Source organism: Streptomyces sp. NBRC 109706 (genome assembly GCF_000974485.1).
GTDB lineage: Bacteria > Actinomycetota > Actinomycetes > Streptomycetales > Streptomycetaceae > Streptomyces.
In genome coordinates this window covers 1-57,671 of record NZ_BBOM01000005.1, presented here as the reverse complement: position 1 = coordinate 57,671, position 57,671 = coordinate 1, and the positions used below count along the sequence as shown (strand labels likewise).

Annotated in this window: 48 protein-coding genes and 1 pseudogene (1 of these 49 running past the window's edge); 20 read left to right on the top strand and 29 right to left on the bottom strand. The window is 71.3% G+C overall.

Annotation, left to right across the window (positions count from 1 at the left end; all coding sequences use genetic code 11):
- Positions 1–32, bottom strand: partial view of a TetR/AcrR family transcriptional regulator gene (locus AOM46_RS05265; RefSeq protein WP_078856505.1) — the 5' portion only. It extends 637 nt beyond the left edge of the window; only the first 32 of its 669 coding nucleotides appear in the window; its start codon is at positions 30–32; its stop codon lies off the left edge, out of view.
- A 155-nt stretch (positions 33–187) separates the two neighbouring features.
- Between AOM46_RS05265 and AOM46_RS05260 the strand changes: the two genes are divergently transcribed.
- From AOM46_RS05260 to AOM46_RS05250, 3 genes and pseudogenes are all read left to right on the top strand, one after another.
- Complete coding sequence (locus tag AOM46_RS05260; protein WP_062206535.1) at positions 188–1,108, top strand: SDR family NAD(P)-dependent oxidoreductase; 921 nt, start codon at positions 188–190, stop codon at positions 1,106–1,108.
- Between the two features lie 42 nt (positions 1,109–1,150).
- Positions 1,151–1,651 carry a hypothetical protein gene (locus tag AOM46_RS05255; RefSeq protein ID WP_158920261.1) on the top strand — a complete coding sequence of 167 codons (501 nt, stop codon included), beginning with the start codon at positions 1,151–1,153 and terminating at the stop codon, positions 1,649–1,651.
- A 468-nt stretch (positions 1,652–2,119) separates the two neighbouring features.
- Positions 2,120–4,045 (top strand): annotated as a pseudogene (locus AOM46_RS05250) (alpha-amylase family glycosyl hydrolase); the annotation flags it as partial.
- Positions 4,046–4,185: 140 nt separating this feature from the next.
- Here AOM46_RS05250 and AOM46_RS05245 read toward each other — a convergent pair.
- The 5 genes from AOM46_RS05245 to AOM46_RS05225 form a co-directional block, all read right to left on the bottom strand.
- Positions 4,186–5,460 (bottom strand): glycoside hydrolase family 71/99-like protein, encoded by a 1,275-nt coding sequence (locus AOM46_RS05245; protein ID WP_062206531.1) that lies wholly within the window; start codon positions 5,458–5,460, stop codon positions 4,186–4,188.
- Between the two features lie 51 nt (positions 5,461–5,511).
- On the bottom strand, positions 5,512–6,438 hold the full coding sequence (locus AOM46_RS05240; protein WP_062206529.1) for an NAD(P)-dependent oxidoreductase: 927 nt from the start codon (positions 6,436–6,438) through the stop codon (positions 5,512–5,514).
- A 121-nt stretch (positions 6,439–6,559) separates the two neighbouring features.
- Positions 6,560–7,477 (bottom strand): carbohydrate ABC transporter permease, encoded by a 918-nt coding sequence (locus tag AOM46_RS05235; protein ID WP_078856503.1) that lies wholly within the window; start codon positions 7,475–7,477, stop codon positions 6,560–6,562.
- Positions 7,474–8,547 (bottom strand): carbohydrate ABC transporter permease, encoded by a 1,074-nt coding sequence (locus AOM46_RS05230; protein WP_234313644.1) that lies wholly within the window; start codon positions 8,545–8,547, stop codon positions 7,474–7,476. The genes AOM46_RS05235 and AOM46_RS05230 overlap by 4 nt, the downstream gene beginning before the upstream one ends.
- The gene (locus AOM46_RS05225; protein ID WP_234313643.1) at positions 8,544–9,884 is read right to left on the bottom strand and encodes an ABC transporter substrate-binding protein; all 1,341 of its coding nucleotides are present in this window, start codon (positions 9,882–9,884) and stop codon (positions 8,544–8,546) included. Before AOM46_RS05225 ends, AOM46_RS05230 begins: the two co-directional genes overlap by 4 nt.
- Positions 9,885–10,060: 176 nt before the next feature.
- On the opposite strand from AOM46_RS05225, the gene AOM46_RS05220 reads away from it, so the two are divergent.
- Positions 10,061–11,428 (top strand): enolase C-terminal domain-like protein, encoded by a 1,368-nt coding sequence (locus tag AOM46_RS05220; RefSeq protein ID WP_078856502.1) that lies wholly within the window; start codon positions 10,061–10,063, stop codon positions 11,426–11,428.
- A gap of 300 nt (positions 11,429–11,728) precedes the next feature.
- On the top strand, positions 11,729–12,922 hold the full coding sequence (locus AOM46_RS05215; RefSeq protein ID WP_062206527.1) for an ROK family transcriptional regulator: 1,194 nt from the start codon (positions 11,729–11,731) through the stop codon (positions 12,920–12,922).
- An 88-nt stretch (positions 12,923–13,010) separates the two neighbouring features.
- Here AOM46_RS05215 and AOM46_RS05210 read toward each other — a convergent pair whose 3' ends face one another.
- Positions 13,011–16,067, bottom strand: coding sequence for a glycoside hydrolase family 38 C-terminal domain-containing protein (locus AOM46_RS05210; RefSeq protein ID WP_062206526.1), 3,057 nt, complete (start codon positions 16,065–16,067; stop codon positions 13,011–13,013).
- A gap of 144 nt (positions 16,068–16,211) precedes the next feature.
- Positions 16,212–18,389: an ROK family protein gene (locus AOM46_RS31615; RefSeq protein ID WP_062206524.1), complete on the bottom strand. Its 2,178-nt coding sequence runs from the start codon at positions 18,387–18,389 to the stop codon at positions 16,212–16,214.
- A 214-nt stretch (positions 18,390–18,603) separates the two neighbouring features.
- Here AOM46_RS31615 and AOM46_RS05200 point away from each other — a divergent pair, with 214 nt between their 5' ends.
- The 8 genes from AOM46_RS05200 (at position 18,604) to AOM46_RS05165 (ending at position 32,675) form a co-directional block, all read left to right on the top strand.
- On the top strand, positions 18,604–19,539 hold the full coding sequence (locus tag AOM46_RS05200; protein WP_062206522.1) for a sugar ABC transporter permease: 936 nt from the start codon (positions 18,604–18,606) through the stop codon (positions 19,537–19,539).
- Complete coding sequence (locus AOM46_RS05195) at positions 19,536–20,441, top strand: carbohydrate ABC transporter permease (protein WP_062206520.1); 906 nt, start codon at positions 19,536–19,538, stop codon at positions 20,439–20,441. Before AOM46_RS05200 ends, AOM46_RS05195 begins: the two co-directional genes overlap by 4 nt.
- A gap of 79 nt (positions 20,442–20,520) precedes the next feature.
- Positions 20,521–22,137 (top strand): extracellular solute-binding protein, encoded by a 1,617-nt coding sequence (locus AOM46_RS05190; protein ID WP_062206517.1) that lies wholly within the window; start codon positions 20,521–20,523, stop codon positions 22,135–22,137.
- Complete coding sequence (locus AOM46_RS05185; protein ID WP_234313642.1) at positions 22,134–24,161, top strand: DUF2264 domain-containing protein; 2,028 nt, start codon at positions 22,134–22,136, stop codon at positions 24,159–24,161. Before AOM46_RS05190 ends, AOM46_RS05185 begins: the two co-directional genes overlap by 4 nt.
- Before the next feature lie 2 nt (positions 24,162–24,163).
- Positions 24,164–27,337, top strand: a complete 3,174-nt coding sequence (locus AOM46_RS05180; protein ID WP_062206515.1) for a glycoside hydrolase family 38 C-terminal domain-containing protein — start codon at positions 24,164–24,166, stop codon at positions 27,335–27,337.
- Complete coding sequence (locus AOM46_RS05175; protein ID WP_199823927.1) at positions 27,318–31,265, top strand: discoidin domain-containing protein; 3,948 nt, start codon at positions 27,318–27,320, stop codon at positions 31,263–31,265. The genes AOM46_RS05180 and AOM46_RS05175 overlap by 20 nt, the downstream gene beginning before the upstream one ends.
- A gap of 63 nt (positions 31,266–31,328) precedes the next feature.
- Positions 31,329–32,213, top strand: coding sequence for a fructosamine kinase family protein (locus AOM46_RS05170; protein WP_062206513.1), 885 nt, complete (start codon positions 31,329–31,331; stop codon positions 32,211–32,213).
- Positions 32,214–32,252: 39 nt separating this feature from the next.
- Positions 32,253–32,675 (top strand): DUF1992 domain-containing protein, encoded by a 423-nt coding sequence (locus tag AOM46_RS05165; protein ID WP_062206511.1) that lies wholly within the window; start codon positions 32,253–32,255, stop codon positions 32,673–32,675.
- 57 nt (positions 32,676–32,732) lie between these two features.
- Here the strand turns inward: AOM46_RS05165 and AOM46_RS05160 are convergent, their stop codons facing one another.
- The 8 genes from AOM46_RS05160 to AOM46_RS05125 all read right to left on the bottom strand — a co-directional run bounded on the left by AOM46_RS05160 (position 32,733) and on the right by AOM46_RS05125 (position 42,835).
- Entirely contained in the window at positions 32,733–33,554 is an 822-nt protein-coding gene (locus AOM46_RS05160) for a hypothetical protein (RefSeq protein ID WP_158920259.1), read from the bottom strand.
- Between the two features lie 148 nt (positions 33,555–33,702).
- A complete protein-coding gene (locus AOM46_RS05155) occupies positions 33,703–34,953 on the bottom strand; it encodes an NAD(P)/FAD-dependent oxidoreductase (RefSeq protein WP_062206507.1) in 1,251 nt (416 codons plus the stop codon).
- A gap of 2 nt (positions 34,954–34,955) precedes the next feature.
- Positions 34,956–36,413, bottom strand: a complete 1,458-nt coding sequence (locus tag AOM46_RS05150) for an NAD(P)/FAD-dependent oxidoreductase (protein ID WP_078856501.1) — start codon at positions 36,411–36,413, stop codon at positions 34,956–34,958.
- A 124-nt stretch (positions 36,414–36,537) separates the two neighbouring features.
- On the bottom strand, positions 36,538–37,965 hold the full coding sequence (locus tag AOM46_RS05145; protein WP_062206506.1) for an FGGY family carbohydrate kinase: 1,428 nt from the start codon (positions 37,963–37,965) through the stop codon (positions 36,538–36,540).
- Positions 37,962–39,563: an APC family permease gene (locus AOM46_RS05140; RefSeq protein WP_067225954.1), complete on the bottom strand. Its 1,602-nt coding sequence runs from the start codon at positions 39,561–39,563 to the stop codon at positions 37,962–37,964. The genes AOM46_RS05145 and AOM46_RS05140 overlap by 4 nt, the downstream gene beginning before the upstream one ends.
- A gap of 52 nt (positions 39,564–39,615) precedes the next feature.
- Entirely contained in the window at positions 39,616–40,389 is a 774-nt protein-coding gene (locus AOM46_RS05135) for a DeoR/GlpR family DNA-binding transcription regulator (RefSeq protein ID WP_062206504.1), read from the bottom strand.
- 321 nt (positions 40,390–40,710) lie between these two features.
- Positions 40,711–41,319, bottom strand: a complete 609-nt coding sequence (locus tag AOM46_RS05130; RefSeq protein ID WP_062206503.1) for a GNAT family N-acetyltransferase — start codon at positions 41,317–41,319, stop codon at positions 40,711–40,713.
- Between the two features lie 58 nt (positions 41,320–41,377).
- On the bottom strand, positions 41,378–42,835 hold the full coding sequence (locus tag AOM46_RS05125) for an MFS transporter (RefSeq protein ID WP_062206502.1): 1,458 nt from the start codon (positions 42,833–42,835) through the stop codon (positions 41,378–41,380).
- 179 nt (positions 42,836–43,014) lie between these two features.
- Between AOM46_RS05125 and AOM46_RS05120 the strand changes: the two genes are divergently transcribed.
- Positions 43,015–43,470 carry a MarR family winged helix-turn-helix transcriptional regulator gene (locus AOM46_RS05120; RefSeq protein WP_062206501.1) on the top strand — a complete coding sequence of 152 codons (456 nt, stop codon included), beginning with the start codon at positions 43,015–43,017 and terminating at the stop codon, positions 43,468–43,470.
- A 10-nt stretch (positions 43,471–43,480) separates the two neighbouring features.
- On the opposite strand, the gene AOM46_RS05115 is transcribed toward AOM46_RS05120, so the two are convergent.
- Entirely contained in the window at positions 43,481–44,287 is an 807-nt protein-coding gene (locus tag AOM46_RS05115) for an alpha/beta fold hydrolase (RefSeq protein ID WP_107079994.1), read from the bottom strand.
- A gap of 125 nt (positions 44,288–44,412) precedes the next feature.
- Entirely contained in the window at positions 44,413–45,801 is a 1,389-nt protein-coding gene (locus tag AOM46_RS05110; RefSeq protein ID WP_062208473.1) for an MFS transporter, read from the bottom strand.
- Between the two features lie 261 nt (positions 45,802–46,062).
- Here AOM46_RS05110 and AOM46_RS05105 point away from each other — a divergent pair, with 261 nt between their 5' ends.
- Positions 46,063–46,827, top strand: a complete 765-nt coding sequence (locus tag AOM46_RS05105) for a bifunctional 2-polyprenyl-6-hydroxyphenol methylase/3-demethylubiquinol 3-O-methyltransferase UbiG (RefSeq protein ID WP_062206500.1) — start codon at positions 46,063–46,065, stop codon at positions 46,825–46,827.
- 2 nt (positions 46,828–46,829) lie between these two features.
- Here AOM46_RS05105 and AOM46_RS05100 read toward each other — a convergent pair whose 3' ends face one another.
- From AOM46_RS05100 to AOM46_RS05075, 6 genes are all read right to left on the bottom strand, one after another.
- Entirely contained in the window at positions 46,830–47,309 is a 480-nt protein-coding gene (locus AOM46_RS05100) for a MarR family winged helix-turn-helix transcriptional regulator (protein ID WP_062206499.1), read from the bottom strand.
- 66 nt (positions 47,310–47,375) lie between these two features.
- Positions 47,376–47,747 carry a hypothetical protein gene (locus tag AOM46_RS05095; protein ID WP_062206498.1) on the bottom strand — a complete coding sequence of 124 codons (372 nt, stop codon included), beginning with the start codon at positions 47,745–47,747 and terminating at the stop codon, positions 47,376–47,378.
- A gap of 24 nt (positions 47,748–47,771) precedes the next feature.
- Complete coding sequence (locus AOM46_RS05090; RefSeq protein ID WP_062206496.1) at positions 47,772–48,188, bottom strand: hypothetical protein; 417 nt, start codon at positions 48,186–48,188, stop codon at positions 47,772–47,774.
- Between the two features lie 21 nt (positions 48,189–48,209).
- Complete coding sequence (locus AOM46_RS05085; RefSeq protein WP_062206494.1) at positions 48,210–48,578, bottom strand: hypothetical protein; 369 nt, start codon at positions 48,576–48,578, stop codon at positions 48,210–48,212.
- A gap of 223 nt (positions 48,579–48,801) precedes the next feature.
- The gene (locus AOM46_RS33845) at positions 48,802–48,978 is read right to left on the bottom strand and encodes a hypothetical protein (protein ID WP_158920257.1); all 177 of its coding nucleotides are present in this window, start codon (positions 48,976–48,978) and stop codon (positions 48,802–48,804) included.
- Positions 48,979–49,199: 221 nt separating this feature from the next.
- Positions 49,200–50,405, bottom strand: coding sequence for a helix-turn-helix domain-containing protein (locus tag AOM46_RS05075; RefSeq protein WP_062206490.1), 1,206 nt, complete (start codon positions 50,403–50,405; stop codon positions 49,200–49,202).
- A gap of 260 nt (positions 50,406–50,665) precedes the next feature.
- On the opposite strand from AOM46_RS05075, the gene AOM46_RS05070 reads away from it, so the two are divergent.
- The 3 genes from AOM46_RS05070 to AOM46_RS05060 all read left to right on the top strand — a co-directional run bounded on the left by AOM46_RS05070 (position 50,666) and on the right by AOM46_RS05060 (position 52,166).
- Complete coding sequence (locus AOM46_RS05070; protein ID WP_062208470.1) at positions 50,666–51,463, top strand: class I SAM-dependent methyltransferase; 798 nt, start codon at positions 50,666–50,668, stop codon at positions 51,461–51,463.
- A gap of 100 nt (positions 51,464–51,563) precedes the next feature.
- Complete coding sequence (locus AOM46_RS05065; protein ID WP_078856499.1) at positions 51,564–51,878, top strand: 4a-hydroxytetrahydrobiopterin dehydratase; 315 nt, start codon at positions 51,564–51,566, stop codon at positions 51,876–51,878.
- 75 nt (positions 51,879–51,953) lie between these two features.
- A complete protein-coding gene (locus AOM46_RS05060; protein ID WP_062206488.1) occupies positions 51,954–52,166 on the top strand; it encodes a hypothetical protein in 213 nt (70 codons plus the stop codon).
- 9 nt (positions 52,167–52,175) lie between these two features.
- On the opposite strand, the gene AOM46_RS33840 is transcribed toward AOM46_RS05060, so the two are convergent.
- Together AOM46_RS33840 and AOM46_RS05050 are read right to left on the bottom strand one after the other, a co-directional pair.
- Positions 52,176–53,102, bottom strand: a complete 927-nt coding sequence (locus tag AOM46_RS33840; RefSeq protein WP_158920255.1) for a hypothetical protein — start codon at positions 53,100–53,102, stop codon at positions 52,176–52,178.
- Between the two features lie 164 nt (positions 53,103–53,266).
- Positions 53,267–53,881 carry a TetR/AcrR family transcriptional regulator gene (locus AOM46_RS05050; RefSeq protein WP_062206484.1) on the bottom strand — a complete coding sequence of 205 codons (615 nt, stop codon included), beginning with the start codon at positions 53,879–53,881 and terminating at the stop codon, positions 53,267–53,269.
- Between the two features lie 48 nt (positions 53,882–53,929).
- Between AOM46_RS05050 and AOM46_RS05045 the strand changes: the two genes are divergently transcribed.
- A complete protein-coding gene (locus tag AOM46_RS05045) occupies positions 53,930–54,865 on the top strand; it encodes an NADP-dependent oxidoreductase (RefSeq protein ID WP_062206482.1) in 936 nt (311 codons plus the stop codon).
- A 99-nt stretch (positions 54,866–54,964) separates the two neighbouring features.
- Here AOM46_RS05045 and eno read toward each other — a convergent pair whose 3' ends face one another.
- Positions 54,965–56,242, bottom strand: coding sequence for a phosphopyruvate hydratase (eno, locus tag AOM46_RS05040; protein ID WP_062206480.1), 1,278 nt, complete (start codon positions 56,240–56,242; stop codon positions 54,965–54,967).
- A 168-nt stretch (positions 56,243–56,410) separates the two neighbouring features.
- On the opposite strand from eno, the gene AOM46_RS05035 reads away from it, so the two are divergent.
- The gene (locus AOM46_RS05035) at positions 56,411–56,833 is read left to right on the top strand and encodes a MarR family winged helix-turn-helix transcriptional regulator (protein WP_062206477.1); all 423 of its coding nucleotides are present in this window, start codon (positions 56,411–56,413) and stop codon (positions 56,831–56,833) included.
- 31 nt (positions 56,834–56,864) lie between these two features.
- Here the strand turns inward: AOM46_RS05035 and AOM46_RS33835 are convergent, their stop codons facing one another.
- A complete protein-coding gene (locus AOM46_RS33835) occupies positions 56,865–57,038 on the bottom strand; it encodes a hypothetical protein (protein ID WP_158920253.1) in 174 nt (57 codons plus the stop codon).
- The coding region (locus tag AOM46_RS05030; RefSeq protein ID WP_158920251.1) for a transposase at positions 57,035–57,671 on the bottom strand (637 nt) is incomplete at its 5' end. The genes AOM46_RS05030 and AOM46_RS33835, both read right to left, overlap by 4 nt.

Genomic DNA, 57,671 nt, shown 5'->3' with positions numbered 1-57,671 from the left:
GCTCTGTCGGGGACTCTGCGTTGTGGAGTCATGCCGCCAGGGTAACCCATTGCGAGACGAGACGCACCGTCTTGTTTTTCGGGATCCGGGTGTGTAGTGTCATCGCGACGAACCGAGACGGTCCGTCTCGCGGATGGTCTTGTGGTCCGTCTCGTAGTCCGTCTCGTCAACGAAGTGAGGACATGCCATGACTCGTGAACGCCGTTCCGCAACCTCCGCCCCGAACCTCGTCAGCGCCCACGCCGAGGCCCAGCGCGCCGGGCGGGTTTGGCTGATCACCGGAGCCAGCCGCGGGCTGGGGCGCGCCTTCGCCGAGGCCGCGCTTGCCGCCGGGGATCGGGTGGTCGCCCTCTCCCGCACGGTCGGCGCCCTGGACACGCTGGCCGTCGCTCATCGGGATCGCCTGATGGCCTTCTCCCTGGACGTCACCGACCGGGCCGCCGTCTTCGCCGCCGTGGGGGAGGCGGTGCGGCGCTTCGGTCGCCTGGACATCGTGGTCAACAACGCGGGCTTCCTCTCCATGGGCATGGTGGAGGAGTTCACCGAGGCGCAGGCGCGCGAGCAGCTGGAGGTGAACTTCTTCGGTGCCCTCTGGGTGAGCCAGGCGGTGCTTCCCACCCTGCGCGAGCAGGGCTCCGGCCATATCGTGCAGATCTCCAGCATCGGCGCGCTGGGCGGATTCCCCACGACGGGTCTGTACAGCGCCAGCAAGTTCGCCCTGGAGGGGATGAGCGAGGCGCTGGCCGCCGAGGTCGCCGAGTTCGGCGTCAAGGTCACCATCGTGGAGCCCGGTGGCTACTGGACGGATCTCTACACCAGGGGCCTGGTCGCGGCCGAGCCGCAGCCGCAGTACGCCGGGCTCCGCGCCGAGTTGGAGCGGCGGTTCGCGGAGAACTCCGTCGACAGCCCACCGGAGTTGGCCGCGCAGGCGCTGATGAGGCTCGTCGACTCCGCGGATCCACCGCTGCGCCTGCTGTTGGGCAGCATGGTCTACGACCTGGCGTTCGAGGTCTCCCGCCGGCGCATGGACGTCTGGGCCTCCTGGGAGGAGGTGAGCCGTGCCGCCGAGCGTGCGACGCCCGCGCCGGAGGAGCCGGTCGCCTCATGACAGCCGGGGAACCGCGCCCTCGGACGGGCCGTCGGAGGGGGCATGAGAAGACTGAGCAGACATGGTGTGTTTCGGGTGGCTCCGGTGCTGCTGGCCTCGCTGTCGCTGGTCGGCTGCGGAGGAGAGAGCGGGAAGGGTGGCGTTGTCGAGGGGGACGGCTGGCGTGGCGCCCTGCTCACCACGCCGGATCAACGGCGGATCGCCCTCCTGGGCGGGGGCGGTACGCGGGCGGACTCCCGGATCCCGGATCGGGCCGATGTGGAGCGCTTCGAGGAGGCGTTGCCGCCCAGCGAGGAATTCACCAGCGGCCCCGGCGCTTCGGAGACCATCCAGCTCGACGAGGGCTATGTCCGCCAGTACACCGAGCTGGTCGCCGGCGAGGAGCGCCAGCTCCGGGTGCAGGGGATCTGCGATCCGGAGGGTTTCGCCGGCTGGGAGTCCGAGTGGCTCGAAGTGATGGACGGCGGCTCCTGCTTCTGGAACGCCGCCATGGATCTGGAGTCGGGCGAGATCTTCTACTTCTCCTTCAACGGGATGGGCTGAGCCGCGCCTCGGGCGCCCACCCGGGGAGAGGGAGGCAGGCGGTGAGGCTGTGCCCTCCCTTCGCGATCTCCCTCGCGAGGCCCTTCACAATCTCCTTCAGAAGCACACGGTTGCTCCCCTGTGCCGCCTGGCGGCCATTCTGTAACTTGCAAGGAGTTCAGCAAGAAATTCCACAAGAAGTTGCAGCTTCTTGTGACCTCCTGGAGAGCCGCAGGCGCGTCGGGTCTCCAACAGCCTCATCCAGGAGTTGAGATGAACACCCCCCGAACAAGACGTCACAGGCGGTGGTGGGTGGCCGCGCTGGGTCTGGTGGTCGCCGCCCTGATCGGCGCGTTGCTTCCGGCCCAGAGCAGCGGGGTCACCCCTCGGACCCAGAGCCAGACACCGGGTCAGACACCGGGTCAGGCCCAGAGCGGGACGACGAGCGCGGCCGGTGCCCGGTCGGCCGCGGCTGAGCCGGCCAGCATGCTGGGGGGCGACCCCCGCGAGGACTCGATCTACTTCGTGATGACCGCCAGGTTCTATGACGGAGACAGTTCCAACAACCGAGGCGGCAGCCAGCACGAGAGATCGGGCAACGCCGAGTACGACGACCCCATGTTCCGGGGCGACTTCCAGGGACTGGCCGACAAGCTCGACTACATCAAGGGACTCGGGTTCTCGGCCGTCTGGATCACGCCCGTCGTGCTCAACCGCTCCGACTACGACTTCCACGGCTACCACGGCTACGACTTCTACGAGGTCGATCCGCGTCTGGAGTCCGACGGCACCTCCTATCAGGAGCTGATAGACACCGCGCACGAAAAGGGCCTGAAGATCTATCAGGACGTGGTCTACAACCACAGTTCGCGCTGGGGCGCGCGGGGGCTCTACGAGCCCACGGTCTTCGGCGTCCAGGACGAGCAGTGGGACTGGTTCTACGACACCCCGGAGGAGGGCCGCGACTACGACCCGCTGGAGGAGGACGAGAACGGGCTCCCCTACAACGGGGACGTCTGGTCCCACGAGGAGCCCGCGGACAACGAGTGCCCCAACTGGGGTGAGCCCACGGACCACACCAGCCCCGAGGGCTACCGCATCTACAACTGCCAGTGGCCCAACCCGACCACCGGCCTCTTTCCCGCCAACTACTACCACCAGTGCTGGATAGGCAACTGGGAGGGCGAGGACTCCCGCAGCTGCTGGCTCCATGACGACCTGGCCGACTTCAACACCGAGGACGCCGAGGTCCAGGAGTACCTGATAGACGCCTACAACCGCTTTATCGACATGGGGGTGGATGGCTTCCGGGTGGACACCGCGGTGCACATTCCGAGGATCATCTGGACGCGCCACTTCCTGCCGGCCATCGAGGCCAGGTTGGTGGAGAAGTACGGCGAGGAGAAGGCCCAGGACTTCTATGTCTTCGGCGAGGTGGCCGCGTTCGTCAACGACAAGTGGAACAGGGGCTCGGTCAACCACTCGGCGCAGTTCTTCACCTGGCAGCCGCGTCAGGAGTACAGCGCCGACGATGCGGAGGCGGTCCTGGAGGAGTACGAGCACGAGAACGGGATCGGCACGGCGGGGCAGCCAACCTCCGACAACGCCTTCCTCGACGGCAACTCCTACCACCAGCCGGACCGCAGCCGGTTCTCCGGCATGAACATCATCGACATGCGGATGCACATGAACTTCGGTTCGGCGCAGAACGCGTTCCACAACGGGCGGGACTCCGACGACTCCACCAACGACGCCACCTACAACACCGTCTATGTGGACAGCCACGACTACGGCCCCAACAAGAGCGAGGAACGCTACGCCGAGGGCACCGACGCCTGGGCCGAGAACATGGCCCTGATGTGGACGTTCCGCGGCATCCCCACGCTCTACTACGGATCGGAGATCGAGTTCCAGGCGGGGCAGCGGATCGACTGCGGTCCCACCTGTCCTCTGGCCACCACCGGGCGGGCCTACTACGGGGACCATCTGGAGGGCGAGCTGACCGTCTCCGACTACTCCCGGGTGGAGAGCGCCAGCGGGCCGATAGCCGAGACGCTGCAACAGCCGCTGGTACAGCACCTCCAGCGCCTCAACGAGATACGTCGGGCCGTCCCGGCGCTGCAGAAGGGGCAGTACTCGCTGGAGGGCATCGAGGGGGAGATGGCGTTCAAGCGTCGCTACACCGATGCCGAGACGGACAGCTTCGCGCTGGTCACCATCACTCATGGAGCGAGCTTCACCGGGATACCCGACGGCACGTACACCGACGCCGTGTCGGGGGAGCGGGTGGAGGTCACCGACGGCACGCTCTCGGTCGCCGCGCCCGGCAAGGGCAACCTCGCGGTCTATGTGCTGGACACCGATCTCACCGAGGCCCCCGGGCAGGTGGGCTCCGCCGGCCCCTATCTCCACTGAGGGAACAGCACTGAGGGAACAGCGCTGAGGGAGCTCCGCTGGCGGAACTTCCCGGCGTGGCTCGGGAGATGAGCCCCCGGGCGGCCCTTCCGGCAGGTAAAGGGCCACCCGGGGTGTCGGGTGGGGCGGCCGGGCCGCTCCTAGACCACGGGGGAGGTGGGCCTGATCTCGGTGAGTTCGATCTCGCCGGCGAGCATGCGACCCCCGTCCCCGGTCAGACGCAGATAGTAGTCGGCGGAGCAGGGCGTGCCGTCCTCGTCCAGGGCGCGGAAGTCCTCCCCGGCCGGAACGTCAGCGCTGGTCTCCGCCGTCTTGGCGATCTGGTTCCCCTCGTTGTACTCGTCGAACATCGATATGTAGAGGCCCTGGGCCCCCGCTCGGATGGTGTTGTAGAACATGCGCCACATGAAGTCGCCATGCGCCCGGTGACCCTCCTGGAGGTTCCCCGGCATCACACACGGCTGGTAGTCGATGCCCGCCGCGTCGCACGCCTGCTGGTCAGGAAGAAGGTTGGACTCGTAGAAGGCGTCCAGTTGCTCGACGGTGCCCAGCCGGCCGACCATCCAGGGCGAGAGCATGTCGAAGGCGAGGTAGACCTCCTCGAAGCCCGGCCGGGAGTCCCGGTCCCCGCTGCGCCAGTGCGTGGGCACCCCGCCCATCACATAGCAGCCCTGGTCCTGGAACCACCGGATGACCTCAAGGCACTCGTCCGGAGCGAAGGGCCGCTTCTCGTCGGCGAAGCCGGGGCCCCAGATCCCGACGACCGGCTTGCCGTTCTGCACGGCGTACTCGGGGGACGCGGTGTAGGCGGACATCTTCTCCGTCCAGTCGACGGTGATCTCCTCCCGCATCGCCAGCCAGTCCGTGATGTCGTACATCACATAGAACTTCACGCCGTGTGCCTCGGCCGCGACGCGGACCTTCTCCGTCATCGCGTCCCGGATGGGGCCCTCGTGCCCGTTGGGGTTGAAGCGCTGCAGCGCGGCGGTGTGGATGGCGTTCGTAGCCATCCAGCGGAAGTGGGTGTCCACCGTCTGGTCGTCGTGGCTGGAGAAGAGCGTCGCCGGCCGGCCGTTGCCCAGGGCGGGGAAGTCCGTCTGGTAGTCGGTCTCGTACTCCCGCATGTCGGGCCAGCTGATGATGCCGTTGTTGCTGGGCGAAGGGGTCCTTCCCATGTCGGGGGCCCAGTGCCACCACGCGTCGATGGGGGAGCCGTCGCCGGCGGCGGCGAACCAGCCCTGGTAGCCGGTGGTGATCTTGCCGACGACATCGCCCGGTTCGCTGGCGCGCGGTCGGTTGCTCCGGGGCTCGGTCTCGTCGGTCGAGGTGGCCTGGGCGTAGGCCGTGCCGAACACGGCGCCGGCCGCCGGCACGGCGAGCGCCGTGGTGACGAAGGTGCGGCGCGAGACTGCCATGGTGGGGGTCCTCTCTGGGGGGACGGTGGTGGGGGCGGCCCATGGCCGCGGTCAGCCGGTGTGGGGTGGCCGCTCGTCGCGCCATGGGTGGTGCGGGCGGAACCCGAGGATCTCCCGGGCCCTGGTGTTGTCGAAGGCCGCGCTGTGCGCGGGAAGTCGGCGGGTCAGTCGGCTGTCGGGATGGTGGGCGCGCAGCAGTTCCTCGGTGGGTTGCAGGGCGGAGGTGTCGTCCGCGCTCACGGAGATCACATGGTGGCCGCTCAGCGGCTCGGTGAGGCCGGCCCGGACGGCGCGTGCCGCGTCCCGGGTGTCGAGCCAGGCCCAGAGGTCGCGGCGGTGGCCGCCCGGATCCTCGTGGACCCGGGCGAGTTGCCCCGTCAGCCGGTCGCCGGTGCCCACGAAGGGGAAGCGGAGGCAGACGGTCGGCAGCCCCCAGCGCCTGGTGCTGAAGGCGGCCACCTCCTCGGCGAGGACCTTGGAGAGCCCGTAGCAGTCCACCGCCATCGTGGGATGGTCCTCGTCCACCGGCACATACCTCGGGGACAGATCGCGGTCGGCCCAGGCCAGGCCGAAGGCCGAGACGCTGGAGGCCAGCACCACCCGCCGCACCCCGTGCCGGCCGGCCTGTTGGAGCACCACAAAGCTGCCCAGCACGTTCTGGTCGAGCGTCTCCTCCTCGGAGACCTGCCCTGGAGCCGGGATCGCCGCCAGATGCGCCACCCCGGCTACCGGGCCGTCCGGCCCCAGCAGGCAGGAGGCGACGAAGTCGGCGTCCCTGATGTCACCGACCGGGCAGCCGGCGGCCCTGTCGTCCGCGAACGGCACCCGGTCGGTGGCGATCACCCGGAGGCCCGCGTCCACACAGGCCCCCACGACATACCGCCCGATCCCCCCGGCGGCGCCGGTGACCAACACCGTGTCACCGGCGCCCAGGGGGGCCTGGCGCGCCCGTCGCCCGTCCGGCGCGCGCTCGCTCATCGCCGCCTCCTCCGACCGGTGTCGAAGGAGCGGGGACGATCGGTGTCACACCTCAAGGGTGTTCCTCCCAGGGAGAGTCGGTGCGGGGTGCGGGGAGCGGGGGTGTGGAAGGAGCGGGGAGTCAGCCCTTGACCGCCCCCATCAGCCCGTTGACGAAGTACCGCTGCGCGCTGAAGAAGAGGATCACCACGGGGATCACCATGATCAGCGCGGCGGCCATCAGCGAGTTGTACTGCACCACGTTCTCCGACTGCATGGCCTGGAGCGCGATCGGCAGCGTGTAGCTGTCCGGGTCGTTCAGCGAGACCCTGGTCAGCTGGTACTCGTTCCAGGTCGGGATCGCGGTGAGCAGGGCGATGGTGATCAACGCCGGTCGTGCCAGCGGCAGATAGACGGTGGCGAAGATCCGCAACTCGCCGGCACCGTCCACCCGGGCCGCCTCCCGCAGCTCCCCGGGAACGGAGTTGAAGGAGCTGGTCAGCAGCAGCACCGCCAGCGGGGCGCTGCCGTTGACAAAGGGCAGCACCAGCCCCCAGTGGGTGCCGAGGATGTTCAGTTCGTGCTCCAGCAGCACGATCGGCAGCAGGGTGACCACGCCGGGGACGAAGAGCAGCACCAGGAACAGCCGGTAGAAGGCCGTCCTGCCCGGGAAGCGCAGCACCGCGAAGGCATAGGAGGCGGCCGCGTAGATCACCACCACCAGCACCGTCGTCAGAAGGGTGACCTTGAGGCTGTTCAGGAAGTAGTCGAAGAAGTTGAGCTTGCTCCAGGTGTCGGAAAGGGTCGACAGCGTGGGCGACTTGGGGATCAGATGACCGCCCGAGACCACTTCCTCGTTGTCCTTGAACACCGCCGAGACCATCCACAGGAAGGGATAGAGGCTGATCGCCGCATAGAACGCCAGCAGCAGTCCGATGATGCTCCTGGCCACCAGGGTGCGGGTCGGTGGACGCCCCCGCCCCCGACCGCCGGGCCCGAGGGGGCGGGCGGCCGCGCGCCCCCGTCTCGGTGCGCTGACCGTGTGCACGGTGTCGGTCATCCGACCCTCCGCAACGCTCGCTGGTTGACGATGGCGACGACCAGAGCCGCTATGAAGAGCAGCCAGCCCAGGGCGCTGGCCAGCCCGAGCGTGGGCGCCAACTCCGAGAGGAAGGCGAGCCGATAGGTCTCAAGCCCCAGCACGTTGGTGCTGTTGCCCGGCCCGCCATTGGTCATGATCAGGAAGATCTGGAAGCCCTGGAGCGAGTCCCGCAGGTTGAGCAGCACGATCACGGCGGTGATCGGTCGCAGCAGCGGCCACACCACGCTCAGCTGGGTGCGCCACCATCCCGCGCCGTCCAGTTGGGAGGCCTCAAGCAGGGATCTGTCCAGCGCCTGGAGCCCAGTGAGATAGAGCAGCATGGCGACGGGCACCGACGACCACACCATCACCACGATCAGGGTCGGCAGGGCGGTGTCCGGGTTCCCCAGGAAGCCCTCCGGCTGCGAGAGCGACCCCATGCCCAGGCTCTTGAGCAGCAGGTTGATGGCCCCGTTGGGCTCCAGGATGTACTGCCAGGCGAAGTAGACCGCGATGCCGGTGGTCACATAGGGCAGGAAGTACACCGAGCGCAGCAGTCCGCCGAAGCGCCTGGCCGAGTTGAGCACCACCGCCAGCGGGAAGCTGATCGCCACCGTCAGCAGCGGCACCGCGATCATCACCCAGAGGGTGTTGGTCGCCGCCTCCCGCACCGCCGGGGCGTGCACCGGGCTCCGCCACAGCAGATCCGCGTAGTTGTCCAGTCCGACCCAGTTCCACCGGGGCCAGAAGCCGTTCCATTCGGCGAAGCTCAGCAGAAAGCCGTAGACGATGGTGTAGACGCCCATGATCCCGAAGAGCACCAGCGCCGGGGCGGCGAAGGCGTAGCCCCAGGCGGCTTCCCGTCTGCGCTGCCCGCGTGCCGCGCGGATCGCCCGCGCCGGGGCTTCCCCGGGCCCGTCGGTGTTCCGACGCCCGGTGGCGTTCCCGCGCTTCCCGGCCGCCGGCCGTTCCCCGGGCCTGCCGGGCGCGCCGCGTCCGGCCCCGGACGACCCCGGAGGGGCCGCTTCTGAAGATGTCTCGCCGCTCAACGCCGTGACTCCGCCCAGTAGGAGTTGATGAGATCGGACAGCGCCTCGCCGGACCGCTCCGCGTCCCTGCGCGCCAGCGGGGCGAACTCGGCGAACACGGCCCCGACATCGGCCGCGTCATAGCCGTTGGGCTTGTAGCTGGTGTCCCCGGCGTGGTAGGCGTCCTCGCTCTCGCCCAGCGAGGCGGCCATCGCGCCCAGCACGGGCCCGACCGCCTCCTCGGGGCGCGGCCCCAGATCGTTGGGCGGCAGGTCGAGCGCGGTCTGCGCGAACTCCCGCGCCACATCGTCCCGGGAGAGGAAGCGCACCCACTCCAGCGCCGTGTCCATGTTGCCGCCCTCCCTGACCACCGAGAGGCCGGTCAGCGCGAAGGGCTTGAGCTCCATGTCCGGCAGCGCGGCGCCCTCGGGCGGCGGGATGGGGAAGGTGAGGAGGTTGTCGGGGTCGACGCCGTTCTCGGCGAGGAAGGCCAGGGTGAAGGTGCCCCCGACCACAAAGGTCGACTCGCCGTGGGCGAACGACAGGTCCGCCTCGTCGATCCCCAGGATCCCGGTGCCCGGCGTCCAGTAGGGATTGACCTGACCGAAGGTCTCCAGCGTCCGCACCCCGGTCGGCGACGACCAGTTGACCTCCGGGTCCTCGGAGAAGAGCGCCGGATAGGCGTCCGGGCCCAACTGGCCGTAGGCCATGGGCTGGAGCATCCACTCAAGGCCCGTCGACGGCACCTTCATGCCGATGGTGACGCCGCCGTTGTCCGGGAACTCCTGGCCCACCGCGTCGAGCATCGCGATGAACTCCTCCCAGGTCTCCGGGGCTTCGGTGAACCCGGCCTGCTGGAGGCGTTCCTTGTTGGCGTAGACGATGCCGAAGGTGCCCACGGTGAACGGGACGCTGTAGCGCTCGCCCTCCTGGATGCCCACGGTGGCCGCGCCGGGCGCCAGCGACTGTTCGTAGAACTGTCGGGTGACGGTGCCGTCCTGGGCGACCGGGGGGAGGAACCGCTCGGTCCACTCCTCGGTGACATCGTCCGAGAGGTCTTCCAGCAGGCCGGCGCCGCCGAAGCTGAAGTCGCTGCCGTTGGCGTGCACTTCGAGGACGTCGGGAAGGTCGTTGGTCCTGGCGGAGGCCGCCACCTTGGTGTTGTAGGCGTCGTCGGGCGTATAGGCCTGGATCTTCACGGAGACCCCGGTCTCCCGTTCGAAGATCTCCGCCGCCGCCTCAAGACCCGCGACATGGGACTGCTTGAACGTCCACATCTCCAACTGGTCGGGGTCGTCGCTGCCTTGGCCGCCACCACAGGCGGCGAGCACCGTGGTCAGCGCGAGGGCTACCCCCAATGTCTTGCTCCGCCGAGTGGTACGGCGGGGATGTGGTGGGGCCACGTTGCCCATCCTTTCCCGGGAGTCGGCCCGCGGGGAGCGGTGTGCCCCGGAAGCTAAATCGAGTTGATGTACGGTGTCAACGCTCGTCACACGCCGAAACAACCTCGGCGGCCGACCTCCGGAGATCTCCTATGGCGTCAGCAGAGCAACCCCCAGAGCCCCTTGACCCCCCGCTTGACCTCCCGTTCGACCTCCCTCCCGACCCCCGGCCGCGACCGGCCGACGACGGTCCGTCGCGCGAACTGCTGGCCCCCGCCCCCTGGGCCGGCGACGCCGGCTCCCCACGGGTGAAGGGCGTGCGCACCTTCCTGTGCGCGCCCCAGGGCTGCCCGTATGTGATCGTCAGGGTCGAGACCGACCAGCCGGGGCTCTACGGCCTCGGCTGCGCCAGCGACCCCCAACGCACCCTGGCGGTCAGGGCGGTGATCGACTCCTATCTCGGTCCGCTGCTGCTGGGCCGGGACAGCGCCGATATCGAGGACATCCACCGTCTGCTGCTCAACAGCGGCTACTGGCGTGGCGGTTCGATCGCCCAGAACGCGCTGGCCGCGCTGGATGTGGCGCTCTGGGACATCAAGGGCAAGGTCGCCGGGCTTCCACTGCACGCCCTGCTCGGCGGGCGGGCACGGGAGTTCGCCGCCGCCTACACCCATGTCGACGGGCGGGACGCCGACGAGGTGGCCGAGCGCGTGCTGGCCGCCGCCGCCCGGGGCTACCGGCATGTCAGGGTGCAGGTCCCGGTGCCGGGGTCCGACACCTATGGCGCCGGGCCCGCCGACGCCGTTGAGGCCGAGCGGCGCCGGCTGCGCACCGGCGTCTGGGACTCCACGGCCTATCTGCGCCAGGTGCCCGCCGTGCTCGCCGAGGTGCGGGAGAAGGTCGGGCCCGATGTCGAGTTGCTGCACGACGTGCATGAACGACTCTCCCCGGCCGAGGCGTTCACGCTGGTCAGGGAGGTGGAGCCGGCCCGTCTCTTCTTTCTGGAGGATGTGCTGGCGCCGGAGGACATGGACCACTTCCCCCGGCTGCGGGCGGCGGGTTCGGTGCCGCTGGCCGTCGGCGAGCTGTACCACGACGCGCAGATGTATCTCCCGCAGCTGCGGGCGGGCGCGATCGATTTCGCGCGGATCCGGATCCCCACCCTGGGCGGACTCACGCCCACCCGCAAACTCGTCGCCGCCTGCGAGCTGTTCGGGGTGCGCACCGCGCCGCACGGGCCCGGCGACGTGAGCCCGGTGGGGATGGCGGCCAATGTCGCGCTGGACATCTCCTCGCCGGCGTTCGGGGTGCAGGAGGCGGCCAGGTTCACGGAGGCGACGCTTGAGGTGTTCCCCGGCGCCCCCGTGCCCCGGGACGGCGGGCTGCGCCCCTCGTCGGAGCCGGGGCTCGGCGTCGACTTCGACGAGCGCGCGGCGGCCCGCCATCCGGTGACCGAGCCTTTGGAGCACGACCGTTGGGCGTTGCTGCGGACGGTGGACGGCAGCGTGGGGCGGCCCTGAGGGAGGAGTCCGGGCGTCGCCCGGGGAGGGGCCCCCGGTTCCGGGACCGGGACGCCTCACAACCTCCATCGTATTGATTTAGGATGTGGTTCTGGCGGCCGGGAACAGAGTCCTCCGGCGGCCGGGAGTAGATTGGGCGGTCGGGCGGCCATGGGCGGTTGTCCTGGCCAGCGGCCGAGGCCGGAGCCGGAGCGGGGACGCCGTCGGGATGCCGGGGACGCCACCCAGGCGTGTCGATCGGCCCCGACGGCCGGGGTGTTCGACGCACTCCCCGACGTTTCGTCCTGGAGGACATAGGCGATGGGCAGGCAGCAGTTGACGATCCGGCGTGGCACCAACCTGCCCCGCATGGGCGACTTCAACGAGTCCGTGGTGCTGGACGCGATCCGTCGGGTTCCGGAGGGGCTGAGCCGGGTGGAGCTGGCGGAGGCCACCGGCCTGTCCGCGCAGACCGTCTCCAATATCTGCCGCCGGCTGCTGGACCACGGACTGGCGCGGGAGACCGGCAAGAAGAGCACGGGCACCGGCAAACCGCGCACCCTGCTCCAGGTCAGCCCGGAGGCCAGGTTCGCCGTGGGGGTGCATCTGGACCCCGCCGTGATCACCTATGTGGTGCTGGATCTGCTGGGCCGGGTGGTGACGCGTCTGCGGACCCCCACGCCGCGCGTCGCCGATCCGGATCACACGTTGGCCGGCATCAGCGCCTCGCTCCAGACGCTCATCGAGGAGTCGGGGGTGCCCAGGGAGCGGATCCTCGGCGTGGGGATCGCCGCCCCCGGGCCGGTGGACATGTCGGCCGGACTGGTGGTCGATCCCCCCGAGTTGGAGGGCTGGGGCCGGGTGCCGCTGCGGGACTTCCTCAGCGTGGAGACCGGGCTGCCGGTGCTGCTGGACAAGGATGTGATCGCCGCAGCGACGGCCGAGCGCTGGGCCGGCGCGGCCACCGACACCGGCAACTTTCTCTTTTTCTATCTGGGCACCGGCTCGGGGATGGGCCTGGTCGTCGAGGACACGGTGCTGCGCGGCGTATCGGGCAACGCCGGCGAGGTCGGCGGGCTCGGCGCGGCCTGCACCACCCGGGCCATGGTGGACGAAGGCATTCAACTGGGCGTGCTGGGCCATGAGTTCACCCCGCTCGGCCCCAGGGACGCCGAGCGCGGGCTGGCCGAGCTGAGCCGGTTGGCCGAGGAGAACGCCACGGCCGGCGACATCATCGACCGCTGGGCGGTGCGGGTGGGCCGGGGCGTCGCCGCCGCCGCGACGCTGGTGGACGCGGAGATGATCGTCTTCGGCGGCCCGATCTGGACCCATCTCCGGGACCGTTTCCTGCGGATCATCCCGGACATGGTGGAACAGTCGCCGTTTGTGAAGAAGATCCACCCCACCGTCGTGACCAGCACCGGGGTGGGCGAGGACGTGGGCGCGGTGGGGGCCGCCTGCCTGGTGCTGGACCGCACCCTCTCGGCGCGCCCCCAGTCCCTCCTCCTGCGGTAGTCCGCCGGCGTCAACAGCCCCCGACGCGCGGGCCGGTCGCATCACGCGCCGGCCCGCGCGCCGTTCGGGACGCTCGTCCCGGCAACGTCTAGCCGCGCGCCGCCGGGGTGAGCCGCAGGGTGCGGATCTCGAACGGTCGCAGCGTCAGCCGGGCCAGGTCGGGGGCCGGTTCGTCGGCCAACGGCCGTTCCAGCAGGTCGGTCACGGCCGCGTCGGCGACGGCGAAGTCGGTGCCGAGCCGCGCCGTCGCGCGGCCGCCCAGGGACTCGAAGAGCCGGATCACCAGATCGCCCGAGCCGTCGTCGGCCAGTTTGACGGCCTCGATCACCACGGCCTCGTTGTCCAGGGACACCAGCGGCGCCACCGGTCGGTCGCCCGGGACCCGGCGTTCGGGCAGGTTGAAGTGGTAGCCCTCGCGGATGGCGTCGCCGAGCGAGGCGCCCACCACCAGGGCGTACCGCAGCCGGTGCTGTCCCAGGTCCGCCTCCGGGTCGGGGAAGCGGGCGCCGCGCAGCAGCGAGAGCCGCAGCGTGGTGGTGGAGCCGCCGTCCGCGCGGACGTCCCTGGTCACCTCGTGTCCGTAGGAGGAGTCGTTGACCAGCGCCGCGCCGAAGCCGGGCTCCTCGACCTGGAGGTAGCGGTGGGCGCAGAACTCGAACTTGGCCGCCTCCCAGCTGGTGTTGCTGTGGGTGGGGCGCGGGGTGTGGCCGAACGGGATCTCGCCGCGCGAGAGTTCGGCCCGCAGGTCGAGCGGGAACGCCGCCTTGAGCAGCCGTTCGCGCTCCCGCCAGTCCACGAACGTGTCGATGTCCAGGCGGCGGACGCCGTCCGGCAGGGTGAGCGTCTGCTCGATCCGGGACGCGCCCACCGTGCGGACCACGCGCACGCCGCCGTCGGGCGTCGGCGTCACCTCGTCCGCCTCGGTCAGGTCGGTGACCGCGTTGCGGTAGAAGCTGTCGATGTCCCAGGCGTCCCACTGGTTGGGGAAGTCCTGGTGCAGCTGGAGCAGGTTGGCGGCCGATCCGGGGGCGACTGTCTCGCGGTCCGCCTCGATGTCGTGGATCGAGGTGACGAGACCGCGTTCGTCGACGGTGACCCGCAGCAGTCCGTTGTCCAGGACGAACGGCGTGGTGTCGGCGAGCGGACGGGGTGCCGTGGGGGCAGGCGCCGGGCTCGCGCCCAGCGCCGGGACGCCGCCGCGCGCGTGTGGGGCGGCGTTGAAGACCAGGGTGCCGCCCGCTTCGGCCGGTCCCGCGAGGGCGCGCTGCGCCCCGTCGATCAGCTCGCCGAGTTCGGCCGCGACCCGGGCGTAGGTCTCCTCGGCCTCCTGGTGGACCCAGGCGATGGAGGAGCCCGGCAGGATGTCGTGGAACTGGTGGGTGAGGACGGTCTTCCAGATCCGGTCGAGCCGCTGGTACGGGTAGTCGGCGCCGGTGCGCAGGGTGGCGGTGGCGCACCACAGCTCGGCCTCGCGGAGCAGGTGTTCGCTGCGCCTGTTGCCCTGTTTGGTGGCCAACTGGCTGGTCAGGGTGCCCCGGTGGAGTTCCAGATAGAGCTCGCCGACCCAGACGGGGGCGTTCTCCCCGTACTCCTCGTGGGCCTTGGCGAAGAACTCGGCGGGGCCCTCGATCGTCACCCGGGCCGAGCCGGCGAGGTCGCCCAGCCGGGCGGCGCGGCCCAGCATCTCGCGGGTCGGACCGCCGCCGCCGTCGCCGTAGCCGAAGGGCACCAGGGAGCGGTTGGCCAGGCCCTTGTCCCGGAAGTTGCGCTCGCTGTGCGCGATCTCCCGGCCCGACAGCTCGGCGTTGTAGCTGTCGACGGGCGGGAAGTGGCTGAAGATCCGGGTGCCGTCGATGCCCTCCCACCAGAAGGTGTGGTGCGGGAAGTCGTTGGTGGTGTTCCAGGAGATCTTCTGGGTGAGGAACCAGCGCACCCCGGCCAGCTTCATCAGCTGCGGCAGGGCCGCGTTGTAGCCGAAGGTGTCGGGGAGCCACATCTCCTCGGTCTCGATCCCGAACTCGTCCAGGTAGAACCGCTTTCCGTGGACGAACTGGCGGGCCAGCGACTCGCCGCCGGTGATGTTGGTGTCCGGCTCGACCCAGAGGCTGCCGGCGGGCAGGAACTGTCCGGTGCGCACCTTCTCCACGGCCCGGGCGAAGACCTCGGGGCGGTGCTCCTTGAGCCAGGCGAGCTGCTGCGCCTGGCTCATCACAAAGCGGAACTCGGGGTGTTCGTCCATCAGCGAGGTGACATTGGCGACGGTGCGCGCCACCTTGCGGACGGTCTCGCGCAGCGGCCAGAGCCAGGCGGTGTCGATATGCGCGTGGCCCACGGCGGAGATCCGGTGCGCGCCCTCGACGGCGGGGACGGCCAGCGCGGGGGCGAGGTGCCGCCTGGCCTCGGTCGCGGTGCCGGCGATGTCATGGAGGTCGACGGCGTCCAGGGCGTTCTCCACGGCGCGCAGCAGCTGCCAGCGGCGGGTGTCCTCCTCGGGCAGTTCGGCCAGCAGGCCGCCCAGCACGTCGAGGTCCCGGGTCAACTCCCAGACGTCCGGGTCGAAGACGGCCAGCTCGGCCCTGGCCAGCCGGTAGATCGGCTCGCCGGCCTCGCCGCCGTCACCGGTGCCGTCGCCCAGCCAGGGCGCGCGGTCCCCCGAGCGGGTGGGGAGGAAGGGCACGCCGCCGGGGCCGTCGTCGAGGATCAGCGGGTTGGCGGCGGCCTCCACATAGAAGACGAACTCCTCGCCGCCGACGGCCTTCTCGGCCACGGTGAGACAGGCGTTGCGCGGGTTGAGCGCTTTGACGGGGGAGCCGTCGGCGCGGTAGGCGAGCCCTTCGGCTGCGAAGCCGGCCTTGGTGGCGTCGAAGCCGAGATCCAGCACCGCCTCGACGCGTCGACCGGCCCATGCGGGCGGCACGGTGCCGCTGACCCGGAACCAGCAGGTGGACCAGGCGGGACCCCAGCGGTGGCCGACGGAGACGGGGCGGTACTCGGCCCGCAGGCCGTCGGCGACGGGCACGGGTTCGCCGGACACGGGCCACACCCCGATGTCGAGCGGGACGCCGTGCGCGTGCACGGCGGGGATCAGACGCTGGGTGAGCACGCGGTGGAGGCGTCGTTCGATAAGGGCGGGGTCACGATGCATGACTGTTATGAAAAGCCAATGGATGTATTAAGTCAACGCCGCCGGTGAGCCCCCTCGTGCGGTCCCGCTTCGGCCGCCGCGGGGCAGATGGAGAAGTCCGGTGCGGCGCACGGGAGTTCGCCCCACCCTGCGGCGGCAAGCAACTTAGTTGCCGTCCAGCGGGATGGAGGGACCGGCCGCAGGGGTGACATGGGTGCGCAACCGGGGCGCGAAGGCGGCGTGGAACACGCTGGACGCCGCCCCGACCGCCGCCGCCGACTCGTTGAGCAGCGAATGCGCCACCCGCACCCGACGGATGTCGCGGGCCACCGGGAAGCGGTTGACCGCCGTGTCGATCTCCGAGAGGAACAGGTCCGTCACCTCGGGCCGCACGGCCGGGCCGCCCACGATCAGCAGCGCGGTGTCCAGCAGGTCCGTCACGCCCACCGCGCCCCTGGCCACCACCCTGGCCACCGAACGGAAGATCTCCCGCGCCCCCTCGTCCCCCGCGAGGACGGCGGCGCAGGCCCGTTCGTAGGCGCCCGGCTCCTCAGCGGAGACCAGCCCGGCGGCCGCCGCCCGCTCCACCACGGTGGGCATCGGCGCGCATTCGGCGACCATCGCGGGGCCGCCCTCCGGGGTCAGCCGGCCCACGCTCAGCGCGCACAACTCGCCGAACTCCCCGGCATTGCCGGTGCGTCCACGGTAGACATCGCCGTTGAGAAAGGCGCCGCAGCCGGCCCCCGCGCCCAGATAGAGATAGACGAAGTCGCCCGCCCGCTCGGCGGCGCCGATCCAGCGCTCGCCGATGGCGGCGGCCGTGACGTCCTTCTCCAGGATCACCGGGATCTCCAGCCGTTTGGCCAACTCGTCGCGCAGGGCGACATCGTGCCAGCCGTCGAAGAGCGGCGGGTTCCTGATCACCCCGGCCTCGGCGTCCAGCGGCCCGGGCACCGCGACGCCCACGCCCAGCAGCGGATCGGAGGCGGGGCGGCCGGCCACGACGGCCTCCTGGGCCATCCGCGTCACCTGCGCGATCACCCACTCCGGATCGCGCCGCTCGTGCAACGAGACCTGACGCCTGGCCACCACGCCGCCGCACAGGTCCACCACGACCTGGGTGATCATCTCCGGGTCCAGATGGATGCCGATGGCGTGCGCGGCGTCCGCGCGCAGCCGCAGCGGCACCCTCGGCTTGCCCTTGCCCGCCGGCCGATGGGCGTCCTCCACCAGGAACTCGGAGGTCAGCAGATTGCGGGTGATCCGCGAAACCGCCTGCGGGGTCAGCCCGGTGCGCTGGGCGATCTCCACCCGGCTGAGCGCGCCCGCCTCCCTGATGCTCTCGATCACCAGCTTCTCGTTGAACGAGCCCAGGGCCAGCTGGTCGAAGGCGCGCGGCGTGCGCGGCGGCGGTCCGGGGGCCGCGCCCTCGTCGGGCCGGCGCCATACCGAACGGTCCGAACGCAGCGCGTCGAGCAGCGAGTCCAGCATCGGGCGCGCGGTGGCGGGGGAGTGCAGCAGCTCCAGGGAGCAGATCGCGCTCAGGGTGGCCGACCAGCTCATGGAGTCGGGCGCCAGATGCCAGGTCTCGTCGCCGACCTCGGGCCCCGACTCCTCCAGATCGCCGGCCGGATCCCAGACCAACAGCCGGGAGGGGCCGATGCGTTGGGCGCCGTCACCGACGGTGTGCAGCAGCGCGGTCAGCTCGGCGCGGGCCTCGGGCGACACCCGCAGCCGGCTGGCGCGCGGCAGCGAGAGCTCCGCGGCCAGCGCCGTGTTGCGCGCCATCCGCTCGGCGGCCGGCGCGGGCGATCCCGGCCGGCGCGCCTCGTCCAGCCGCTCGGCGACCACCAGGACGGTGGCCTCCGCGTCCCGCCAGAGGCCGAGCAGCAGCGGCTGGTCGCAGCGCAGCGGCGGATCGGTCGGCATGGTGACCGGGGAGAACGTCTCGCCGTCGACGCCCCAGCGGCGCCATACCGCGCTCAACGCCGTGTGCGAGATGCCCAGATGGTCGGCGAGGGCGCGCGCCGACCAGGCGCGACGCGGGGCCGGCGGGCCCGCCAGCGTCGCGGCGATCACATCCGCCTCGTCTATCCGGGGTGGTCGGCCGCTGCGGGGCCGGTGCTCCAGACCCTCCAGGCCCTGGGCCGCGTAGCGGTTGCGCCAGGAGGTGACGGTGGGGCGGGAGATGCCCAGGGCGCGGGCGCTGTCGGAGATGGAGATGCCGTTGGCGGCGTCCAGGATGATGCGGGCGCGCACCTCGCGATCCTCGCGCCCGGCCGCCCAGTTGAGGAGCGCCTGCCGCGCCGTCTCGGAGAGCGGTAGTTCCGGAAGGTCATGCATGGGCCCATCCAACACCTTCCCGCGCCTCCTGTAAAAGTACTAATTGACCATCCATCGTCGAGACGCACGGGACAACTGTCCACTATGTCCCATTCCTTGAGGGTGCTCGACCCGGAGATGTGGGGGAGTCGCCGAGATTTCCCGACGCGAAGCATTGACTTAGACAATCCATTGAATTTACATAGCCCCCGTCTCAGCGCACGAAGGGGAACCTATGAGCACACTCGACGACCGGGAGACCCGGCCGAGGCGGCGCCGACCGCGCGATCTGGCGCTGTTCTGGTTCGCGTTGCCGGGAGCGGCGGTGTTGCTGCTGTTCCACTACGTCCCGTTGCTGGGCAATGTCATCGCCTTCCAGGACTACCAACCGTTCATCGGCATCGGCGACAGCCGCTGGGTCGGCTTCGACAACTTCTCGGTGATCTTCGACGGCGACCAGGAGTTCCTGAGGGCCCTGGTCAACACGCTGCAACTCACCCTGATCCAGGTGGTGTTCGTCTTCCCCGCCCCCATCGCCCTGGCGCTGCTGCTCAACAGCCTGCTCAGCGAGCGGGTGAAGCGCGTGGTGCAGAACATCCTGTACCTGCCGCACTTCCTGTCCTGGGTGGTGGTGGTCGCGATCTTCCAGCAGATGCTCGGCAACTCGGGCCTGCTCAACGTCTTCCTCGAAGCCCAGAACCTCGGCAGCTGGAACATCATCGGCGACCCCGACACCTTCAAGGCGCTGCTGACCTCCCAGGTGATCTGGAAGGACACCGGCTGGGGCACCATCCTCTTCCTGGCCGCGCTGGCCCGGGTGGACAGCGACCTCTACGAGTCGGCCGCCGTGGACGGCGCCAGCCGCTGGCGGCAGACGTGGCATGTGACCCTGCCGTCGCTGCGCGGCCTGATCATCCTGCTGGCCATCCTGCGGCTGGGCGACGCGCTCAGCGTCGGCTTCGAGCAGATCATCCTCCAGCAGACGGCCGTCGGCATGGAGAACAGCGAGGTCCTGGACACCTACGTCTACAACAACGGCCTGATCGCCGGCCAGTGGGGAGCCAGCGCGGCCGTCGGACTGGTCAAGGGCGTGGTCGGGGTCGCCCTGGTGTTGGGAGCCAACAAACTCGCCCATCTCGTGGGCGAGGAAGGGATCTACAAGAAGCGATGAGCCGAGCGACCACCTACAGCGCCGTGCCGGGGCGCACCCCGGCCTCCCCGGCCTGGCGTGTCCTGCGAAGCCTGATCCTGCTGGTCTGCTGCCTGCTCGTGATCATCCCCTTCGCCTCCATCGTCTCCACCTCGCTGGCCGACGCCGAACAGGTCAACGCCACCGGCGGCTTCGTCCTCTGGCCGGACAACCCCTCGCTGGACGCCTACCGCGCGATACTCAGCGGCGGGATCGTCTCCCGCGCCATGATGGTCAGCATCGGCGTCACCGTGGTGGGCACCGCGCTCAGCCTCACCACCACCGCGCTGCTGGCCTGGGGCATCTCCCGGCCCGGCTCCTTCGGGCACCGGCCGATCCTGCTCCTGCTGGTGCTGTCCATGCTCTTCGTGCCCGGCGTGATCCCCAGCTATCTGCTGGTCAAGGAGCTGGGCCTGATCAACAGCTACTGGGCGCTGATCCTGCCGATGATGATCAACGCGTTCAACGTCATCGTGCTGCGGTCGTTCTTCATGAGCATCCCGCGCGAGATCCTGGACGCCGCGAAGATCGACGGCGCCGGCGAACTCACCGTCCTCACCAGGATCGTGGCGCCGCTCTCCAAGGCGGCGCTCGCCGTGATCGGCCTCTTCTACGCCGTCGCGTACTGGAACTCCTTCTTCAACGCGATGCTGTTCATCAACGAGTCGGCCAAGTGGCCCATGCAGCTGGTGCTGCGCACCTATGTCGTCAACAACGCCGCCATCGGGGCCGGTGAGGCCAACGCGGCGGGCGCCACGCTGCCGCCGTCCTACGCCCTGCAGGCCGCCATCCTCGTGCTCTCCATCATTCCCGTGATCCTGGTCTATCCGTTCCTGCAGCGGCATATGACCAAGGGCGTGATGCTCGGCGCGGTCAAGGGATGAGGGCCGACCAGGGATGACACCAGGGACGAGACCAGGGATGAGACCAGACACCCCCGCACCGCGCGCAAAGGAACCACTCATGGGCCATGCCCTCACCCGCCGAAACCTGCTCCGCGGCGGCCTCGGCATCACCGCGGGACTCGCCCTCGCCGGCTGCGGCGACGGACCGGAACTGCCGCCGGCCTCGCTCAACGCCGATGTGCGGCTGCCCGACTTCGTCCCCTACCAGGGCGTGGAGACCGCCTACCCCGGCACCGAGGCCGGCGTGCTGGAGGGGCATCCGCACTATCCGGAGCGGCCCGCCGTCGCCTTCCCCGACGGTCCGCCGGCCGCCGGCCCCGGCATCTCGATCATGACGTTGATCTTCAACCCGGTGCCGCCACCGGTCGGCCGCAACACCTACTGGCGCGCGCTCAACGACCAGATCGGCACGGACCTCTCGTTCGAGATCGTGCCGGTGGGCGACTACCCCACCAAGCTGTCCGTGGTGGTCGCCGGCGGCGATCTGCCGGACGCGATGGCGATCCTGCCGCAGACGGCACAGCGCCCCGCGATGTTCCACGCCCTCTTCGAGGACCTTTCCGAGCATCTGTCGGGCAGCGCCGTGCGCGACTACCCGTTCCTGGCGAACCTGCCGACCCAGGGCTGGCGCACCACCGTCTACAACGGCGGCATCTACGGTCTGCCGATGCCGCGCGCCGCCGCCGGCTCGGCGATGCTCTTCCGCGCCGACCGGGTCGCGGAACGCTCCCTCAACCCGCGCCCGGCCAGCTTCGACGAGTTCAAGGAGCTGTGCGTCGGGCTGACCGACCGGGGCGCCAACCAGTACGCCGTCGGCGACCCGCTGACCACCTTCTACTTCGTGCTGGAGATGCTGGGCGCGCCCAACAAGTGGCGGCAGAGCGGCGGCCGGTTCGAGTACTGGCTGGAGTCCGAGGTCGTCGAGGAGGCGCTGGAGGCCATGCGCCAGCTGGTCGCCGAGGAGGTCATCCACCCCGACGGCTTCAACGTGGTCGGCCGGTTCAAGGACTGGTTCGGCAGCGGCCAGATCGCCGTCAACTACGACGGCGTCGCCGGCTGGAACGACTACTACCGCAACTACGCGTCCGGCCACGAGGGCTTCGCGCTCGACGCCATGGTCGCGCCCGGCTTCGACGGCGGCCCCGGCACCCACTGGGCCGGCCCCGCCAGCTTCGGCACCCTGGTCCTCAAGAAGGCCCCCAAGGAACGCATCCGGCAACTCCTGCGCGCCTGCGACGCGTTGGCCGCGCCGTTCGGCACCGACGCCTATCTGCTGCGCAAGTACGGGGTGCCGGACGTCAACCACGAGATGCGGGGGTCCGACCCGATCCTCACCGAGACCGGACGGGTGGAGACCACCCTGCCCACCCTGTTCGTCACGGACGCGCCGCAGACCCTCTACCTGCCCGAGTGGCCGGACGTGGTGCCCGTGCAGCACGACTACCACCACCGCGCCGTGGACGTGCTGGTCCGCAACGACGCCGAGGGCCTGTACTCGGACACCGATGTCACCCTCGGCACCCAGCTGGAGATCCGCCTCTTCGACGACCTGCGCGCCATCATGCGGGGCCGCGAACCCGTCTCCTCCTGGTCGTCCAGGATCGCCGACTGGCGCCGCGAGGCCGGCGACACCATCCGTGCCGAGTACCAAGAGTCCTGGGAGAACTTCGCGTGACCCCCACCGAGTCTGTGACCCCCACCGAGTCCGTGCCGTCCGCCGGGCACCCGTCCTTCCGCGCCCGGTGGGAGGAGACGGCCGACCGGCTGCTGCTCGCCGTGCGCCCGTACGCCACCGAGCGGCACGCCGGGATCCACCTGCCGGGCCCGCCCAGCGTCAACGGCCGCCGGAGCGACGGCCTTGAGGGTTTCGCCCGCACCTTTCTGCTCGCCGCCTTCCGGCTGGCCGGCGCGCGCGGCGCCGATCCGCACGGCCTCGCCGACTGGTACGCCCGGGGCCTCACCGCCGGGGTCGACCCGAGCGGCGCCGAACGCTGGCCCACGTTCGCCGAGTGCAACCAGGCCAAGGTGGAGGCCGCCTCCATCGCCATCGCCCTGCACGAGACCCGCCCCTGGATCTGGGACCGGCTCACCGACCCCACCCGCGCCCGACTCCTGGACTGGCTGGGCGGGATGGTCGGCGACACCATGCCGGGCAACAACTGGATCTGGTTCCAGGCGATCACCGAGGCGTTCAGCTCGACCGTCGGCGGCCCCTGGCGCGCCGACGACCTGGAGCGCACGATCGCGCTCACCGACCAGTGGTACACGGGCGACGGCTGGTACAGCGACGGGCTGACCGGCGGCGCCCACCGCAACTACGACCACTACAACGGCTGGGCGATGCACTTCTACCCGCTGTGGTTCTGCCGGATCCTCGGCGAAGCGGCGCCCCCGGGACGCCTCGACCACTACCGGGAACGGCTCCGCCGCTTCCTCGACGACCACGCCCATCTGGTCGGCGCCAACGGGTCCCCGCTGATCCAGGGGCGCTCCCTCACCTACCGGTTCGCCACCCTGGCGCCGGTCTGGGCCGGGGAGTTGTTCGACGCCACGCCGTACCGGCCCGGGCTGACCCGGCGGCTCGCCGGCGCCACCCTGCGGCACTTCCTCGACCGGGGCGCGGCCGACGAGAACGGTCTGCTCACGCTGGGCTGGCACCACCCCTTCCCCCGCATCCGCCAGGTGTACTCGGGGCCCGCCTCGCCGTACTGGGCCAGCAAGGGCTTCGCCGGACTGCTGCTGCCGGCCGACCATCCGGTGTGGACGGCTCCCGAGGAGCGGCTGCCGGTGGAACGCGGCGACTTCGCCCGCACCCTGGCCGCCCCCGGCTGGCTGGTCTCCGGCACCGCGCGGGACGGCGTGGTGCGGGTGGTCAACCACGGCAGCGACCACGCAGATCCGGCCCGGTTCGCCTCCGACGACCCGGTCTACGCCCGGCTCGCCTACTCCACCCACACCGCGCCCGAGATGCCGGCCGATCCGGCCGGCGGGCCGCTGGACTCGACGGTCACCCTGCTGAACGAGGCGGGGTTCGCGGCCCACCGCAGGCCGCTCACCCGGATCCGGGTCAGGGGCGGCATCGGCGTCTCCCGCAGCCGGGCGCACTGGCCGGCCGACGAGGAGTGGGATCCGTTCGGCGGGCCCGAAACGGAGTACCGCACCGGCCCCTGGATCACCGTGGCATCCGCGCTGCGCGGCGCCGTCGAGGTGCGGATCGCCCGCGTCGACGCCGCCGAACCCGCCGACGGGGACCGCCCGTTGACGCTGCGGTTCGGCGGCTGGGCGCTGCCGGTGGCCGATGCCGGCAGCGGCTGGACCCGCCGGGACACGGTCGGCGCCAGGGCGCGGGTGACCGGCGCGAACGGGCTGGTCTCCAGCCTGGTCGCGCTGCGCGGCCTGGGCCGTCCGCTGGTGCGGCAGCACGGCGACAGCAACCCGCTGGGGCCGCGCTCCGCCACCCCCGTGCTGACCAGCGGCGGCCCGGTGCGCTTCGGCGAGATCTACGCGGCCGCCGCGCACCTGGGCGACGAACGGCTCGACCTGGCCGCCCTGCCCGCCCTGTCCCTCGCCTCCGAGGGCGGCGTCGCCACCGCGCCCGGCACCGACATCGTCACCCTCGACTGGCCGGACGGCGGCCACGACACCGTCCGACTGCCGTCCGTATCCGACACGACGGCCACATCAACAGAGAGCTACTGATCGTGCATGACAACCGACGGCTGATCGAGGAACGCGTCACCGTCTTCCTCGCCGACCAGCTGAGCCCGGCCCTCTACGGCCCGAGGGTGCCGTTCGCGTTGACGGTCTGGCGCGCGCCCGGCGAACCGGTGCCGGTCCTGGAGGCGTTGACGGCCGACTACCGGCCGTTCCGGCACGGCGAGCCCTGGGGCGGCCCCTGGGCCACCACCTGGCTGCGGGCCGAGGCCACCGTGCCCGCCGACTGGGCGGGACGCCGCGTCGAGGCCGTGTTCGACCTCGGCTTCGACTATGCCAAGGGCCCCGGCGGGCAGGCCGAGGGCCTGGTGCACACCGCGTCCGGCACCCCGATCCAGGGCCTGCACCCCTACAACCGCACCGTGTTGCTCGCCGAGTCCGCCACCGGCGGGGAGCCCGTCGAACTGCTGGTCGAGCTGGCCGCCAACCCGCCGATCGTCGCCAGCGCGGGCCGGGGCACCCACTACGGGGACCGGGCCACCGCCGGCGACGAACCGCTCTACCGGCTTGAGGTCGCCGAGCTCGCCGTCCGCGAGGACGACGTCTGGCATCTGCTGCACGACATCGGCGTGTTGGACCAGCTGATGCGGGAACTCCCGCCCGAGACGCCCCGCCGGCACCGGATCCTGCGCGCGCTGGAGCGCGCCATGGACGCCGTGGACCCGACGGATGTCGCCGGTACGGCGGCCCTGGGCCGCCGGGAGCTGGCGCCCGCGCTGGCCAGCCCGGCGCATGCCTCGGCGCACACCGTGCACGCCGTCGGGCACGCCCATATCGACTCGGCCTGGCTGTGGCCGGTCCGCGAGACCATCCGCAAGTGCGCCCGCACCTTCGCCAACATGACGACGCTGGCCAAGGAGTACCCGGGGCTGGTCTTCGCCTGCTCGTCGGCCCAGCAGTACGCGTGGATCAAGGAGCGCTACCCGGAGATCTTCGAACGGATCAAGGAGGCCGTCGCGGACGGCAGTTGGGTGCCGGTCGGCGGCATGTGGGTGGAGGCCGACGGCAATCTGCCCGGCGGCGAGGCGCTGGCCCGCCAACTCGTCCACGGCCGGCGGTTCTTCGCCGAGGAGCTGGGCGTCACGACGGACGGCGTGTGGCTGCCCGACTCCTTCGGCTACACCGCCGCCTACCCCCAGCTGGCGACCCTGGCCGGCGCCCGCTGGTTCCTCACCCAGAAGCTGTCGTGGAACGAGACCAACCGGCTGCCGCACCACACCTTCGACTGGGAGGGCATCGACGGCACCCGGATCTTCACCCACTTCCCGCCCATCGACTCCTACAACGCCGAGCTGACCGCCGCCGAACTCGCCCACGCCGAACGGAACTTCGCCGACAAGGCGACGGCCGGGCACTCGTTGGCGCCGTTCGGCTTCGGCGACGGCGGCGGCGGGCCGACCCGGGAGATGCTGGAACGCGCCGCCCGGCTGCGCGATCTGGAGGGCTCGCCCCGGGTCCGCCTCGCCGACCCCGGCGCCTTCTTCGCCGAGGCCAGGGCCGAGTACGAGCGGGGCGACGAACGGCTGCCCGTCTGGCGCGGCGAGCTGTATCTGGAGACCCACCGCGGCACCTACACCAGCCAGGCCCGCACCAAACGCGGCAACCGGCGCGCCGAGTCGCTGCTACGGGAGGCCGAACTCTGGTCCGCCACCGCCGCGTTGACCACCGGATTCGACTATCCCCACGAGCGACTCACGAAGCTGTGGCAGCGGGTGCTGCTCAACCAGTTCCACGACATCCTGCCCGGCTCCTCCATCGCCTGGGTGCACCGCGAGGCCGAAGCGGTCTATGGCGAGATCCACGCGGAGCTGGAGCGGATCATCGACCGGGCGCTGACCGCGCTGGTCCCCGACCGGGACGCGCCCGACGGGGTGACCGTCTTCAACGCCGGCCCGTTCGACCGCACCGGCGTCGCCGTGCTGCCGCCCGGCAGCCCCGAGCCCGCCGGCGCGCAGCGGCTCGCCGACGGCCGGATCGCGCTCCCAGCCCACGCCCCGGCGCTCGGCGGCGGTGCGCCCGCCCCGGCGCCCGCACCGGTCGTCGGGGTCGCCGCCGCCGACGGCGAACTGCTGCTGGACAACGGGCTGGTGCGGGTGGTGATCGACGCCAGGGGCCTGGTCACCTCGCTCTACGATCCGGTCGCCGACCGGGAGACCATCGCGCCCGGCGCCGCCGGCAACCTGCTCCAGATCCACCCGGACGACCCCACCAAATGGAGCGCCTGGAACATCGACCGCTCCTACCGCAATGTCGTCCGGGACCTGGACCGGGCCGAATCGGTCACCCTCGTCGACGCCGGCCCCCAGCTGGCCGTCGTCCGGGTGGAACGAGCCTTCGGCGCCTCCCGGTTGACGCAGACCCTCGAACTGGCCGCCGGCAGCCGCCGGTTGACGGTCCGCACCGATATCGACTGGCAGCAGCGGGACACCGTGCTCAAGGCCGCCTGGCCGCTGGACATCCACGCCGAGCACGAGAGCGCCGAGATCCAGTTCGGCCATGTGCGCCGCCCCACCCACACCAACACCAGCTGGGACGCGGCCCGTTTCGAGCTGTGGCACCACCGCTGGCTGCATGTCGGGGAGCACGGCTGGGGCGCCGCCCTCCTCAACGACTCGACCTATGGCCATGACATCGCCCGCGACACCAGGCCCGAGGACGGCGGCACCACGACCACCGTCCGGCTCAGCCTGCTGCGCGCCCCGCACAGCCCCGACCCGCAGGCGGACCGGGGGCGGCACAGCTTCGCCTACGCCATCGAGGCCGGCGCCGATCTGGCCGCCGCGCTCGCCGGCGGCTACGACCTCAACCTCCCGCCGCGCGTCCGCCCCGGCGCGGCGGAGATCGCGCCGCTGGTCGCGGTCGACGACGAGCAGGTGGTGATCGAGGCCGTCAAGCTCGCCGACGACCGCTCGGGCGATCTGGTCGTGCGCCTCTACGAGGCCCATGGCGGCGCCGCCCGCACCACCCTGACCACCGCCTTCCCCCTCGACCGGGCCGCCGACTGCGATCTGTTGGAGAACCCGGAGCGGCACCACCCGATCAACCGGCACCACCCCGCGATCCCGTTGCGGCTCCGGCCGTTCGAGATCCGCACTGTTCGGCTCACTCCGTCCCCCAGGAACCGGGAGGAAGTTCGTGCCCATGTCAGTGAAACCCCCTAGGAGATCGAAGGTCGGGCTCCGCCGCCTGACCGTCCCCGTGGCGCTGCTGGGCCTGGCCCTGGCCGGGCCGCTGCCCGCCGCCGCCCACGCCCGACCGGCCGCCCCCGCGCCCGCGCCCGCACCCGTCGAGGCGGACGCCATCGGCCGCCTGATGTACCCGGAGGGCGTCGGCGCCGACCTCGGCCCCGAAGCCACCACCCTCGGCCTGGCGGCCACCGCAGGCGAGAACGAGGAGGGCCTGGTCACCGGCGAGTTCGAGGGCCGCGGCTACTGGGCCACCGATCTCGCCGCCGGCACCGACCATCTGGCGCTGACCGCCGACGAGGAGTGGCTGGCCGCGCTCCCCGCGACGGCGTCCCGCGTGGTCAGCGTCACCTACCGGGACACCGGGGCCGACGAGCTGCTGCTCAACAGCGGCGACGCCGAACTGCGGCTGCCCGTCGAGGGCGAGGACGGCTGGCGCACCGCCGCCCTTGAGCTGCCGCCCGAGGCGGACGGCTCGTTCCGGCTCTCCGGCGAGGACGACGGGGAGCCCGCCGACATCACGGTCGCCGCCGTCCGGATGGGCGTCGCCGGCGCCAACGCCAGCCTCGGCCCCGCGCCCACCGGCGAGGAGGTCACCTTCACCGCCGGCGACAGCCCCGCCGGGCTGGTCACCGGCGACCACGAGGGCCGCGGCTACTGGCGCACCGACCGCGCCGCCGGCACCACCTACTTCTACGCCAATGTCGCCGACACCCACGCCTACGCGGTGACCGGACAGACCCTGATCAGCGTCGACTACCTGGACGAGGGCCCCGGCAGCGTCGAGTTGCAGTACGACTCGCCCGAGGCCGCGTTCAAGTCGGCGGACCCGGCCGAGCAGACCGACACCGGGGAATGGGTCACCCACACCTTCGCGCTGGACGACGCCCAGCTCACCAACCGCGCCAACAACAACGACTTCCGCCTCGCCCCCGGCGGCGGGGACGCCGTCGAACTCACCGTCTCCGCCGTCCGGATCGCCGTGCTCGCCGACAGCCTGGCGCCCACCACCGGGCTGGTCCGCCATCTCGACCACGCCGAGCGGCTGCTCGGCACGGTCCGCGAGGGCGACCGGGACGGCCAGTACCCGGCGGGCACCCGCGACGCGCTGCGCGCCGCCATCGACGCCGCCCGCGCCGTCGCCGAGGACCCGGGAACCACCGAGGAGCAGGCCAGGGAGGCGCTGCGCACCCTGGACGAGGAGCTGACCGCCGCCCGGGCCACCGCCCACAGCACCAACCTCGCCCGGGGCGCCGCGATCAGCGCCAGCAGCGGCGAGGCGCCGGAGGCCGCCGTCGACGGCTCCCTTGACACGGCGTGGACCAGCTCCGAGGACGGCGCCGGCGAATGGCTGACCGTCGACCTCGGCGCGGCCACCGCCGTCAACGATGTGCGGCTCTCCTTCGACGACCGCTATCCCTCCGCGTTCACCGTCCGGACCTCCACGGACGGCGAGGACTTCACCGATGTCCGGGAGGCCGGCGGCACCGGGCCCGACCGTGGCGTCCGGGTGCGGTTCGACACCGTCGAGGCCCGCTATGTCCGGGTCGACCTGCACGGCTACGGCGAGGACGCCACCCGGCAGACCGTCACCGAGTTCGAGATCCGCGAGGCGGCGGTGGCCACCCCCGAACCCCGGCTGGTGGACACGGAGTTCCCCACCGAGGACTGGATCGTGGCCGACTTCGACGCCACCGACTTCGGCGCCGACCCCACCGGTGAACAGGACTCGACCGACGCCATCCAGCGCGCCGTCTACGCCTGTGTGGACGCCGGCGGCGGCACCGTCTGGCTGCCGTCCGGCAGCTATCTGGTCAGCGACACCATCGAGGTGCACGCCTTCTGCACGGTGCGCGGCGACCACAACCCGCACTACCGGGACGCCTCCCGGGGCGGGTTGGGCACCGTGGTCGTGGCCGATCTCGCCCCCGGCGACGACGGCCCCAGCCTCTTCCGGATCGGCGGCAGCGCCGGCGTCATCGGCCTGACCACCTACTACCCGAACCAGAGCGCCGAGGAGCCAGTCCCCTACAACCACACCTTCGAGATCCCGGGCCGGGCCTGGATCGGCAACGAGAACTACATGATGGCCACCGTCGCCGAGGTGACCCTGCTCAACTCCTACCGGGGCATCGGGATCAGCACCATGCCCAGCGACCAGGGCGAGGCGCCGTCCGGCGGCCAGACCCACGAGTCCACCACGCTCCGCGACATCCAGGGCACCGTCCTCTTCGAGGGCGTCCGCGCCTACAACGGCGCCGACGTCGGCACCTGGCAGAACGTCCACCTCAACAACGGCTTCTGGGCCGAGGCACCCGCCGCCTACGACCCGCCGGAGCGCGCCACACTCGACGCCTGGACCAGGGCCAACGGCACCGGGCTCGTCCTGGGCGACCTGGAATGGGACGAGTTCATCGACATCGGCGTCGCCGACTACCGGATCGGCATCGACGTCGTCGAGGGCCAGCGGATCAACTTCGCCGGCTCCTTCGTGAGGACCGAGGTGCGCAGGACCGATATCGCCGTGCGCACCGCCGACTTCACCTCGCGCTGGGGCTTCGGCCTGGTCGACAGCGTGCTGGAGGGCAGCGAGGCTTCCGTGCAGAACCGGGGCGAGCTGTATGTGAAGCTCACCGACACCGAACTGACCGGACCCACCAGCGGCACCGTCCACGAACTCCCCGGCGAGGCCCCGACCTACGAGCCGGCCACCACCCCCAGGGCCGAACGCGGCGTGCTCTACGAGACGGACGCCCCGCGGACCGTGGGCGTGCTGCCCGAGACGGACGCCACCGACGCCATCCAGGCAACGCTGGACGCGGCCTCGGCCGACGGCGGCGGCATCGTCTATCTGCCGGCCGGCTGGTACCGGGTCGACGGCCATCTCACGGTGCCGGCCGACGTGGAGCTGCGCGGCGCCTCGCCGATCGCCAACCGCGACCTGCTGGGCGCCAGCGGCGGCACCGTGCTCTTCGCCCGCGAGGGCCGCGACACGGACGACCCCGAGGGCGCGACGGCGCTGATCACCCTGGCCGGCGACCGGGCCGGCGTGCACGGACTGCGCGTCTTCTACCCGGAGAACAACCCGGGCGCCGAAGAGGGCCTGGCGCCCTACCCGTTCACCATCCGGGGCAACGGCGCCGGCACCTATGTGGTCAACGTCGGCATGCCCAACGCCTGGCTGGGCGTGGACATGGCCACTCACCGCAACGACGGCTTTGTCATCCGCAAGCTCTCCGGCGCGTTCCTGGCCGGCGGCATCACCGTCGGCGACAGCGCCGGCGGCCGGATCGAGGGCGTGCTCTCCAACGGCAACGCCACCGCCAGGGTCGGCTACGCGCTGCCCGACTGGGGCCTGGAGAAGCAGATCTTCCCGCAGGTCATCGACAGCCACACCCGCGCCCGGTCCGATCTGGTCACGGTCGAGGGGGCGAGCGACCTGCAGACGCTGAACGTCTTCGGCTACGGCTACCACAGCGCGCTGGTGGTCAGCTCCGGTGAGGTCACGGCGTTCAACCTGGGCTCCGACAACCTGCACGAGGAGGGCTACACCGTCCACGCCGGCGAGGACGCCGAGGTCACCGCCGTCAATGTGATGCGCTACAACGGCACCACCAGCACCGGACCGGTCACCCTGCTCAATGTGATGGCGCTCTACATGGTCAACCACCCGGTCACCGCCGAGGCCGCCCCCGAGGACGGCGGCACGGTCACCGTCCGGGGCAACATGACCGAGCCGGGCGCCTACGAGGAGGGCAGCGAGATCACCGTCACCGCCGAACCGGCCGACGGCTTCAGCTTCGACCACTGGGAGTCCGACGGCCAACCCCTCGGCACCGAACCGACATTGACACTCCCCGTCACCGCCCCCACCGAACTGACGGCCCACTTCACCGACAACTGACCCCCTCCCCCCACCCGCCGCCCCGGCCCCACCGCCCGGGGCGGCGCGTGGTTCGCTGGACGGGTGACCTCCGACGACCAGCTGCGCGCACTCCTGCACGAGGCCGGTTTCGACGCCGTCTCGGTGGCCCCGGCCAGCGGCGGGACCATCGCCGACGCCGGCATCGCCCGCCTCACCGACGGCCGACGGGTGTTCGCCAAGACCGTGGCGGGCGACCGCCCCGCCCTCTTCGCCGTCGAGGCAGCCGGCCTGGCCGCGCTGCGCGCCGAAGGCGGCGCGACCGTCCCCGAGGTGCACCATGTCGCCCCGGAGCTGCTGGTGTTGGCGGCGCACCGACCCGCCCTCGACGACGCGCCGGCGTTCTGGGCCGCCCTCGGCCACCAAATCGCCGCGCTGCACAACCACACCGTCGCAGACCGTTTCGGCTGGCACCGCGACGGCTGGTTGGGCCGACTGCGGCAGGACAACACCTGGGATACCGACGGCCATCGCTTCTTCGCCGAACGCCGGGTGCTGCGCTGGCTCGCCGAACCGGCCGCCGAGGCCGCGTTCGACGCCGCCGACCGCCGTGCCGTCGAGGCGCTCTGCGCCGCGCTGCCCGAACTGGTGCCGGCCCAACCGCCGTCGCTCACCCATGGCGATCTCTGGTGCGGCAATGTGGTGGCCACCGACGACGGCCGCCCGGCGCTGATCGACCCGGCCGTCTCCTACACCTGGCCCGAGGTCGACCTCGGGATGCTCTGGTGCTCGCCGCGCCCGCCGGCGGCCGACCACTTCTTCGCCGCCTACGCCGAATCGGCGCCGCTGCTCGACGGCTGGCGGGAGCGGATGCCGCTGATGTATCTGCGGGAGTTGCTGAGCGTGGTCGCCCACGGCGACGACACCTGGGGCGCGGCCAGCATGGTCAGACGGCTGGCCGCGCCGTTTCGTCGGTGGGGCGGCGGTTAGCCTGGGAGGCCGAGGACGGGAGCGGGGAGGGCGTGAGCGATGACCGAGCGTAAGCCGCCGGGGGTCACCTTCGAGTCCTGGGTGGACAAGCAGATCCGGGAGGCCGAGGAGCGCGGCGACTTCGCCGATCTGCCGGGCCGGGGCAAGCCGCTGCCGGGGCTCTCCGAGCCCTATGACGAACTCTGGTGGATCAGGGAGAAGATGGTCAAGGAGAACCTTTCCTCCCTGCCGCCCACGCTGGTGCTCCGCAAGGAGGCGGAGGACGCGCTGGCCGCCGCGTTGGCCGCGCCGACCGAGCGGGCGGTGCGCCGGATCGTGGCCGAGATCAACGAGCGGATCGACCAGGGCATCCGGCAGCCGATGGACGGGCCCCCGCTCAACCTGGCCCGCTACGACGTCGAACAGGTCGTCCGCGCCTGGCGCGCCGGGGTCGCCAGGCGGCTGCGCGACAGCGCGCGCTGAGGGGCCGCCTCCCGTCCCGGACGGGAGGCGGCCCCTTCGGCCGGTGTCGCGCTCCGGTCAGGCGGTGGTGCGGCTCCTGCGGGCGAGCACGACCGCGCCGACGCCGGCGACCAGGGCGACACCGCCCACGGCGGCGGCCACCGGCAGCGCCGACGAGCCGCCGGTCGCGGCGAGTTCACGGTCGTCGTCCGCGTCCTCGTCGTCCGTGCCGGTCTGCGGCGCGGGCGCGTTGGGCTCCGCCGGCTGCGAGGGCTCCGGCTCGGTGGGCTCCGGCGCCGGCTCCTCGCCGGCGACGATCAGCGGCCACTGCTCGGCGCGCTCGGAGGTGTAGCAGGTGTACTCGTCCTCGCCGCCCTCGGCGCCGTAGAAGCGGGCGCTGACGGTGACATCCACCCAGCCGGGGCGGTTCTGATGGGCGCGGGTGCGGATCTGCGCCTCCCCGGACTCGCCGGGCGCCAGCTCCCCGATCTGCCCGAAGTGCCCGTCGTAGGCGTCGCTCTCCCACGGCACCTCCCACCACTCCCCGTCCACCGACCACTGCAGGTTGAACGGGAACGGCTCGTCCACGCCGTCGTTGCTGTTGTACCAGGCGGTGGTCCTGGTGTAGATCGGGCCGATCGGCTCGTCGGTGCCGTTGTGGACCTGGTAGGTGTACTCCTGCCACTCCTCCGGCTCCGTCACCTCCTCGGGGACGTCCAGCAGGAAGACGGAGACGCCCTCCGCCGACTCGACCTCGTCGCACCAGCCCATTTCGTCGCTCACCGGCTCGATCGGGACGCCGGCGGCGTAGGCCGGCGCGGCGGCGAGCAGCAGCGCGGGCAGGGAGATGGCACCCACCGCCACAGCTGCGGCGGTACGGCGGTGGAAGGCACGTTTCATTCGAACTCCTCGTCAGGCGGCCAAAAGGCCGGTGTCGTCCCGTTCGACGGATCGCCCCGGTCCCAGGTTGCCCCCGAGTTGTCACGAGCGTGTCACGAAACCACGCGGTGTTCCCGTCCCACCGTTCCCTCCGCGCTCACCTGTCCGTTCATGTCACGCTCACCCGCACCTCACCTCCGTGCCGGTCGACCCGGCGCAGCACCGAGGACGGGATGCGCAGCACCCGGCCGGGCGCGGCCGGCCAGGGCAGGGTGCGGCGGGCGACCACCCGGCCGTCCTGCCGCACGGTGACCCGGGGCACCAGCACGAACTCGTCGGTCCACAGCAGCAGTCGGTCGCGTGCGGGGGCGGGGGAGTCGGGCCGCAGCAGGCTGGGCGCGATCCACCGCAGCGGCGGGTCGACGGTGATCGGCACCCCGGTGCCGTCCGAGGGGCGGCCGTCGGCGGCCAGCCAGCGCAGCACCGAATCGGCGACATGGGCGCCGTCCAACGCCGCCACATCCGCCGTGTCGACCGGGTGCAGAACGTTTCCGGCAGCGAACACCCCGGGGTGGCTCGTGCGCAGCGCCGGGTCGACGCGCGGGCCCAGGGTGCCGGGGTCGAGTTCGATCCCGGCGGTCCTGGCCAGTTCGTGGTCCGGGATCCAGTCGCCGGTGAAGATCACGGTGTCGCAGTCCACGGTGCGGCGCGCCCCGGTGTCCAGGTGCTCGATCTCCACGGCGCCGACCCGGCCCCTGCCGATGATCCTTGTCACCCGGGTGCGGGTGGCCACCGGCACCCGCAGCACGGTCCGGCCCGGGACGGTGAAGGCCGCGTAGGACTCCGACCTCCGGTAGGGGGTGGTCATCAGCGCGGTGGCGCAGCCGGCCTCGCGGAGCGTCAACACGGCCGACCAGCTGACCAGTTCGCCGCCGACCACGACCGCGCGCTCGCCGACCCGGCCGTGGTGCAGATGCACGATGTTCTGCAGCTGTCCGGTGGTATAGACGCCGTGCGGCCGATCGCCCGGGACGCGCCGGGCCGCGCGCGGCCGCTCCCGCGCGCCGGTGGCCAGCACCACCGCGCGGGCCGCCACCTCGAACCGTCCCCCGGGGCTGGTGACCTCGACGGTGCGCTCGCCGGACCAGCCGGTGACGGTGGCCCGGGTGCGGATCTCGGCGCCGGCCGCGACGGCCCGTTCCACCAGCTGGCGGGCGTAACGCGGGCCGCTGGTCACCCGCTTCAGATCGCGCATGCCGTAGCCGGGGTGGTCGCTGTGCCGGGGGATGCCGCCGGCGTCCGCCTCCCGGTCCAGGACCAGCACCTGTCCGCTCACGCGGGGCGCCAGCCGGGCGGCCGCGGTGAGCCCGGCGGGGCCGCCGCCGATGATCAACACGTCCGGGGTGAGAGTGGTGTTCATGGTCACGCCTCCTGTCGGGGCGTGACCGCCCGGTCGTCGCCGGCCGGCCCGGTGGGGGCCGCCGTCCGTGTCTGCTCGTCGAACAGTCGGTTCACCTCGGCGCCGCAGAAGAAGCCCTGGCAGCGGCCGTTCATCGCACGGGTGCGGCGGCGCAGGCCCTCGGGGGTGCGGGCCGGCAGCGGCGCCTGGCAGGCGTCCCGGATCTCGCCTGCGGTGACTCGTTCGCAGAAGCACACCACCGTGCCGTAGGCGGGGTCGGCGGCGATGCGTTCGGCGTCCTGGTAGGGGCGGCGCCCCGCCTCGCCGATATTGGGCATCCTGGGCGGTTCGGGCAGCTCGGCGCGGGGCGTCAGCTCCAGCCCCGCGTCGGCGAGCAGCCCGGTGACATGCTCGGCGATGGCGATGCCGGCGGTCAGTCCGGTCGAACGGATGCCGCCCACCAGCAGATAGCGCTGCTCGGCGGTGGCCTCGATCAGATAGTCGCCGTGGTCGACGGCGGCGCGCAGCCCGGCATAGCTGGCGGTCACCTCCTCCTGGAGCAGCCTGGGCATCAACCGTTCGCCCTTGCCGAGCAGGAACTCGAAGCCGCTCTCCGAGGTGCCGGTCGCCGTCTTGTCGTCCAGATCCTCGGAGGTGGGGCCGAGCATCACATTGCCGTAGATGGTCGGCGAGATGAGGACACCCTTGCCCCGGGAGGTGGGCACCGGCAGCACGATCCGGTCGGCCAGCGGCCGGGCCAGCTTGTCGAAGACGAACAGCTCGCCCCGGCGCGGGGTGACCGTGAACCGCCGGTGTCCGAAGAGCCCGTCGATCACATCGGCGCCGAGCCCCGCCGCGTTGACCACCCAACGGGCCCGCACCGTACCGCCCCTGGTGGTCAGGGTGGTGTGTTCGGCGCCGACGGCGACCTCGGTCACCGCATGGTCCAGCAGCACCTCGGTGCCGCGCCCCCTGGCGTCCGTGGCCAGCGCGAGATTGGTCGTCCAGGTGCAGATGATGGACTCGTCGGGCACGGTGAGCCCGCCCAACACGCCCTCGCCCAGCGCGGGCAGCGCGCGGTAGACCTCGTCCGGGTCGATCAGCCGGCAGTGCGGATAGCCGTTGGCCTCCGCCTTCTCCCTGAGCCCGGGGAGCGCCGCCAGCTCCTCCTCGGTCCAGGCGACCAGCACCGCCCCCGTGCGCTCGACGGGGATGCCCGTTTTCTCGGCATAGGCGCTGAGCAGGGCATAGCCCTGGCTGACCAGCCGGGACTCAAGGGTGCCCGGCTTGGCGTCGAAACCGGTGTGCAGAATCGCGGTGTTGGCCTTGCTGGTGCCGTCGCCCACATCGTCGCGGGCTTCCACCAGGGCCACCGACAGCTGGTATCCGGAGAGTTCACGTGCGATGGCGGCGCCCACGATCCCGGCGCCGATCACCGCCACATCGAACACCGGGTCCCGTCCGGCTGATGTGGGGTCCATAACGGGGTGCTTCCTCACTGCTCGTCTGTCCTGCTCGGCTGTGTTGTGCCGCGACGCCTCAAGACGCCTTACGGCGTGCCGCGACGTGCCGCGACGGTTTCTCGCGGGCTTCCTCAGGGCGCGGTCACCGTTCCTCCAGGCCCAGTTGGGCGGCGCGCAGCCAACGGGTCCTGAACTCCTCGGCCCGGTCCGCCGACCAGCGCGGCTCGAAGACCCGGCTCGGCGTCCAGTCGCCCACCGCGTCCGCGAGGCCGAGCCCGGGGTCCAGCGCCATCCGGGCCAGCGCCGCCGCGCCCAACGGGGTGGCGTGCCCCGACGGGTAGACGTCCACCGGCAGGCCGGCCAGATCCGCCTGCGCCTGCATCAGCGTCCGGCTGTTGGTCAGCCCGCCGTCCGCCCGCAGTCGGGTCAACGGCGCGCCCAGATCGTCGGCCACCAGCCGGCACACCTCGGCGACCTGCGCCGCGATGCCCTCCAGCACCGCGCGCACCAGATGCTCCCGGCCGGTGGAGAGCGTCATCCCGGTGAAGCTGGCCGTGGCGTCCGGGCGCCACCAGGGTGCCGCGAGCCCGGCCAGCGCCGGCACACAGAGCACCCCGTCGGCGTCCGCCGCCGCGACCGTGTCCAGATCGCTCGCCGCGTCGATGAAGCCCAGGCCGGTCAGCCAACGGATCGCCGAGGCCGCCGTATAGACCTGTCCGTCCACGCAGTAGGGCGTCCCGCCGGCCGTCCGCCAGGCGACCGATGTGGTCAGCCCGCCGCGTGAACGGACCGCCGTCTCACCGGTGTTGGCCAGCAGAAAGGCGCCGGTGCCAAAGGTGCACTTGGCGGTGCCGGGCGTCAGACAGCCCTCGGCGACCAACGCCGCCTGCTGGTCCACGATCAGCCCGGCCACCGGCACCCGGCCCGGGCCGAACGCGTCGGTGGTGCCGACGATCTCGTCGGACGCCACCAGCCGGGGCAGCCGTTCGCCGTCCAGACCGAAGAGGCCGATCAGCTCGTCGTCCCAGGCCACCGTGTCCAGATCGAGCAGCAACGACCGGCTCGCCGTGGTCACATCGGTGACGAACTCCCCGGTCAGCCGGTGTACCAGCCAGGTGTCCGTGGTGGTCACCACGCCCTCGCCGGTCAACTCCCGCCGCAGCCATGCCATCTTGGGCGCGCTGAAGTACGAGTCGAGCACCAGCCCGGTGCGTCGGGCCACCAGCTCGGCGTGGTCGGCCAGTTCGGCGCAGACCGACTCGGCCCTGCGGTCCTGCCAGACGATCGCCGGTGTCAGCGGCTCCCCGGTGCGTGGATCCCACGCCAGCACCGTCTCGCCCTGGTTGGCCAGGGCGACCGCGTCGATCGGCCGGCCCGCCGCGCGCACCGCGCGACGGCCGGCGGTCAGCACCGAGTCGAGCAGTTCCGCCGGGTCCTGCTCGACGCCGCCGCCGTCCAGATACCTCGGCCGCACCGTCTCCTCGGCGATGGCCAGGGCGGCGCCGTCGGCGTCCACCACGATCGCCTTGGTGCCCGAGGTGCCCTGGTCGATGGCGAGCACGGTCGTCATCGGCCACCGCCCGCCGGCCGCCCGGCGTCGCTCAGGGGCGCGCCACCGTCGGAGACCTCGCCGTCCGACTCGCCGTCGGACTCCTGGTCCAGTTCCCGGTCGATATCCGCCATCTCGGGCATCGACATCCCGGCCCGACCACGCGTGGCCAGCAGATAGAGGAAGTAGACCGCGCCGATCGCGAAGAGCAGCAGGACATAGAGCCAGGGGTTGCGGAACGACTCGTCGCGGAAGAGCAGCAGCTCGTAGGCGAGCCAGACCGAGGCCACCACGATCACCGGCATCTCCCAGCGGCCCAGCGTGAAGCCCTGGCTCGGCGGCAGCGACTTGCGCTTGCGGATGTACATCACCACGGTGCTGGCGTAGATGATCGCCGGCAGCAGGGTGGCCGCCGAGAACAGCTCGAAGAGCGCGTCCGTCGAGCCGGAGAAGGCCAGCAGCACCACCTGCGCGACCACCAGCATGAAGATCGACGCGTTCAGCGGGGTGCCGCGCCGCCGGTTGACCTTGCGCAGCGCCTGCCAGCCGGGGAACCGCTCGTCACGGGACATGGCCCACACCAGTCGGGTACCGCTCAGCGTGATCACCAGTCCACAGGAGAAGATCGACAGCACCACCAGCACCAGCAGCATCTTGCCGACCACCGAGCCCAGCACCGCCGTGATCACCGTGGCCACCGGCGTGTCGGACTGGGCCAGTTCGGCCGGATCGCCGGCCAGCGCGGTGACCGCGATCAGGAAGAGGAAGCCCAGCACGCCCAGCGAGATCACGGCCTGCGCCATCGCCTTGGGGATGACCCGGGCCGGCTCCTTGGTCTCCTCGGCCAGGTTGGCCGCCGACTCGAACCCGACGATGGTGAACGCGCCCAGCAGGAACGCCAGCGCGAAGGGTCCGGCCTGCGTCATGTCGCCCAGCGCGTAGTAGCCGGCCGCCTCGGCGGGCGCCGCCTCGAAGAGGGTGCCGAAGTCCAGCTTCCCGGTGACGGCGCCGACCACGAAGAGCAGCACGGTCAGCGAGATCATCCCGATCAACTGCATGGTGACCGCGACATTGTTGACCCGGTGCGTGGCCCGGGTGGAGGCCGCCACCAGGATCGCCTGGAGCAGGATCACGATCGCCGTGATGAACCAGGCGTTCTGCGTGGTGCCCTGGTAGCGGAACAGCTCCGGCAGGATCGTGGAGGCGATGGTGTAGTCGACGGCGACGACCACCACGCCGAGGAACGCGAACGATATCCATCCCATGATCCAGCCCCAGACGGGGCCGACGATCCGGGACACCCACTGGTAGGCGTAGCCGCTGATGGGGATGCGGGCCGCGAGGGCGCCGAAGATCAACGCCACCGCCAGCTGGCCGACCACCACGATGGGCCAGGCCCAGATGCCACGCGGGCCCGAGGTGTTGAGCACCGAGCCATAGGCGGTGAAGATTCCCGTCGCGATCGAGACAAAGCCGAAGGCGATCGAGAACGATGCGTACCAGCCCAGTTCGCGGGCCAGTTCTTGCTTGTAACCGGTTTGCTTGTAACCGGCCTGGCCGGGCGAGGTCGCCGGGGTGCCCGAAGCACCGGACGACGTCGTCGAGTCCGCGTGAGCCATGGGTCGTGCTGCCTTTCGAGTACTGAGGGCGAGGGAAGGTGCGGGGCGGTGTTCAGGGGGTGATCACGGTGCCTCCCGAACGGCCGATGGCGTTGGCCACCGCCTGGTCGCCCACCAGGTCGGCGATCACGCCCGTGCACGCCTCGAAATCGCAGACCCGGTGGGGTGCGATGCGGCCGTGCTTGCTCGCGTCGGCCAGGACATAGGTGCGAGCGCTTCGTCGGATTATCGCCGATTTTGTGGCGATCTCGTCGAAGTGGAAGTCCGTCACTCCCGCGTCGGCGGACACGCCGCCGGAGCCGATGAACGCGATATCGGCGTGCAGTCCGTCGAAGAAGCTGACCGCCGTCGGCCCCGAGCAGACCAGATCGCCGCCGCGCACCCGCCCCCCGGGGATCAGCACCTCGACGCCGGGGCGGCCGGCCAGTTCGCCGGCCACCAGCAGCGACGCCGTGGCCACCAGGCCACGGAAGTCGGCGGGCAGCGCGCGGGCGACGGAGACGGCGGTGGTGCCGAGGTCGATCACCACGGTCATGCCGGGCCTGACCAGGCCGGCCGCCGTCCGTCCGATCGCCTCCTTGGCCTCCCGGCCCTCGGTGGCCCGTTCGTCGAACGGGGCCTCCTCGCCGGTCAACCCGCGCGCCACGGACAGGGCCGCGGCGCCGCCGTGCACCCTGCTCAACGCCCCCCGGGTCTCCAGCTGCGCCAGATCGCGCCGCACGGTCTCCGAGGAGACCCCCAACTCGGCGGCCAGGGCTTCGGTGCTCAGTGTCCCGGCCTGGTTGACGGCGGCGGTGATACGACGGTGACGCTCGGCAGGCAGCATGCGGGCAACCTCGGGGTGACTGTAGTCCTGGGTTATTGACTGAACTTAGCCGAAAGTGTGGATGCATGCCCGAATGACGTCAAGGGGTGCACGGAAAGTTGCGTAAATGACCGGTGCGATGACCGTTAGTGAACGTTGCGGGGCCCCCGACCGCATCGGGCGGTGGTTCTCCAACGGTGGCGGCCGAGGCCCTGCCGGGCTCGGGGGCGCGGCGGTCGGCGCGCGCGCAACTCCGGCGCGGGGCGGGGGCGTTGTCGCTTCCCCGCGCGCCACCGGCCCGCCGGGCGGGCCGGTGGGTGGGGCCGGTGGGTGGGGCCGGACTCAGCCGGCGAGGTGTCCGAGGCGCGGGAGGCGCGGGAAGTGTCGGGTGTGCACATGGCCCTCGCGCGGGAAGGCGGGCGGTGCCGGCGGCAGCAGCCGGTCGAAGGCGTAGCCGGTCTTCTCCGCGACCCGGCAGGAGGCCGCGTTGTCCACCTGGTGCAGCAGATCGAGACGGGCCAGCCCGGTGTCGCCGAAGGTGTCGAACGCCCAACCGGTCAGCGCCTCAAGGGCGCGGGGCGCCACGCCCCGGCCGCGCGCCCAGGCCGCCGTCCAGTAGCCCACATCGGCCGACGGCTTGCCCGCCGCGACCTCCTTGAGCACCACATGGCCCGCCACCCGTTCCGCCGCCCCTTCGGGGCCGTCGGTCAGCACGGCGAAGGCGAACCGGTCGCCGTCGGCCCAGCTCCGCTCCTGGTCGCGCAACCAGCGCAGGGTGTCGTCCGGGCTTGTCAGCGGGTCGACGCTCCAGCGCCGCAGCACCGGATCCCGGTGGATCTCGACCAGCTCCGGCACGTCCGCGACGCTCCACGGGCGCAGGACGAGCGCCGGAGCCGTCGGCGTCGCGGCCACCTCAAGGCGGCGGTTCGCGTCGTGCGGTCGGTCGTTCATAGGCCCATCACAGTAGCCCGTCCCCGCCGCCCGCCCGGCGGCGGGGACGGACTACCGGTCATGCCTCCGCGTGGGTCGCCTCCCGGGGCGGCGCCTCCTCGGCGGGCTCGTGCTCGGGCTCGGCCAGCGGCCGGACCGGGATGGCGGCGGCGACGGCCGCGGCCGCCAGGCCCACGCCGGCGCCGATCAGCAGCGCCACCCGGAACCCGTTCTCCGACGGCAGCGGGAACCCGCCGAAGTCCGTTGTCAGTTGGGCCAGCACGACGCCCATCACGGCGGCGGCCACCGACGAACCGATGGACCGCATCAGCGCGTTGAAGCTGTTGGCCGAGCCGGTCTCCGACTGCGGGACGCCGCTCATGATCAGCGCGGGCATCGCGCCATAGGCCAGCCCCACCCCGCTGGAGCTGATCAGCGTCACGGCGAGGAGTCCCCAGGTCGAGCCGAGCAGCGGCAGCGCGGAGAGATAGCCGGCCGCGATGACCACACTGCCGACCGCCAGGGTGACCTTGGGCCCCCTGGCCGCCGAGAGCCGCGCGCCGAACGGGGACATCGCCATCATCATCAGCCCGGCGGGCGCCATCCACAGCCCCATGGCGATCATCGACTGGCCTAGGCCGTAGCCGGTCGCCTCGGGCAGCTGCAGCAGCTGGGGGATGACCAGCGACTGTGCGTACATCGAGAAGCCGACGAGCACCGAGGCCGCGTTGGTCACCAGCACCTGCGGCCGGCCGTTCACCCGCAGGTCGACCAGCGGATCCTTGGCGCGCAGCTCCCAACGTCCCCACAGGGGCAGCAGGATCAGCGCGGCGGCGAAGAGGCCGAGCGTGGTGCCGCTGGACCAGCCCCAGTCGCCTCCCTTGGAGACGGCCAGCAGCAGACAGACCAGGGCGCTGCCGAGGCCGACGGCGCCCAGCACGTCGAACGGCGCCCGGGTGGTCGCCACCCGGCCGGACGGGACAAAGAGCCAGATCAGCGTGCCTACCAGCAGGCTGAGCCCGGCCGTCACCCAGAACAGCGCCCGCCAGCTGGCGTGTTCGGCGACGGTCGCCGCGAACGGCAGGCCGAGGGCGCCGCCGACGCCCATGGAGGCGCTCATCAGCGCGATGGAGGTGCCCAGCTTCTCCGCCGGCAGCACATCGCGCAGCAGGCTGATCCCCAGCGGGATCATGCCCATGCCCAGACCCTGGAGGCCACGCCCGACGATCATCGGGCCGACCGAGGAGGTGAGCGCGCAGAGCACAGATCCCGCGATCAGGGGGACGGTGGAGGCCAGCAGGATCCTCCGCTTGCCGTACATGTCGCCGAGCCGGCCGGAGACGGGGGTGATCACGGCGGCGGCCAGCAGGGTGGCGGTGATCACCCAGGAGGCGTTCGACGACGAGGTGTTGAAGATGGTCGGCAGTTCCCCGATCAGCGGGACCACCAGGGTCTGCGTGAGCGCGGCCACGATGCCCGCGAGGGCGAGTATTCCGACGATGCCGCCGGGGCGGGCTTCGGTCTTGGGGCCGTCCACTGTTCTCCCTTGTACTGGGCCTGCCCTGCCGGAACGTCCGCCCGGCCAGGACGCATAACGATGTGCATCCTACATATCGCGTGCATCATGCATGGGTTGTGTATCGCGCATATCGCCTGTGGTATACCTGCCCGTTAATCCCGCTTTACCCGGCGGGTCGGCGAAGGAGGAAGCGCGGCATGGACAAGCCCACCCGTCTCATAGAGTTCGAGTCCATGCTGTTCACGCGGCACACCATCCCGTTCAACGCCCGCAAGTGGGGCGCCGAGCGGGAGCTGGACCGCAGTGCGTATGTGCTGTTGAGCCGCATCCAGATCGACGGGCCGCTCTCCATCAGCCAGCTCAGCCAGGCATTCGGCCTCGACGTCTCCACCCTCAACCGGCAGACGGCCGCCATGCTCAGGGCCGGCGTCGTCGAACGCATCCCGGACCCGGAGGGCGGCGTCGCCCGCAAGTTCAGCATCACCACCGAGGGCGAACGCCGGCTCGACGCGGACCGGGCCCGCAGCATCAGGTCGCTGGAGCGGGTGATGGCCGACTGGACGCCGGACGAGGTCGCCCAGTTCGCCGGCTTCCTCAACCGCTTCAACCGGGACATCGAACGCCTGGAGGGCCGCCCCTGGCCCCGCCCCTGAGCGGCCCGTTTCAGTTGGTGAACTCCCCCAGGAAGGACAGCAACAGATCGGCGGTCAGGCCCGGTTGCTCCACCGCCGGCAGATGGCCGACACCGTCGACACGGCGCAGCCGGGCATCCGGCAGCCCGTCGGCCAGCCGCTCCGCGATTCTCGCGAAGTCCGGAACGTCGGCCTCGCCCACGGCCACCAGCGTCGGCGTCCGCACCGCGCCCAGATCGTCCGCCAGATCGGGCTTGGCGCTCTCCTCGAACTCGTCGGACAGTCGCTGGTTGACCAGCGCGATCCGCATCGACTCGCGCAGGGTCTCCGCGTGCGCCCGCAGGTCGTCGTCCCATGGCCGCGCCGGGCCGCGCACCCACATGTCGAGGTTCAGCTCCACCGCCGCCGCGATATCGCCCCGTTCCAGGGCCTCCTCCTCGGCATCGCCATAGGTCTCCATCGCGTCCGACCAGTCCCAGCCGAGCAGCGGCGCGTTCAACAGCGTCAACGAACTCAGCCGCGCGCCGTGCGTGGCGGCGAACTCCAATGCCACCCGGCCCCCGTTGGACGCCCCCACCAGCGCCACCCGCTCCAGACCGGCCGCGTCCAACACCCGCAGCAGATCCTCGGCGTTGCGATACGGCGCGGCCGGCGGCGGGGAGCCACCGAAGCCGCGCAGATCCGGACGGATCACCCGGTGCGATGCGGCCAGCGCCGGCACCACCCCGTCCCACATCCGGCGATCCGCCACCCCCGCGTGCAGCAGCACCACGGGCGGCCCCGCCCCGTCCGTCTCGACTTCCAACCGGCCACCCGGAACGGGGACAGACTCGATCACGCTGGGGAACTCCTCTGCGGTAACGCTTCATGGACGCCCCGCACCCTACGGTGCCGGGGCCGCCCCCGCCCCGCATTAACGGGAGCGCGGACGGCCCCGACGGCCCCTTCCCCGGTTGCCTCCGGTCAACGGGGCGCGTCCTGGGCCCCGTTGACCGCCGTCCCGGCCCGCGCGGAACCGCCGCGCAGCACCGTGAACGCCACCAGGAACGCGGCGACCAGCAGCCCAGCGCCCACCCGGAACGCCAGTCGATAGCCGTCGGTCAACGCCTCCGGCAGCCCCTCGCCCGCCGCCAGCGCGTCACGGGTGCGCTCGGCGGCCAACGTGGAGAGCACCGCGACCCCCAGCGCCATGCCCACCTGCTGCGTCGTGTTGAAGAGCCCGGACACCAGCCCGGCGTCCCGTTCCCCCGCCCGCGACATGCCCAGCGAGGTCAGCGCCGGCAGCGCCAAGCCGAAGCCGGCCGCCAGGAACATCAGCGGCAGCAGATCCGTCACATAGTCCGCCTCGGTCGGCACCCGGGAGAGCAACGCGAGCAGCGTGACCAGCAGTGCTATCCCCACGAGCAGTACCCGCCGCTCACCGAAGCGGCCGTTGAGCCGGGCGGAGACCCCGAGCGAGACGGTGCCGATCGCCACGGCCGCCGGCAGCATCGCCAGCCCGGTGGCCAACGCGCTGTAGTCCAGCACCTGTTGCAGATAGAGCGCCAGCACGATCTGGAAGGAGAACAGCGCCGCGACCATCAGCATCTGCACCAGGTTCGCCCCCACCACGCTCCGGGAACGCACCACCCGCAACGGCATCAACGGAATCGCGGCCCGCGCCTGCCGCAGCACAAAGCCGACCAGCAGCGCCACGGCCAGCGCGCCGAGCCCCAGCGTCCGCCCGGCGGTCCACCCGTGCTCCTCCACCCCGACCACGGCATAGATCCCCAACACCAGACCCGAGGTCACCAACAGGGCGCCCCACAGATCAGCGCCCTGCCGCAGTCCGAGCCCCCGGTCGGCCGGCAGCACCCGGACGGCCAGATAGAGGGTGGCCAGGCCGATGGGCAGGTTGATCAGAAAGATCCAGTGCCAGCTGAGCGCATCGGTGAGCACCCCGCCCACCACCTGCCCGATGGACGCCCCCGCCGCGCCGGTGAACGCGAAGACGGCGATGGCCTTCGAACGCGCGGCGGGTTCGGTGAAGAGCGTCACCAGGATGCCCAGGCTGACCGCCGAGGTCATCGCGGCGCCGACGCCCTGGAGAAACCGCGCCCCGATCAGCAGCCCCGCGCCGCCGGCCGCGCCGGCCAGCAACGAGGCGAGGGTGAAGACGGTGGTTCCGGTGAGCAACATCCGCCGACGGCCCAGCAGATCACCGAGCCGGCCGGTGAGCAGCAGCAGCCCGCCGAACGCGATCAGATAGGCGTTCACCACCCAACTCAGGCCCGCCGGGGTGAAGTTCAGATCCCGCTGGATCGCGGGCATCGCCACGGTCACGATGCTGCCGTCCAACGTGATCATCAGCATCCCGGCCGCCAGCACCGCGAGCGCCAACCCGGGCCGCTCCACCGGAGGTTGACGGGAGGGAGCGGCATCGCCGGCATCGGTCGTGGTGGTGGGCGAGGACATGGGGGCTCTCCTGTCGCGAGGCGGTGCGCCAAGAAGTCGGCGACTGAAAAGACCGTAGCAGATGGTTCTGTTGCAGACTATCTCTCTGGGTCCTACCTGTGGGCCCGCTGGCATTAACCGTTCGACGCCGCCGCCCGCGCTCGGGAATCGTGGGGCGACATGCGACAGGACGAGATCTGGAACGCCGACGCCGCCCGGCGCTACGACACCCCGGGCACCGGGATGTTCGCCCCCGAGGTGCTGGAACCGACCCTGGACCGCCTCGCCGAACTGGCCGAGGGAGGCAGGGCACTTGAGTTCGCCATCGGCACCGGACGGGTCGCCGTCCCGCTCGCGCGACGCGGCGTGCCGGTGGCCGGAATCGAACTCTCCCCACCGATGCTCGACCAACTCCGCACCAAGGCGGACGACGCGACGATCCCCGTCGTCGTCGGCGATATGGCCACCGCTCGCGCCCCCGGCACGTTCCGGCTGGTCTACCTGGTCTTCAACACCATCGCCAACCTGCTCGAACAGGCCGAACAGGTCGCCTGCTTCCGCAACGCCGCCCGCCACCTGGAACCCGGCGGCCGGTTCGTCATCGAGCTATGGGTCCCCGACCTGCGCAAACTACCGCCCGGGCAGCCGGCCGTCGTCATGGCGGCGGACCCCGGCTATGTCGGCGTGGACACCTACGACGTGCTCCACCAGCAAGTCGTCTCCCACCACTTCCGCTACGACGAGCAGGGCGGGAACGGTGCCGCCGCGCGGCTGTTCCGCACCCCGCACCGCTATATCTGGCCCGCCGAGCTGGACCTCATGGCCCAACTGGCCGGCTTCGAGCTGGAATCCCGGCACGCCGACTGGAGCGGCGCCGAGTTCACCGCCGCATCACGCTCGCATGTCTCCGTCTACCGGCTCGCCGCCGCCGGCCACGAAAGCTGAGGTCAGCGGGCCCGCTGCCGGGCCCGCCTGGTCGGCTGGGGCGTCGCGACCGGCGTCCCCAGCGCCCCACCGGCCAGCGCGGTGAGCGCCTTGACAAAGACCTCACGCTCACGGGCCGGAAGCGTTTCCAGAGCCTCCCGGTGCACCCGGTCGGCGACCCGCTGACTCCGCTCCGCCAGCCGCGCGCCCTCCTCGGTCACGGCGATGATCCGCGCCCGCCGGTCGACACTCGACGGCCGCCGCTCGGCGAGCCCCGCCTTCTCCAGCGCGTCGACGGTGACCACCATGGTGGTCTTGTCCATGCCGCCGATCTCGGCCAACTGGATCTGGGTCCGCTCCTCCTGCTTGGCGTGCACCAGCACGCAGTGCATCCGGGCGGTCAGCCCCAACTCGGCCAGCGCGGCGGCCATTTTGGTGCGCAGCACATGGCTGGTGTGATCCAGGAGATAGGAGAGATCCGGCGGGCCGCTGCTGGCTGTCATGCCCCCAGGGTAGAACGAAACAATCCGGTCGCGGATGATCCGCGACCGGAGCTGTTTACATCAGGTTCATGTGGTGGGGACTTGAATGCTGATGTCGGCGTCGATGGCGTCCAGGGCCTCCTGGACGGCGCCGTTGTCGGTGAGGGAGGTGATGGGCGCCCAGCGGGCGTCGGGGTTGGTGTCCTCGGTGACGTCCGGGACGGTGTTGAGCGTTCCCCCGTCGAGCACCCACAGCTCACCCTCCTTGTCCGGCGTCGGCTGCACGGTCCAGGCGCGGGTGATGTCGGTGAGGTGGCCGGTCTGACGGGCGAGGGTGAGCCGTCCGGTGAGGGCGAGGTCGCCGTGGGCGGGGACGGCGGCCTGCGGTAGCTCGTCGCGGTGGAGGAGGGCGTATCCGTTGCGGGTGGTGACGAGGATGATGACGGTCTGCTGTGCCATGGCTGTTCTTTCTTTTTGTCTGTTCTAGGTGTAGGCGGCGTCGGGGCGTTCGCCGTTGATGAGTACGGGTACGCGGCGTCGTTGGGCGGCGGCGGTGAGGGCGTTGCGGATGATGGGGGGTGGTTCGTGGAGTTCGCGGAGGGGGAGCCAGGCGGCGTTGGTGGGGAGGTGTTTGTGTGCGCCGGCGGGGATGGTGGGGGTGTGTCCGCCGTCCAGGACGTAGGTGAGGGTGTTGGTGGGGTGGTGGGTGAGGCTGATGGCGTAGGCGTCGGTGACGCCTCGGTCGTAGCCGGTGGTGTCCATCAGCGTTTCGCGTGCGGTGAGGACGGGGCAGCGGCCGGGTGGGATGGTGCCGTGGGGCAGTGTCCAGCCGTCCGGGCCCTGGACCATCAGCAGGTGCCCGTCCCGGGTGGTTGCCAGGACCATGAAGGTGATGAGCATGAAGTTGTTTGTCCTTGTTGATCAGTTGAGGGAGATGAAGTAGCCGGTCAGGGCGGTGCCCAGGCACATCAGCCCGACGAACGCCGGCCCGAACGCCCGGTCCAGAAACGCCAGCACCGGTCTCGGCACCGGGTCCGGGTTCTCGTCCTCATGCCGGCGGCGCACGACGCGCCAGTGCTTCTCCGCCCGCGCGAGAAACAGGTCGTGGTCCGGGTGTTGGGCGGTGTGCTGAACGGTCCAGACCGCAACGGGCTTCGCGTCGTCGTCGAAGAGCGGCGAGCGGGCCTCGCAGACCATGCACTCCACGCCGTATATCCCGGTCGGCGCCCCGGGCCCGAGTTCGTCGGTGAGGACCCAGTCCGCACCCTTGATGATCGGCTCCCCGGTCATGCCACGTCACCGACCTCGAACCGGTAGGCGCGCGTCAAGTGCTCGCGGTACGCGAGGTGATCCGGATGCAGCGCACGGTGCTGGGCAGCCCACTCCGCACCGTCCTCCGCGTCCTGCCCCCTCGGCCCGAAGAACCCACAGGCCACGCACTCCAACACGAACGACGCGGCTTCCCCGTCATCCGCCCTGAGCACGAACCCCGCCGAGTCGCACCCCCGCAACGTCACGGCAACTCACCACTCTTGACCCGATAGTTCGCCTCACTCGCCGCGTTCCGCGCCCGCAGCCGGGCCAACAGCTCCGCATGCGGGTCGGGCTCTGCGGCCTCTGCTTCGTCGTTGGGCTCTGAGACAGGTGGCCCGATCTCGGGTGGGGGCGTGGAGCGGTCCTGTGGGGTCATGAGGTCCTCCCGGTCGCGTCCGGCAACGCCTTGGGGGGCGCGGGACGGCCGGAGCCCCGGGGCAGACAAGAGGCTCGCGTTTTGATCTCGACCATGCGATAACGCTATGGAGTCGCACGATCACTTATCAATGGCACTTGATGACCCTCCGGCTGTCATGTGCCACAGATGGTTATCGGCATTAAGGTCTTGGTACTTCGGTTCGCTCGCTGAGCGATGTACTACAACGGCAGTCGAACCACGTCCGCCAGGTGGCGCATCTCGGGGGTGAGGGTGCGGCGGCGTTGGACGAGGAGGGCGAGGACTTCGCGGGCGTAGCGCTGGTGGGGGAGCCACTGAGGTGCGTCGCGTTCGATGCGCAGGAGCGTGTCGACGGCTTCGGTGTCCTGTCGGGTGAGTACCTGGGCGTGTGTCACGTCCAGGAGGTGCCGGTTGCGGTTCGCGGTGGTGGGCGGCAGTCTGGTCGCGCGGATGCGGTCTGCCAACGTGAGCACGGCGTCGGGCTTTTCCTCGACCATGGCCTGTTCGGCTCGCTGCATGGCGACCGTCAGCGGGGTGAAAACGCGGATGAAGCCCGCCCGGCGGGATCGCGACGAGGCGCGTGCCGGGCCGATGGTCACGGCCGCCGCCGTGGCCAGGCGAATAGCGTGGGCGGCCTCTTCGGAACGGGCGTCTCTGGAAGCCGTCGCCGCGACGCGCAGCAACAGCCAGCCCCACGCGCTGAGTTCTGCTGGTGTTGCGCGGGACAGGCGTGGCTCCAAGTCGTCCGCCCACCGCGTGGCCAACGCGCTGGCTTCCGCGAGCCGGCCGCGTCGGAGGAGCAGCCAGGTCCGGTTGTTGGCGAGTGCCGCTCCGTGCAACTCGTCGGGGGCGATCCGCTCCGCCGCTGCGAAGGCGGTGTCCGCGATTCCGTAGTTGCGCGTCTGCGTCATCAGTCGGCCGGTCATCTGGAGGACTTCCATCCGCAGCATCCGGCCCGCCGCCGGGTGTTGCTCGGCCAGCAGGTTGGCATCGCGGATCAGCCGGGGGAGCGCGGTTGCCAGAGCACCCAGGTCCCCGCTGGTGTAGGAGCTGATGGCGCGGTCCAGTTCGCCGCCGACGCCGGCGGCCGTGGGAGATTCCTCGATCTCCGAACCCTCATCCGGCCCGGCGGCAAGAGCGGAGCCGACATCGGCCCAGCGTTCCGCCTCCACACCCTGTGCGGGAGCGGCGTCACCCGCTTCGGCGGCGATGAGCGTGGTGGTCGGTACGGACAACGCGGCGGCGAGCTTTCGCGCCGTTTCCAGACGGGTGTCCGTGCGCTCGCCCTGCTCAAGCTTGCGAATCAGGGAAAGACTCACTCCGGATTCGTCGGCGAGCCCGCGCTGCGTCAAACCCCGGCGTTTGCGGATGACTTGGAGGCGTTCTCCGAAGCTGGCGGCAGACATGGCGCGGTGACTCCGTCCGTTGATCGACCCGAGGAACGTAACGCCCGCCCGTGGCGGTCGGATCCTTCTCCCTCATAGTCGCGCAGTCGACGTGGGGCCCGTACCTCTTGAGTTCCGGGGGCCTTCTTCCATCACCGCCTTTTACCCCGCCACGGGGTACTCCCGTTCGGTTCGTGACGGGCAGAACGTCGGGCAGTACCGCGCGGCCGTGCTCCGGGGCAGACTTCTAATGGACGGTTCCTCGTGTTGCGCCCGAAGTGATCCGGTTCTACCAGTCCACCATCAGTGAGGCCGAGCGGTTGACGTCGTCGGCGGATGGGAAGCTGGAGTTGTTGCGGACGCAGGAGCTGCTGCGGCGGTTTCTACCGGCTCCGCCGGTGCGGGTGTTGGACGTCGGCGGTGGGCCGGGGACGCATGCGCGGTGGTTGCTCGCGGACGGGTACGAGGTGCGGTTGGTCGATCCGGTGCCGCGTCACGTTGAGCAGGCCGGTCGTATCGCCGGCTGCGAGGCGGGGGTTGGTGACGCGCGGCGGCTCGATGTCGCCGACGGGTCTTTCGACGTGGTGCTGTTGTTGGGCCCGCTCTACCATCTGCCCGAGGCCGGCGATCGGCGGCGGGCCCTGGCCGAGGCGTTGCGGGTGCTGCGGCCCGGTGGTCTGCTCGCGGCGGCGGGGATCAACCGTTACGCGTCGCTCTTCGAGCACACCGCGTACGCGCATCTGCAGCGGGACGGCGTGCGGGAGAGCGTCGCCGACGTGCTGGCGACCCAGATGCACGGTGGGGAGCGGGGGTTCACCACCGCCTACTTCCACTCCGCCTATGACCTGGTGCGGGAGATCGCGGACGCCGGGTTCCGCGATGCGGAGGTCTTCGGGGTGGAGGGGCCGACCTGGGCCATGCTCAAGGCGACCGAGCAGCACACCGGTGCCAGTGTCGCCGACACGCCGCTCTTCGAGGCCGCCCTGACCGCCGCGCGGATGGCCGAGCCCTACCCGGAACTCCTCGCCGCCAGCTCCCACCTGCTCGCCATCGGCCGCAAGCCCACCCCGCCGGGGTGAGGGCCCACGGCGGGGGCGGTTCGTTGACAGAGCGTATGGCGTCCACATCGGTGGGTTGGTCATGATGGGTGGGCACCCTGACAAGCGGAAGGGCACTGAGATGGCGGAGGTATCTGTGGTGCTCTCCGATGCGGAGGTCGAGTCTCGGTTGGAGTCGTTGGCGGGGTGGCGGCGGGAGGGGGAGACAATCAGCCGTTCGTTCGGGATCCGCTACCACGGGGGTGTCGCGTTGATCGTGCACGTTGCGGACATCGAGCGGTTGATCGGTCACCATGCGGACATCGATCTGCGGTGGGACCGGGTCCGGTTCGCCATTACCACCCACGATGCCGGGAACCGGCTCACCGCCGCCGACTTCGACCTTGCCGAGCGCATCGACGCCATTGCCACTGCCCACGGGGCAGAACCCCTCTGACCTGTTCGCCGCGCCACCCACTGCCGTCGCCATCGCGTCCGTTGTGAGGCGGGGCTTGGCACGCGCGGCGGCTCGATGTCGCCGAACGGTTCCGGGGTGGAGGGGCCGACCTGGGCCATGCTCAAGGCGACCGAGCAGGACACCGGTGCCAGTGTCGCCGACACGCCGCTCTTCGAGGCCGCCCTGACCGCCGCGCGGATGGCCGAGCCCTACCCGGAACTCCTCGCCGCCAGCTCCCACCTGCTCGCCATCGGCCGCAAGCCCAGCCCGCCGGGGGCGGTTTCTTGAGCCGGATGGTCAGGGGCCTCCCGTGGCGTCGGTGGACAGTGCGGTTCTGAGTCGGCCGATGCCGAGGAGGGCATAGCCCATGGCGATGACGGCGGCGGTCATGCCGAGGCACATCGGGAGGAAGTCGCCGGAGTCGGGGTCCAGAAAGCTGCTGTAGGAGGTCACATCCGCCTGGATCATGAAGACGAGGTAGGCGAGCAGCGGCACCGTCCAGGTCAGCGGGTACCACCAGCGTGCGGTGGCCTGGCTACGGCCGACGAACATCCAGTCGGCGAGCACCAGCAGGGGCGTCACCAGGTGGGTGTACAGCGAGGCGGTGCCCTCGTAGTCGCCGGACATCATGGTTGCCCAGACGATGGCCACCAGCAGCAGCACGATGGCGGTGGAACCGCGCAGCCAGCCGGAACGTGGCTCGTGGCGGCGCAGACCGGTGACGAACGGATGGGCGGCCAGGGCGAGGTAGACGAACATCGCGACGAAGCTGGACAGCGGGCTCAGTTCCCTGAGGCATTCGATCGGCCGTCCGGTGTCCTCGGCGAAGGCGTGGTAACCGGTGTACGCGGCGAACGCGATCACCAGCCGCCAGCAGGTCACCCCGACCAGCACGGCCGGCGAGGGCCGCTCCGCCGGTGGCTGCCCGCCGCCCCGGTACTGCTGCTGCCCGTACGGGGCTTGGGGGTACGGGGCTTGGGCGTACGGAGGTTGGGCGTACGGGGAGTGGCCGTATGGCTGCTGAGCCGGCGGGTACGGCTGCGCCGGGAACCGTGGTTGCGCCCCGGGCGGGGCGTACGGCTGCGCGGCCGGCTGTCCGTAGGGGGCGGCGGGCTGGGCCTGGTGGGCGGCCCAGGCCCGGTCGTACCCCGGCTGCGGCGGCTGCGGATACCCGTAACCGGGCGGGTTGGGCGGGCCGGGTGGCATGGCGGGTGAGTCTGTCACGGTCGTTCCCCCTGTGCTGCGTCGCTGTGTGCCGTGGTGGTCGACAGGACAGCGTTTCCCGCTATCACGCGTCTTTCGCGAGCGCCGTTCCCGCTCGTCGCGCGGCGGGCGGCGGGCGGGGGTTGAGTGCGCGCACGCTTCGCCGCGTCGTGGCCGGCGCCGTTTCAGGCGCGCATGGGCATCCGTGCGGCCGGGGGGAGGGGAGTCGTGTCGGGGGTGGCGCGGAAGGAGGCGATGATCAGTGCGGCGAGACGGCGGGTCGCCGTGGCCTGGGCGGTGGGGGTGGTCGCGCGGACGCCGTGGCTCGCCTGCATGGCGAGGACGATGTCCTCCAGGACGACGTCCGGGCGGAGATCGCCGCTCGCCTTGGCGCGGCGGATCAGTTCGAGCAGGCCGCGCACCGTCCGGTCGTGGGCGGCGGCGAACTCGGCGTGGCGGGAGAGTCGCATGAGGATCGCGCGCAGCCGGGCGTCGCCGTCGTAGGCGGTCACCAGCTTCTCGATCGCCAGGGAGAGGCCCTGCCAGGGGTCGGGGGCGGCAAGGCCCTCGTCGACGGCCGTCGTGCAGAGGGTCATGTCCTCGGCGAAGGCGGCGTTGAACAGCGCCTGTTTGGTGGGGAAACGCCGGTAGACGGTGGCCGTGCCGACCCGGGCGCGGCGGGCGATCTCGCGGACCGGGACGGCGAACCCCTCGGCGGTGAAGGCCAGTCGGGCGGCCGTCAGGATGCGGTCGCGGTTGTCGCCCGCGTCCGAACGCAACTGACGCACTTCGCTCGGCATGTTCTCACTTTAGCCAGCGGTCGGTTCGGCCGGCCTACGTTCGTCGGCATGAGAACAGTTCAGTACGCCGAGTATGGCCCGCCCAGCGTCCTCCGCATCGTCGAGGAACCGGAACCGCACGCGGGGCCGGGGGAGATCCGCGTCGCCGTGCGCGCGTCGAGTGTGGCGCCGGGGGAGGTGCACAGCCGGTCGGGGGTGATGCGGGAGGTGTTGCCCGCGGTCTTTCCGGTCAGGACCGGCTACGAGGCCGCCGGGGTGGTGGACGAGGTGGGCGAGGGCGTGACCGGCACCCGGGTGGGGGACGAGGTGTTCGGCGCGACCGCGGTCACCCGCAAGGACGCCAACGCGGACTACGCGATCCTCGCCCTCTGGGCGCCGAAGCCGGCGGCGTGGAGCTGGGCGGAGGCGGCCGGTGCGACGGGCGCCGTCGAGACGTCGTTCCGCGTGCTGGACCGGCTCGCGGTGGGTGCGGGGCACACCGTGCTGGTCAACGGGGCGGCGGGCGGGACGGGTTCCGTCGCGGCGCAGCTCGCGGCGGTGCGCGACGCGCGGGTGATCGGCACGGCGAGCGCGCGCAATCACGACTTTCTGCGCTCCCTCGGCGCGGAGCCGACGACCTATGGGCCGGGGTTGGTCGAACGGGTCCTGGCGCTCGCGCCGACGGGGGTGGACGCGGTGTTCGACTGTGCGGGCGGTGCCCTGCCCGATCTGGTCGCCATCGCCGGCGACCCGGCGCGGGTGGTGACGGTCGCGGATGTCACCGCTGCCGCCCATGGCGTGCATATGTCGCACATCCTGCCGGGCATTCCCCTGGGCCCGCCCGATCCGGTCGCGGCCCACGGCCTGACGATCGCCGTCGAACTGGCCGAACAGGGGCGGTTGCGCATCCCCGTGGCGGGGACCTTTCCCCTGGCCGACGTCGCGGCCGCCCACGAACTGAGCGCGGGCGGCCACGCTCGCGGCAAGGTCGTCCTGCTGCACTGAACGGGGCCACCGCCGGGCACCACGGCGGGCGAGCGGGTCGGTTCGTGGCGGAACGCCCGTGCCGTGGTCCGGCGACGGGCGCTGCCGAGGGGAGTGGGTTCAGCGGTGGAGGGCGGTGGTGGCGGCGTACTGGGCGGTGGTGCCCAACTGCTCCTCGATGCGGATGAGTTGGTTGTACTTGGCGGTGCGGTCGGAGCGGGAGAGGGAGCCCGTTTTGATCTGGCCGCAGCCGGTGGCCACGGCGAGGTCGGCGATGGTCGTGTCCTCCGTTTCGCCCGAGCGGTGGGACATGACGACGGTGTAGCCCGCCCGGTGGGCGGTCTTGACGGTGGTCAGGGCCTCGGTCAGGGTGCCGATCTGGTTGACCTTCACCAGGACCGAGTTGGCGATGCCGGAGTCGATGCCCTCGCGCAGGATGGTCTCGTTGGTGCAGAACACGTCGTCGCCGGTGAGCTGGCAGCGGGCGCCGACGCGTGCGGTCAGGTCGCGCCAGCCCGTCAGATCGTCCTCGGCCATCGGGTCCTCGACGGAGACGACGGGGTAGGCGTCGATCAACTTGACCAGGTAGTCGGCGTGTTCGGCGGGGCTGCGGCGCACTCCCTCGCCGGTGTAGTCGTAGGTGCCGTCGTGGAAGAACTCGGACGATGCCGGGTCCATGACCAGGCCGATGTCGGTGCCGGGGCGGTAGCCGGTGCGTTCGACGGCGGCCACCACGAAGTCCAGGGCCTCCTCGGCGGTGCGCAGGGCGGGGGCGAAGCCGCCCTCGTCGCCGACGCCCGTCGAGTGGCCGGCGGCGAGGAGGTCGCGGCGCAGGGTGTGGAAGATCTCGGAGCCCATTCGCACGGCCTCGGCGAAGGTGTCGGCGCCGATCGGGGCGATCATGAACTCCTGGAAGTCGAGCGGATTGTCGGCGTGGGCGCCCCCGTTGACGATGTTCATCATCGGCACGGGCAGCAGCCGGGCGTCGGAGCCGCCGAGGTAGCGGTAGAGCGGCAGGCGGTGGGCGGCGGCCGCGGCCTTGGCGGTGGCCAGGGAGACGCCGAGGATCGCGTTGGCGCCGAGCCTGGCCTTGGTGGGGGTGCCGTCGGTGGCGACGAGGACGGCGTCGAGACCGGCCTGGTCCTCGGCCTCGCGGCCGGTGACGGCGGCCGCCAGCTCGGTGTTGACGTGGTGCACCGCCTGGTCGACGCCCTTGCCGTGCCAGCGGGCCCGGTCGCCGTCGCGGAGTTCGACGGCCTCGCGGGCGCCGGTCGAGGCGCCGGAGGGGACCGCGGCCCGGCCGATGGATCCGTCGGCCAGCTCCACATCCACCTCGACGGTGGGGTTGCCCCTGCTGTCGAGGACGCTGCGGCCGATGACGGAGGTGATGGCGGTCATGGGAGTCCTCCCGTTGTCGCATGGTGCCGGGCTCGGCTGCGGCGACGGTGACGCGGGGACCCGGCACGACAGACTCTACAGCAATGCTGTGCAGTTCTGCTGTTCAGTTGCGCTGGACAGGTGTGCTGTTCAGCCCTGCTGTGTACTTGTATGGCGTTAAAATTCGGCATGCCCCTTCCGGAATCCGCCGATGTCGCGGCCGAACTGCGCACCGCGATGGGAAAGCTCACGCGGCGCGTGAAGCGTGAGGACCAGATGCCGCTCGGCCAGGTGGCCGTTCTCGGCGCGCTGGACCGCAGCGGTGCGATGACGACCAGCGAGCTGGCGGCCGACCAGCGGGTGCGCCCGCAGTCCATGGCCCGGGCCGTCGGACTGCTCATGGAGCAGGGGCTGATCACCCGCCGCGCCCATCCGACCGACGGCCGCAAGAGCCTGGTCGAGCTCTCCGCGGCGGGGCGGGCGCTGCTGGAGGAGGAACGGGAGCGCCGGGCGGACTGGCTGGCGCGGGCGATCGAGGCGGAGCTGACCGTCGAGGAACGGGAGTTGCTGGCGCGCGGCATCGTGCTGGTGGAGAGGCTCGCGGCGCACTAGCCGCACCGACCCCCGCCGCTTGGGCTGGGGCTCAGGCGAGGGAGGGCCAGCGGGTGACGGCCCAGGCCGGCCAGTCGGTCCAGCCGGCGGGTGGATCGCCGATCTCGTCACCGGCGAGTTCGGCGGCGTCGGGCTCCTCGAAGAGCGTCCGCCAGTGGGCGAGTTCCGCTTCGCCGATCGGGAAGGATGCTCTTATGGATGTCAAGCAGCGGTTGCGAGGTGATTCGGGGCCGGTGCGGTGGCGTTCGTGGTGGTCAGGACGTGGTAGACCTCGCGGGCGACGAACCGCTTGAGGCAGCGGATGATCTCCTTCTTGGACAGGCCCTCCTTGGTCCGTCGCTCCATGTACTGCTTGGTGCGCTGGTCCCAGCGCAGGCGGCAGAGCACGATCCGGTAGAGGGCCGCGTTCGCGGCCCGGTCACCGCCCCGGTTGAGCCGGTGGCGGTGGGTGCGGCCGGATGACGCGGGCAGCGGGGCGACGCCGCAGAGCATGGCGAACGCCGCTTCCGAGCGGAGCCGGTCGGGGTTGTCGCCCGCGGTGACCAGCAGCTGGCCGGCGACGTCCGGGCCGACGCCGTTCAGCTCGGTCAGGGCCGGGTTGATCTCCTGGGTGAGCGGGGCTATCAGCTCGTCCAGTTCGTCGATCTCCTGGCCCAGGTCGCGGTGGCGGCGGGCGAGAGAGCGAAGGGCGATCTTCGTCGCGGTGAGCGGACCGCCGGCCTGGTCCAGGCTCGGGCGGAAGCCCGCGCAGGTGGTCAGCAGGTCCTTGTCCTTCAGGTGCCGCAGCATGGTGCGGACGCCTTCCGGCGCGGTGACGATCAGGTTCTTGACCTGCCGC

Coding starts and splice junctions, on each gene's coding strand:
- AOM46_RS05095 (WP_062206498.1), bottom strand. CDS start 47,747: ATGGCACAGCAGACCGTCATCATCCTCGTCACCACCCGCAACGGATAC.
- AOM46_RS05140 (WP_067225954.1), bottom strand. CDS start 39,563: ATGGCTCACGCGGACTCGACGACGTCGTCCGGTGCTTCGGGCACCCCG.
- AOM46_RS05145 (WP_062206506.1), bottom strand. CDS start 37,965: ATGACGACCGTGCTCGCCATCGACCAGGGCACCTCGGGCACCAAGGCG.
- AOM46_RS05150 (WP_078856501.1), bottom strand. CDS start 36,413: ATGGACCCCACATCAGCCGGACGGGACCCGGTGTTCGATGTGGCGGTG.
- AOM46_RS05110 (WP_062208473.1), bottom strand. CDS start 45,801: ATGCTGATGATCACGTTGGACGGCAGCATCGTGACCGTGGCGATGCCC.
- AOM46_RS05045 (WP_062206482.1), top strand. CDS start 53,930: ATGAGAACAGTTCAGTACGCCGAGTATGGCCCGCCCAGCGTCCTCCGC.
- AOM46_RS05220 (WP_078856502.1), top strand. CDS start 10,061: ATGGCGTCAGCAGAGCAACCCCCAGAGCCCCTTGACCCCCCGCTTGAC.
- AOM46_RS33845 (WP_158920257.1), bottom strand. CDS start 48,978: ATGACCCCACAGGACCGCTCCACGCCCCCACCCGAGATCGGGCCACCT.
- AOM46_RS05195 (WP_062206520.1), top strand. CDS start 19,536: ATGAGCCGAGCGACCACCTACAGCGCCGTGCCGGGGCGCACCCCGGCC.
- AOM46_RS05200 (WP_062206522.1), top strand. CDS start 18,604: ATGAGCACACTCGACGACCGGGAGACCCGGCCGAGGCGGCGCCGACCG.
- AOM46_RS05075 (WP_062206490.1), bottom strand. CDS start 50,405: ATGTCTGCCGCCAGCTTCGGAGAACGCCTCCAAGTCATCCGCAAACGC.
- AOM46_RS05215 (WP_062206527.1), top strand. CDS start 11,729: ATGGGCAGGCAGCAGTTGACGATCCGGCGTGGCACCAACCTGCCCCGC.
- AOM46_RS05120 (WP_062206501.1), top strand. CDS start 43,015: ATGGACAAGCCCACCCGTCTCATAGAGTTCGAGTCCATGCTGTTCACG.
- AOM46_RS05130 (WP_062206503.1), bottom strand. CDS start 41,319: ATGAACGACCGACCGCACGACGCGAACCGCCGCCTTGAGGTGGCCGCG.
- AOM46_RS05060 (WP_062206488.1), top strand. CDS start 51,954: ATGTCGCCGAACGGTTCCGGGGTGGAGGGGCCGACCTGGGCCATGCTC.
- AOM46_RS05160 (WP_158920259.1), bottom strand. CDS start 33,554: ATGAAACGTGCCTTCCACCGCCGTACCGCCGCAGCTGTGGCGGTGGGT.
- AOM46_RS05085 (WP_062206494.1), bottom strand. CDS start 48,578: ATGACCGGGGAGCCGATCATCAAGGGTGCGGACTGGGTCCTCACCGAC.
- AOM46_RS05190 (WP_062206517.1), top strand. CDS start 20,521: ATGGGCCATGCCCTCACCCGCCGAAACCTGCTCCGCGGCGGCCTCGGC.
- AOM46_RS05135 (WP_062206504.1), bottom strand. CDS start 40,389: ATGCTGCCTGCCGAGCGTCACCGTCGTATCACCGCCGCCGTCAACCAG.
- AOM46_RS31615 (WP_062206524.1), bottom strand. CDS start 18,389: ATGCATGACCTTCCGGAACTACCGCTCTCCGAGACGGCGCGGCAGGCG.
- AOM46_RS05165 (WP_062206511.1), top strand. CDS start 32,253: ATGACCGAGCGTAAGCCGCCGGGGGTCACCTTCGAGTCCTGGGTGGAC.
- AOM46_RS05245 (WP_062206531.1), bottom strand. CDS start 5,460: ATGGCAGTCTCGCGCCGCACCTTCGTCACCACGGCGCTCGCCGTGCCG.
- AOM46_RS05105 (WP_062206500.1), top strand. CDS start 46,063: ATGCGACAGGACGAGATCTGGAACGCCGACGCCGCCCGGCGCTACGAC.
- AOM46_RS05235 (WP_078856503.1), bottom strand. CDS start 7,477: ATGACCGACACCGTGCACACGGTCAGCGCACCGAGACGGGGGCGCGCG.
- AOM46_RS05260 (WP_062206535.1), top strand. CDS start 188: ATGACTCGTGAACGCCGTTCCGCAACCTCCGCCCCGAACCTCGTCAGC.
- AOM46_RS05175 (WP_199823927.1), top strand. CDS start 27,318: ATGTCAGTGAAACCCCCTAGGAGATCGAAGGTCGGGCTCCGCCGCCTG.
- AOM46_RS05035 (WP_062206477.1), top strand. CDS start 56,411: ATGCCCCTTCCGGAATCCGCCGATGTCGCGGCCGAACTGCGCACCGCG.
- AOM46_RS05210 (WP_062206526.1), bottom strand. CDS start 16,067: ATGCATCGTGACCCCGCCCTTATCGAACGACGCCTCCACCGCGTGCTC.
- AOM46_RS05090 (WP_062206496.1), bottom strand. CDS start 48,188: ATGCTCATCACCTTCATGGTCCTGGCAACCACCCGGGACGGGCACCTG.
- AOM46_RS05100 (WP_062206499.1), bottom strand. CDS start 47,309: ATGACAGCCAGCAGCGGCCCGCCGGATCTCTCCTATCTCCTGGATCAC.
- AOM46_RS05050 (WP_062206484.1), bottom strand. CDS start 53,881: ATGCCGAGCGAAGTGCGTCAGTTGCGTTCGGACGCGGGCGACAACCGC.
- AOM46_RS05065 (WP_078856499.1), top strand. CDS start 51,564: ATGGCGGAGGTATCTGTGGTGCTCTCCGATGCGGAGGTCGAGTCTCGG.
- AOM46_RS05155 (WP_062206507.1), bottom strand. CDS start 34,953: ATGAACACCACTCTCACCCCGGACGTGTTGATCATCGGCGGCGGCCCC.
- eno (WP_062206480.1), bottom strand. CDS start 56,242: ATGACCGCCATCACCTCCGTCATCGGCCGCAGCGTCCTCGACAGCAGG.
- AOM46_RS05240 (WP_062206529.1), bottom strand. CDS start 6,438: ATGAGCGAGCGCGCGCCGGACGGGCGACGGGCGCGCCAGGCCCCCCTG.
- AOM46_RS05255 (WP_158920261.1), top strand. CDS start 1,151: ATGAGAAGACTGAGCAGACATGGTGTGTTTCGGGTGGCTCCGGTGCTG.